50 protein-coding genes and 2 tRNA genes (2 of these 52 cut by a window edge) are annotated in these 57,671 nt (G+C 37.1%); 28 read left to right on the top strand and 24 right to left on the bottom strand.

Translation table 11 applies throughout. The features are described 5' to 3' along the window. From ABDJ41_RS03025 to ABDJ41_RS03010, 4 genes are all read right to left on the bottom strand, one after another. Nucleotides 1-494: the 5' portion of an NAD(P)H-hydrate dehydratase gene (locus tag ABDJ41_RS03025; protein WP_349784265.1), read on the bottom strand. 451 nt of this gene lie to the left of the window's left edge; only the first 494 of its 945 coding nucleotides appear in the window; its start codon is at nucleotides 492-494; the stop codon falls past the left edge of the window. A gap of 11 nt (nucleotides 495-505) precedes the next feature. After that, on the bottom strand, nucleotides 506-3,349 hold the full coding sequence (gene uvrA, locus ABDJ41_RS03020; RefSeq protein ID WP_349784264.1) for an excinuclease ABC subunit UvrA: 2,844 nt from the start codon (nucleotides 3,347-3,349) through the stop codon (nucleotides 506-508). Nucleotides 3,350-3,482: 133 nt separating this feature from the next. Then, a complete protein-coding gene (locus ABDJ41_RS03015; RefSeq protein ID WP_349784263.1) occupies nucleotides 3,483-4,535 on the bottom strand; it encodes a 2Fe-2S iron-sulfur cluster-binding protein in 1,053 nt (350 codons plus the stop codon). Nucleotides 4,536-4,625: 90 nt separating this feature from the next. Then, nucleotides 4,626-5,375: a lytic transglycosylase domain-containing protein gene (locus ABDJ41_RS03010; RefSeq protein WP_502930320.1), complete on the bottom strand. Its 750-nt coding sequence runs from the start codon at nucleotides 5,373-5,375 to the stop codon at nucleotides 4,626-4,628. Between the two features lie 459 nt (nucleotides 5,376-5,834). On the opposite strand from ABDJ41_RS03010, the gene ABDJ41_RS03005 reads away from it, so the two are divergent. Beyond that, the gene (locus tag ABDJ41_RS03005) at nucleotides 5,835-7,241 is read left to right on the top strand and encodes a pseudouridine synthase (RefSeq protein WP_349784261.1); all 1,407 of its coding nucleotides are present in this window, start codon (nucleotides 5,835-5,837) and stop codon (nucleotides 7,239-7,241) included. Between the two features lie 10 nt (nucleotides 7,242-7,251). Further along, nucleotides 7,252-8,367, top strand: coding sequence for a lactonase family protein (locus ABDJ41_RS03000; RefSeq protein ID WP_349784260.1), 1,116 nt, complete (start codon nucleotides 7,252-7,254; stop codon nucleotides 8,365-8,367). A gap of 5 nt (nucleotides 8,368-8,372) precedes the next feature. Here the strand turns inward: ABDJ41_RS03000 and bshA are convergent, their stop codons facing one another. The 3 genes from bshA to tilS all read right to left on the bottom strand — a co-directional run bounded on the left by bshA (nucleotide 8,373) and on the right by tilS (nucleotide 11,555). After that, a complete protein-coding gene (gene bshA / locus ABDJ41_RS02995; RefSeq protein ID WP_349784259.1) occupies nucleotides 8,373-9,518 on the bottom strand; it encodes an N-acetyl-alpha-D-glucosaminyl L-malate synthase BshA in 1,146 nt (381 codons plus the stop codon). Nucleotides 9,519-9,653: 135 nt separating this feature from the next. Then, nucleotides 9,654-10,139, bottom strand: a complete 486-nt coding sequence (locus tag ABDJ41_RS02990) for a hypothetical protein (RefSeq protein ID WP_349784258.1) — start codon at nucleotides 10,137-10,139, stop codon at nucleotides 9,654-9,656. Between the two features lie 60 nt (nucleotides 10,140-10,199). Further along, nucleotides 10,200-11,555 (bottom strand): tRNA lysidine(34) synthetase TilS, encoded by a 1,356-nt coding sequence (tilS, locus tag ABDJ41_RS02985; protein WP_349784257.1) that lies wholly within the window; start codon nucleotides 11,553-11,555, stop codon nucleotides 10,200-10,202. A 78-nt stretch (nucleotides 11,556-11,633) separates the two neighbouring features. Between tilS and ABDJ41_RS02980 the strand changes: the two genes are divergently transcribed. Then, a complete protein-coding gene (locus tag ABDJ41_RS02980) occupies nucleotides 11,634-13,985 on the top strand; it encodes an OstA-like protein (RefSeq protein ID WP_349784256.1) in 2,352 nt (783 codons plus the stop codon). On the opposite strand, the gene rdgB is transcribed toward ABDJ41_RS02980, so the two are convergent. Beyond that, entirely contained in the window at nucleotides 13,960-14,538 is a 579-nt protein-coding gene (rdgB, locus tag ABDJ41_RS02975; RefSeq protein ID WP_349784255.1) for an RdgB/HAM1 family non-canonical purine NTP pyrophosphatase, read from the bottom strand. The genes ABDJ41_RS02980 and rdgB overlap by 26 nt on opposite strands. A 4-nt stretch (nucleotides 14,539-14,542) precedes the next feature. Beyond that, the gene (locus ABDJ41_RS02970; protein ID WP_349784254.1) at nucleotides 14,543-15,154 is read right to left on the bottom strand and encodes a hypothetical protein; all 612 of its coding nucleotides are present in this window, start codon (nucleotides 15,152-15,154) and stop codon (nucleotides 14,543-14,545) included. A 111-nt stretch (nucleotides 15,155-15,265) separates the two neighbouring features. Here ABDJ41_RS02970 and ABDJ41_RS02965 point away from each other — a divergent pair, with 111 nt between their 5' ends. From ABDJ41_RS02965 to ABDJ41_RS02955, 3 genes are all read left to right on the top strand, one after another. Beyond that, complete coding sequence (locus ABDJ41_RS02965; protein ID WP_349784253.1) at nucleotides 15,266-15,766, top strand: hypothetical protein; 501 nt, start codon at nucleotides 15,266-15,268, stop codon at nucleotides 15,764-15,766. 62 nt (nucleotides 15,767-15,828) lie between these two features. Continuing rightward, nucleotides 15,829-17,190 (top strand): peptidylprolyl isomerase, encoded by a 1,362-nt coding sequence (locus ABDJ41_RS02960; protein WP_349784252.1) that lies wholly within the window; start codon nucleotides 15,829-15,831, stop codon nucleotides 17,188-17,190. A gap of 5 nt (nucleotides 17,191-17,195) precedes the next feature. Further along, complete coding sequence (locus tag ABDJ41_RS02955; RefSeq protein ID WP_349784251.1) at nucleotides 17,196-18,158, top strand: AAA family ATPase; 963 nt, start codon at nucleotides 17,196-17,198, stop codon at nucleotides 18,156-18,158. Here ABDJ41_RS02955 and ABDJ41_RS02950 read toward each other — a convergent pair. The 7 genes from ABDJ41_RS02950 to mutL form a co-directional block, all read right to left on the bottom strand. Next, nucleotides 18,155-19,048, bottom strand: a complete 894-nt coding sequence (locus tag ABDJ41_RS02950) for a glycerophosphodiester phosphodiesterase family protein (RefSeq protein WP_349784250.1) — start codon at nucleotides 19,046-19,048, stop codon at nucleotides 18,155-18,157. The genes ABDJ41_RS02955 and ABDJ41_RS02950 overlap by 4 nt on opposite strands. A 101-nt stretch (nucleotides 19,049-19,149) precedes the next feature. After that, on the bottom strand, nucleotides 19,150-20,007 hold the full coding sequence (locus ABDJ41_RS02945; protein WP_349784249.1) for a nuclear transport factor 2 family protein: 858 nt from the start codon (nucleotides 20,005-20,007) through the stop codon (nucleotides 19,150-19,152). Between the two features lie 74 nt (nucleotides 20,008-20,081). Beyond that, on the bottom strand, nucleotides 20,082-21,542 hold the full coding sequence (cysS, locus tag ABDJ41_RS02940) for a cysteine--tRNA ligase (RefSeq protein WP_349784248.1): 1,461 nt from the start codon (nucleotides 21,540-21,542) through the stop codon (nucleotides 20,082-20,084). An 18-nt stretch (nucleotides 21,543-21,560) separates the two neighbouring features. Continuing rightward, nucleotides 21,561-22,670: an endonuclease/exonuclease/phosphatase family protein gene (locus ABDJ41_RS02935; protein ID WP_349784247.1), complete on the bottom strand. Its 1,110-nt coding sequence runs from the start codon at nucleotides 22,668-22,670 to the stop codon at nucleotides 21,561-21,563. Beyond that, nucleotides 22,670-23,533: a rhomboid family intramembrane serine protease gene (locus tag ABDJ41_RS02930; RefSeq protein ID WP_349784246.1), complete on the bottom strand. Its 864-nt coding sequence runs from the start codon at nucleotides 23,531-23,533 to the stop codon at nucleotides 22,670-22,672. The genes ABDJ41_RS02935 and ABDJ41_RS02930 overlap by 1 nt, the downstream gene beginning before the upstream one ends. Next, nucleotides 23,526-24,275 carry a rhomboid family intramembrane serine protease gene (locus ABDJ41_RS02925; protein WP_349784245.1) on the bottom strand — a complete coding sequence of 250 codons (750 nt, stop codon included), beginning with the start codon at nucleotides 24,273-24,275 and terminating at the stop codon, nucleotides 23,526-23,528. The genes ABDJ41_RS02930 and ABDJ41_RS02925 overlap by 8 nt, the downstream gene beginning before the upstream one ends. Before the next feature lie 4 nt (nucleotides 24,276-24,279). Then, nucleotides 24,280-26,151: a DNA mismatch repair endonuclease MutL gene (gene mutL / locus ABDJ41_RS02920; RefSeq protein WP_349784244.1), complete on the bottom strand. Its 1,872-nt coding sequence runs from the start codon at nucleotides 26,149-26,151 to the stop codon at nucleotides 24,280-24,282. Nucleotides 26,152-26,300: 149 nt separating this feature from the next. On the opposite strand from mutL, the gene ABDJ41_RS02915 reads away from it, so the two are divergent. After that, nucleotides 26,301-28,118: a serine hydrolase domain-containing protein gene (locus ABDJ41_RS02915; RefSeq protein WP_349784243.1), complete on the top strand. Its 1,818-nt coding sequence runs from the start codon at nucleotides 26,301-26,303 to the stop codon at nucleotides 28,116-28,118. Between the two features lie 13 nt (nucleotides 28,119-28,131). On the opposite strand, the gene ABDJ41_RS02910 is transcribed toward ABDJ41_RS02915, so the two are convergent. Further along, complete coding sequence (locus tag ABDJ41_RS02910) at nucleotides 28,132-28,875, bottom strand: XRE family transcriptional regulator (RefSeq protein WP_349784242.1); 744 nt, start codon at nucleotides 28,873-28,875, stop codon at nucleotides 28,132-28,134. A 57-nt stretch (nucleotides 28,876-28,932) separates the two neighbouring features. Between ABDJ41_RS02910 and ABDJ41_RS02905 the strand changes: the two genes are divergently transcribed. After that, on the top strand, nucleotides 28,933-29,835 hold the full coding sequence (locus ABDJ41_RS02905; RefSeq protein ID WP_349784241.1) for a HEPN domain-containing protein: 903 nt from the start codon (nucleotides 28,933-28,935) through the stop codon (nucleotides 29,833-29,835). Between the two features lie 149 nt (nucleotides 29,836-29,984). Here ABDJ41_RS02905 and ABDJ41_RS02900 read toward each other — a convergent pair whose 3' ends face one another. After that, nucleotides 29,985-30,947 carry an isopenicillin N synthase family dioxygenase gene (locus ABDJ41_RS02900; protein ID WP_349784240.1) on the bottom strand — a complete coding sequence of 321 codons (963 nt, stop codon included), beginning with the start codon at nucleotides 30,945-30,947 and terminating at the stop codon, nucleotides 29,985-29,987. Between the two features lie 601 nt (nucleotides 30,948-31,548). Here ABDJ41_RS02900 and msrA point away from each other — a divergent pair. Genes msrA through ABDJ41_RS02885 form a run of 3 tightly spaced genes read left to right on the top strand, consistent with a single transcriptional unit; the run spans nucleotide 31,549 to nucleotide 32,916 of the window. Continuing rightward, a complete protein-coding gene (gene msrA, locus ABDJ41_RS02895) occupies nucleotides 31,549-32,145 on the top strand; it encodes a peptide-methionine (S)-S-oxide reductase MsrA (protein WP_349784239.1) in 597 nt (198 codons plus the stop codon). Between the two features lie 32 nt (nucleotides 32,146-32,177). Next, nucleotides 32,178-32,651, top strand: a complete 474-nt coding sequence (locus ABDJ41_RS02890; protein ID WP_349784238.1) for a copper resistance protein NlpE — start codon at nucleotides 32,178-32,180, stop codon at nucleotides 32,649-32,651. Between the two features lie 4 nt (nucleotides 32,652-32,655). Continuing rightward, nucleotides 32,656-32,916, top strand: a complete 261-nt coding sequence (locus ABDJ41_RS02885; RefSeq protein WP_349784237.1) for a 4a-hydroxytetrahydrobiopterin dehydratase — start codon at nucleotides 32,656-32,658, stop codon at nucleotides 32,914-32,916. A 74-nt stretch (nucleotides 32,917-32,990) separates the two neighbouring features. On the opposite strand, the gene ABDJ41_RS02880 is transcribed toward ABDJ41_RS02885, so the two are convergent. Beyond that, nucleotides 32,991-34,274, bottom strand: a complete 1,284-nt coding sequence (locus ABDJ41_RS02880; protein WP_349784236.1) for an SGNH/GDSL hydrolase family protein — start codon at nucleotides 34,272-34,274, stop codon at nucleotides 32,991-32,993. An 18-nt stretch (nucleotides 34,275-34,292) separates the two neighbouring features. Beyond that, the gene (locus ABDJ41_RS02875) at nucleotides 34,293-35,498 is read right to left on the bottom strand and encodes an OmpP1/FadL family transporter (protein ID WP_349784235.1); all 1,206 of its coding nucleotides are present in this window, start codon (nucleotides 35,496-35,498) and stop codon (nucleotides 34,293-34,295) included. A gap of 274 nt (nucleotides 35,499-35,772) precedes the next feature. Between ABDJ41_RS02875 and ABDJ41_RS02870 the strand changes: the two genes are divergently transcribed. After that, on the top strand, nucleotides 35,773-36,405 hold the full coding sequence (locus tag ABDJ41_RS02870) for a nitroreductase family protein (RefSeq protein ID WP_349784234.1): 633 nt from the start codon (nucleotides 35,773-35,775) through the stop codon (nucleotides 36,403-36,405). 200 nt (nucleotides 36,406-36,605) lie between these two features. Next, the gene (locus ABDJ41_RS02865) at nucleotides 36,606-39,332 is read left to right on the top strand and encodes a carboxypeptidase-like regulatory domain-containing protein (protein WP_349784233.1); all 2,727 of its coding nucleotides are present in this window, start codon (nucleotides 36,606-36,608) and stop codon (nucleotides 39,330-39,332) included. A 53-nt stretch (nucleotides 39,333-39,385) separates the two neighbouring features. On the opposite strand, the gene ABDJ41_RS02860 is transcribed toward ABDJ41_RS02865, so the two are convergent. Both ABDJ41_RS02860 and ABDJ41_RS02855 read right to left on the bottom strand, forming a co-directional pair. After that, nucleotides 39,386-40,924 carry a PspC domain-containing protein gene (locus tag ABDJ41_RS02860; protein WP_349784232.1) on the bottom strand — a complete coding sequence of 513 codons (1,539 nt, stop codon included), beginning with the start codon at nucleotides 40,922-40,924 and terminating at the stop codon, nucleotides 39,386-39,388. Continuing rightward, entirely contained in the window at nucleotides 40,921-41,289 is a 369-nt protein-coding gene (locus ABDJ41_RS02855) for a PadR family transcriptional regulator (RefSeq protein WP_349784231.1), read from the bottom strand. The genes ABDJ41_RS02860 and ABDJ41_RS02855 overlap by 4 nt, the downstream gene beginning before the upstream one ends. 235 nt (nucleotides 41,290-41,524) lie before the next feature. On the opposite strand from ABDJ41_RS02855, the gene ABDJ41_RS02850 reads away from it, so the two are divergent. Further along, nucleotides 41,525-41,737: a hypothetical protein gene (locus ABDJ41_RS02850; RefSeq protein ID WP_349784230.1), complete on the top strand. Its 213-nt coding sequence runs from the start codon at nucleotides 41,525-41,527 to the stop codon at nucleotides 41,735-41,737. On the opposite strand, the gene ABDJ41_RS02845 is transcribed toward ABDJ41_RS02850, so the two are convergent. Further along, nucleotides 41,734-42,876 (bottom strand): putative sensor domain DACNV-containing protein, encoded by a 1,143-nt coding sequence (locus ABDJ41_RS02845; protein ID WP_349784229.1) that lies wholly within the window; start codon nucleotides 42,874-42,876, stop codon nucleotides 41,734-41,736. The genes ABDJ41_RS02850 and ABDJ41_RS02845 overlap by 4 nt on opposite strands. Before the next feature lie 42 nt (nucleotides 42,877-42,918). Here ABDJ41_RS02845 and ABDJ41_RS02840 point away from each other — a divergent pair, with 42 nt between their 5' ends. Beyond that, complete coding sequence (locus tag ABDJ41_RS02840; RefSeq protein WP_349784228.1) at nucleotides 42,919-43,581, top strand: metal-dependent transcriptional regulator; 663 nt, start codon at nucleotides 42,919-42,921, stop codon at nucleotides 43,579-43,581. 100 nt (nucleotides 43,582-43,681) lie between these two features. Continuing rightward, nucleotides 43,682-44,911: a DUF2130 domain-containing protein gene (locus ABDJ41_RS02835; RefSeq protein ID WP_349784227.1), complete on the top strand. Its 1,230-nt coding sequence runs from the start codon at nucleotides 43,682-43,684 to the stop codon at nucleotides 44,909-44,911. On the opposite strand, the gene rlmF is transcribed toward ABDJ41_RS02835, so the two are convergent. Further along, complete coding sequence (rlmF, locus tag ABDJ41_RS02830) at nucleotides 44,908-45,813, bottom strand: 23S rRNA (adenine(1618)-N(6))-methyltransferase RlmF (protein ID WP_349784226.1); 906 nt, start codon at nucleotides 45,811-45,813, stop codon at nucleotides 44,908-44,910. The two genes, ABDJ41_RS02835 and rlmF, sit on opposite strands and share 4 nt — an antisense overlap. A 105-nt stretch (nucleotides 45,814-45,918) precedes the next feature. Here rlmF and ABDJ41_RS02825 point away from each other — a divergent pair, with 105 nt between their 5' ends. The 12 genes from ABDJ41_RS02825 to ABDJ41_RS02770 all read left to right on the top strand — a co-directional run. Then, a complete protein-coding gene (locus ABDJ41_RS02825) occupies nucleotides 45,919-46,278 on the top strand; it encodes a diacylglycerol kinase family protein (protein ID WP_349784225.1) in 360 nt (119 codons plus the stop codon). Beyond that, complete coding sequence (recO, locus tag ABDJ41_RS02820; RefSeq protein ID WP_349784224.1) at nucleotides 46,268-46,993, top strand: DNA repair protein RecO; 726 nt, start codon at nucleotides 46,268-46,270, stop codon at nucleotides 46,991-46,993. The genes ABDJ41_RS02825 and recO overlap by 11 nt, the downstream gene beginning before the upstream one ends. Before the next feature lie 127 nt (nucleotides 46,994-47,120). Next, a tRNA-Val gene (locus ABDJ41_RS02815) sits at nucleotides 47,121-47,195 on the top strand. Between the two features lie 49 nt (nucleotides 47,196-47,244). Next, nucleotides 47,245-47,322: transfer RNA gene (locus ABDJ41_RS02810), tRNA-Val, on the top strand. Between the two features lie 289 nt (nucleotides 47,323-47,611). Continuing rightward, on the top strand, nucleotides 47,612-48,175 hold the full coding sequence (locus ABDJ41_RS02805) for an RNA polymerase sigma factor (RefSeq protein ID WP_349784223.1): 564 nt from the start codon (nucleotides 47,612-47,614) through the stop codon (nucleotides 48,173-48,175). A 61-nt stretch (nucleotides 48,176-48,236) separates the two neighbouring features. Then, nucleotides 48,237-49,121 (top strand): endonuclease/exonuclease/phosphatase family protein, encoded by an 885-nt coding sequence (locus ABDJ41_RS02800; RefSeq protein ID WP_349784222.1) that lies wholly within the window; start codon nucleotides 48,237-48,239, stop codon nucleotides 49,119-49,121. Between the two features lie 4 nt (nucleotides 49,122-49,125). Further along, the gene (locus ABDJ41_RS02795) at nucleotides 49,126-50,034 is read left to right on the top strand and encodes a glycerophosphodiester phosphodiesterase family protein (RefSeq protein ID WP_349784221.1); all 909 of its coding nucleotides are present in this window, start codon (nucleotides 49,126-49,128) and stop codon (nucleotides 50,032-50,034) included. A gap of 65 nt (nucleotides 50,035-50,099) precedes the next feature. Beyond that, nucleotides 50,100-51,239, top strand: coding sequence for a FecR family protein (locus tag ABDJ41_RS02790; protein ID WP_349784220.1), 1,140 nt, complete (start codon nucleotides 50,100-50,102; stop codon nucleotides 51,237-51,239). A gap of 158 nt (nucleotides 51,240-51,397) precedes the next feature. Then, on the top strand, nucleotides 51,398-54,850 hold the full coding sequence (locus tag ABDJ41_RS02785) for a SusC/RagA family TonB-linked outer membrane protein (protein WP_349784219.1): 3,453 nt from the start codon (nucleotides 51,398-51,400) through the stop codon (nucleotides 54,848-54,850). Between the two features lie 13 nt (nucleotides 54,851-54,863). Beyond that, a complete protein-coding gene (locus ABDJ41_RS02780; protein WP_349784218.1) occupies nucleotides 54,864-56,297 on the top strand; it encodes a SusD/RagB family nutrient-binding outer membrane lipoprotein in 1,434 nt (477 codons plus the stop codon). Between the two features lie 37 nt (nucleotides 56,298-56,334). Then, a complete protein-coding gene (locus tag ABDJ41_RS02775; protein WP_349784217.1) occupies nucleotides 56,335-57,513 on the top strand; it encodes a DUF5689 domain-containing protein in 1,179 nt (392 codons plus the stop codon). A gap of 7 nt (nucleotides 57,514-57,520) precedes the next feature. After that, nucleotides 57,521-57,671, top strand: the 5' portion of a protein-coding gene (locus ABDJ41_RS02770) for a phospholipase D-like domain-containing protein (protein ID WP_349784216.1). The gene runs 1,592 nt beyond the window's last position; the window shows 151 of its 1,743 coding nt (coding positions 1-151); it begins with the start codon at nucleotides 57,521-57,523; the stop codon falls past the right edge of the window.

The following is a 57,671-nucleotide window of genomic DNA, read 5'->3' as shown; positions in this document are numbered from 1 at the left end:
TTTAAAGCATCTGCATCGGCAACCACAGGAGTTTTTAAAACAACCAGCTCCTCCACAATACATACCGCTTCAAATAACTTTCCAAGTCCAGGGCCTATCGCTATTGCATCATATTTTTTTAACGATTTAATCTTAACCAGATGAGCCCTGTCCAAATACATGGCTTCAGGCAGTAGGGTATTCAAGGCTGTTAAACCATTTTCAGGGATAGAAACGGTAGTTAAGCCTGCCCCACCATATATACAACCACTTGCACTAAGCAAAGCTGCCCCCATTGTCTTTACATCACCCGCTATGATCAATGCATGTCCGTAAGTCCCCTTATGCGAAAATGACTTCCTTCGCTTTAATATAGCACAGATATCTGCTATTTCAATTAATTGATAGGGAGAGCCTTCTGTTTCTGCGTTCGACTGATCCAATCCTTCATTAACAATCTGTAGTTTGCTTAAAGGATCAGAATCGGGCAGAAAATCACTTACAAACACTGCCATAACTGTTGATTTTACAGGCCTATTTCCTTTTTAAGAAATTTGCCGGTTAAGCTAATTGGGTTTTGTATTAAGCCCTCCGGGGTACCTTCGAAGAGGATTCTTCCCCCTCCAACACCACCTTCTTCACCCAAATCAATTACCCAATCGGCCACTTTTACCACATCCAGGTTATGTTCAATAACCAGTACTGTATTTCCACGTTCAACCAGTTCATTAAGCACACCTAATAATACATTTATATCCTCAAAATGCAGGCCAGTTGTAGGCTCATCTAAAATATAAAATGTCTTACCAGTATCTTTTTTTGAAAGCTCAGTAGCCAACTTAACTCGCTGAGCTTCACCACCAGAAAGTGTAGTAGAGGATTGCCCTAAAGTAATATAGCCCAAACCCACATCTTTCAATGTTTTAATCTTTCTGTAGATAGCAGGCATATTTTCGAAAAAGTCACAAGCCTCCTCAATACTCATATCCAGCACATCACTGATTGACTTACTACGGTACCTTACTTCAAGCGTTTCACGGTTATATCTTTTACCATTACACTCTTCGCATGGTACCTGCACATCAGGAAGAAAATTCATTTCTATCACTTTCATTCCGCCACCTTGACAGGTTTCGCAACGCCCTCCCTTTACATTAAAAGAGAAACGGCCAGGCTTATATCCTCTGATTTTTGCTTCCGGCAATTGCACAAATAGATTTCTGATATCAGAAAAAACACCAGTATAAGTAGATGGATTGGAACGTGGTGTACGTCCAATGGGTGCCTGGTCAATTTCTATAACTTTATCAATTTCTTTTAATCCATTGATCTTTTCGTATGGTAAAGGGTGCTTCTTCGCCCTAAAAAAATGATGATTTAATATTGGGTATAAGGTTTCTGTAATTAAGCTGGATTTACCACTACCAGAAACACCTGTTACGGCTATAAACTTGCCTAAGGGAAAATCTACAGACACGTCTTTTAAATTGTGCCCACTAGCTTTAATGATAGAAAGCTTATGTCCTGTGCCTTTTCTTCTCTTCTTCGGCACCTCAATTCCTTTCTTTCCATTCAAATAAGCGGCTGTAAGCGTGTCAGATTTTAAAATATCGGCTGGAGTGCCTTGAGCAACAATTTCTCCGCCACGCAAACCTGCAGCAGGCCCTACATCAATGACATGATCTGCCTCCAGGATCATATCTTTATCATGTTCAACCACCAATACAGTATTTCCCAGATCTCTCAAGTTCTTTAAAGCACCAATTAGTCGTTCATTATCACGTTGGTGAAGTCCAATACTAGGCTCATCCAAAATGTACATCACATTCATCAATTGCGATCCTATCTGTGTAGCAAGCCTGATCCTTTGCGCTTCTCCACCCGAAAGCGTTCTTGCAGTACGATCAAGGGATAGATAATTCAATCCCACATCACTTAAAAAACCAAGTCTTGAACGGATTTCTTTCAAAACTTCTTTAGCAATTGTATTCTGCCTATCGTTTAGACGGTCTTCCAATCCAATAAACCAGGTTTTAACAGAACTGATATCCATTTCAGCCAATTCAAAAATATTCTTGCCATCTATTTTAAAATTCAGGCTTTCTTTCTTCAAACGAGCTCCATTACATACTGGACAAGTCTTTAATTTACGGAAGCTCTCCATATCATCAACCGCTCCTTCCCCTTTACGTTCTTGCTGTTCCTCTAACAGTTTAATGATACCATCAAAAGTGATCTGATAGTTCTGTACGTTCCACTTGTTATATTCTACAGCTACAGAAAGCAATTCATGAGAACCATTCAATATAATATTGATGATATCATCACCCAGTTTTTCAATTGGAGTAGATAAAGAAAAATTATATTTTTTTGCCAGGGCTTTTAAAACCTGGAACATCCATATATCTCTGTATTCACCCAATGGCGCCAAGCCACCGTTCATAATACTGAGTTTAGGATTTGGCATCACTGATTCTTTATCAACTACGAAGATATATCCTAAACCATCACAGTTCTCACATGCTCCATAAGGAGAGTTAAAAGAAAAACTATTAGGCTGAGGCTCATCATAGGAAATGCCTGTTGTTGGGCACATCAAAAAACGACTGAAGTGAGCTACATTATTTTCCTTATCACTAATTTTAATAATGCCTTTACCTAAACGCATGGCAGTTTGCAAAGAATCCTGTAAGCGTTTGAGATCTTCACGATCAACAATCAGGCGATCTACTACAATCTCAATATCATGGATTTTGTAGCGATCTACTTGCATTTTCGCAGTAATATCCTGAATCTCTCCATCAATACGAACCTTTACATATCCCTGTTTACGTATCTGCTCAAACAACTCCCTGTAATGACCTTTACGTCCTTTAACAACCGGAGCCAAGATATTAACTGGCATTTTATCAAATTTCCTAAAGATATTTTCAAGAATCTGATCTTCGCTCATGCGTTCCATCTTCTCACCGGTATTATAAGAATATGCATCTGCTGTACGTGCATATAGCAAACGCATAAAGTCATATATTTCAGTTATGGTACCAACTGTGGAGCGCGGGTTTTTACTGGTAGTTTTTTGCTCAATGGCAATAACCGGACTCAGGCCGGAAACTTTATCTACATCCGGACGCTCCATTCCTCCCATAAACTGGCGGGAATAAGCACTAAAAGTTTCCATGTACCTGCGCTGCCCCTCAGCATAAATGGTATCGAAAGCCAAAGAAGACTTGCCACTACCACTTAAACCAGTAATAACTACCAGTTTATTTCTTGGAAAGGAGATATCAATATTCTTAAGATTATGCACCCTTGCACCATACACTTCTACATCTTTTTGCTCGCCAAGGTCAACAGTATTTTTGCTCATATATATTTATAAAAGATGCTGAGTCTTTATTTTAAGATTGCAATTCTTTACACTGCAAAATTGCTAAAAATTTTATCAAAACAACTGTGCAAAACTAAAAATTACATTCACATTGTCATCGTTTAATTTAAGTCTACCAGACTATTGTAGTCCCTTCTTCTGTTGGATGTCCGGTACAAACCAATACTCTTCCTGCTGCAATTTCATCATCCATTAATACTTCATTATAATCCATTTCTACCCCACCTTTAATACAATTGGCAGTACAGGTACTGCATATCCCAGCATGGCAACTGTAAGGCAATTCTATTTTGTTTTCGAGTGCTACATCTAAAATAGTCTTGTTGTAAGGAACAGCTATATTATAAATATTGTTCTTAAAATTTAGCACAACATTGTAGGTGTTGGTATGCTTGATGACTCTTTCTGTTGAATCATCCTCATCTATCTCATCCTCCGGCAAAACAAAAGTTTCCCTTTTAATCTGCTCTTGATCAAAACCAAGATTCAATAAGGTAATCCGACATACATCCATATAATCGACCGGTCCACAGGTATACAACAAAGCATCTGCTTTATTGAAGTCCAGATTCTCTTTAACCAACCGCTCAATTAGTTCGCCATTTAGACGAGCCATTAACAGGTTTTGCGACTGACTTAGTACATAAACAATTTTAAACCTATCCGAATATTGCTTTTGTAACACATTCAACTCATCATAAAATAAAGTCTGAGCTGCTGATCGGTTGCTATAAACCAAAACAATCTTACTATTTTTTTCTTTGATTAATGCTGTTTTTATAATAGAGAACAATGGCGTGATCCCAACACCAGCACCAAACAGAAAAACCGTGCGTTGCTTTAGTAGTTCTGGCTTATAATTAAAGCGACCATTAGGTTCAACAGCTGTCAGCACTTCCCCTACAGCTGTCCTATGATGTAATAACCTGGATATCTCACCATTTTCTACTCTCTTGATGGCTATAGCTAGAGGCTCGTCAACATCAGGCGAACTGCAAAGCGAGTAAGATCTCCTTAATTCTTTTCCAGCTACATCAAATACCAGGGTTAAAAACTGTCCTGCCAGATATTTAGGTTTTTCACCATTTACCGGTTCAAAACGTATAATCAGCGTTTCTCCGGGACAATAGGTCATTTCAGTTATTCGCAATTTCAACAATACCATAAGGGGGTAAAATAATAATTTTCCTACAAACCAAAAAGCCGCTTAGTCTAAACTAAACGGCTTTCCCAACTTGCGAGTATTTTTAACTGTTTATTCTACAGTTTTATCTTCAGCTTTTCTATCACGTTCGGCATTGTAAGCCAATAATGTACGAGGTGCTGTATAACCATAATGATCAGGATTTTCAACGATCTGCTTCATAGAAATCAATTTGTAAACATAACCTCCAGTTTCCTGATTTAGTTTGAGTTTAAAATAGTTATCCTGATTTTGTCTGGAGATCTGACGTCTCATATGACCATCACCCACATTGTAAGCGGCAGCAACCAGCGTCCAGCTATCAAAAGTCCTATACAGGTCCTTTATATATTTAGCAGCGGCTATAGTTGATTTACGTAAATTGTTTCGCTCATCAACTTTTGAATTAACTTTCAAACCATACGTACGAGCCGTTCCAGGCATGAATTGCCAGAAACCTGCCGCACCTTTAGGCGAAACGCCACTATTTAATCCAGATTCAACCAAAGGCATATATTTAAAATCTTCGGGAATGCCATATGCGGCAAGGATCGGTTCGATGATAGGAAACCATTCTGCTGCTTTTCTGTGCAGCTTATTGGTCTGTAAATTACTGAAGTAATGTGCAGCAAGCGTTTTCTTCATTTTCCGCTCTACTTTGACATCTCCAAGTGGTAATGTCTCGTCTGCAAAGTTTAATTGATCCATCAATGAAGTTTCCTTCGTGATGTTTGATGTTAGTGTATCTGTACTTATTAATTTTTCTTCTTTTGAAATACTTTTCGCTGCTTGGGGCATGTTGTAAGCAAACACTTTTGCCATAACCAGTAATGTTATTATTACCGTACATGTTATTATGTGTTTCTTTATCATTTTCCTCCTTTTTTTGGTGAACAATTTAAAAACGTCGGCAAAGATACAACATATTAATCTAATTATCAATGTATTACAAAACAAACCCTTAAAATCGATGTTTAAACATAGTTAAAGCACGTTTATAAAAGTGATAAAAAGCGATGTTTTCAGGGTTAAGTATGAAATTCCAGAAACATAATACTGACCAATTTCACCACACAAAACAAACAACACACTAAGTACCCTAATTTGCATTATATACCACCATGCTCTATTGAAGCAAAAGCTTGTAAATTTATCTGGTAATTTGTCTATATCTGGTATTATTCAGGCGCTTAATTGCAGTTCTTACATACTAATATTAGGAATCAGCACTTTTTTTCGTAAATTTGTCGCCCGCATAAATTATGTGGATAAAATCGTATCATGATAAAAAACAACAACAGGAACAGTCGGGATGACAAGTCCAAACCGGGAAACCGAAGCACAACAGGCAGAAAACCAGCTGGAGCATCGTCTTCATACAAGGGAAAAAGCAAGTTTGACGATAAAGAAGGAAGAGACAATAAGTTTGGTGGCAACAAGGATTTTAAACCTGAGACACCGAGAGACAGAGACAACAGAGACTTTAAACCCAGAGAGGGCGAGAAAAGGGATTTCAAATCTAGAGGGCCTAGAGACGGCGAAAATAAAAGCTTCGGTTCCAGAAGCACAGGCTCAAGAGATTTCAAATCTGGCAGCAGAGATAACGACAACAGAGATTTTAAACCGCGTTCTTTTAAAAATGGCGGCACAAGAGAAACTCCTGCCGGAGAAAGCAAACGTAGTTATATAAAGAAAGACCATTTTAATACTGAAGGAGATAAGCCTTTCCGTAAATTTGATGATAAAAAAAGTCAGTCTTCAAGAAGCACTGATAACAGACCTTTCAGAAAAAGAGAAGATGATGGTGCTAAAACTGGATTCAAGGGTTCACGCCCTGAACGTTCTTTTGATCGCGGCGAGCGTGGAGAGCGTTCTGAACGCTCAACTCGTCAGGAACGAAACACATGGGCAGGGCCTGAAAAAGCTCCAGTCATGCGTGGTAGAAAAAATGTGCCCGTTCAGAAGGACGATGGATTAATCCGTTTAAACAGATACATTTCAAATGCAGGAATTTGTTCTCGTCGTAAAGCCGATGAGCTTATTGCCGCAGGTGTAGTTTCTGTTAATGGTGAAATAGTATCTGAGTTGGGGCATAAGATTGACCCGGCAAAAGATCAGGTACGTTACAATGGTGAACTACTTAAACGCGAAAAGAAAGTTTACGTACTATTAAACAAACCTAAAGACTATATCACAACCACTGATGACCCTCAGGAGCGTCGCACAGTCATGCAATTGGTTGACAAGGCAAGCAGAGAACGTATTTATCCAGTAGGCAGGTTAGACCGTAATACAACAGGTTTATTGCTAATGACTAATGACGGTGATCTTGCTGATAAACTCTCTCACCCGAAAAATGGTATTACTAAGATATATCATGTTGAATTGAACAAAAGTTTAAGTCAGGGTGACCTTAATAAAATTCAATTCGGTTTGGAACTTGAAGATGGTATTATTAAACCAGATTCAGTATCTTACGTAACCGGAGGATCCAAACGTGAAATAGGCATACAAATCCATAGTGGTAAAAACAGGATTGTACGTCGTATATTCGAGCACTTAGGGTATGATGTAGTGAAACTGGATCGTGTTGTGTATGGCAACCTTACTAAAAAAGATCTACCACGTGGAAGATGGCGTTACCTGGAAGAGCATGAGTTAATCCAGATTAAGCATCTGATAAAATAAAAATTATAACATGAAAAAGATCCCCTCGTTTTTATTGCTGATACTTTTAACGCTGCAAAGCTTCGCTCAACAAAAGAACTACAATTTAATCATAGGGACTTACACCAGTCCAGGTAAAAGTGAGGGGATCTATATATATAACTTTGACGTTAACACAGCTGATTCCAAATTCAAAAGTGTAGCCAAAGAACTAACTAATCCCAGCTACGTAGCTGTCAGCAACAATAACAAATTCCTTTACTCTGTCTCTGAAGGCTCAAGTAGTACATTAGGCGCCTTTGCATTTGATGGATTAAAAGCTGAGTTGAGCTTTTTAAATAAACAGACAACTGGCAGTCGCGGTGCCTGTTTTGTACTTGCTGATGAGAAACATGTTATTTCTGCCAACTATGGAGGTGGGAGTATTTCTGTTTTTGGAATAGAAGCTAATGGTAGTTTAACTCCTTTAAAACAACTACTTCAGCATACTGGAAAAAGTATAGATCCGCAAAAAAGACAGGAAAGCGCTCATGCACACCAGGTTCAATTTACACCAGATCATAAGTATGTAGTTTGTACAGACCTTGGTGAAGACCAGATATATATATATAATTATAATAAAGAAGGAAAAGAACAGGTACTAAGCGTTAACAATATCGTTAAAACTAACCCTGGTTCTGGCCCGCGACATCTTACATTTAGCCCTAATGGCAAGTACGCCTATCTTGCACACGAATTTAACGGCAGCATTACCACCTATGCTTATAATAACGGAAAACTGAACAAAATTCAGGAAATAGCTACTACAGATAAGGATTTCTCAGGCCGGATCGACGGAGCAGATATACACGTCTCTCCCGATGGCAGATTCCTGTATGAAACCAATCGTGGCGATGCCAATACCATTTCTGCATTTGCCATACAGTCTAATGGTAAACTTAAATCTGTGTCTCGCATAAGTACGCTTGGTAAGGGCCCAAGAAACTTTACAATTGATCCGACTGGCAAATTCTTGCTGGTAGGCCATCAATACACTAATAATGTTGTTATTTTTGAGCGCAATAAAAAAACCGGCACCTTGAAGGATACCGGCAAAAGAATTGAGCTAAATGCTCCTGTATGTTTGATCTTTGCTCCTATTAAGTAAGCCGATTATAATTTCACCCTTTTTGTTGATTCAGCAATAACCTTGTTATAATAAGCCACATAATCAGGTAGTATTTTCTTCAGGTCGAAATCCTGAGCTCTGGCAAATGCATTTTCCTTAAACTGTTGTAGGACTTCATCATTTTCTAGAATACGAACCGCCTTTTCAGCCATATCATCTATATCACCAACATTACTCATAAAACCTGAGAAACCATCTACATTTAATTCAGGCAAGCCACCGGAGTTAGAAGTAATTGTAGGCACTTTACAAGCCATAGCTTCTAATGCAGCCAGACCAAAGCTTTCGGAATCAGAAGGCATTAAGAACAAGTCAGAAACAGACAAAATCTCTTCCACAGCATCCTGTTTACCTAAAAAGCGTACATGCTCGCAAATACCCAGGTCTCTGCATAATTTCTCATCAGATGCACGTTCAGGGCCATCACCAACCATTAGCAATTTAGATGGGATTCTCTGCAAAATTTTCTGAAAAATACGAATCACATCGGCAGTACGTTTCACCTTTCTAAAATTGGAAGTATGAATCAGTATACGCTCATTATTAGGGGCAATAGCCTTTTTAAAATGATCCTTTGGTTTTAAACTAAATCGAGAAAAATCTATAAAATTGGGAATCACTTTGATTTCATTTCTGATATCAAAATGCTCTTCAGTATCTTTCTTTAAACTTTCAGAAACGGTGGTTACTCCATCTGATTTGTTAATCGAAAAAGTAACTACAGGCTTGTAGGTTGGATCCTTTCCTACAAGTGTAATATCAGTTCCGTGCAACGTAGTTACAAAAGGAATATAAATACCATAAGTTTCGAGAATCTGCTTTGCCATAAAGGCAGCTGAGGCATGTGGAATTGCATAATGTACATGTAGAATATCCAATTTCTCAAACCTCACCACATCAACCAGTTTACTTGCCAATGCAGATTCATACGGTGCATAATCAAACAAAGGATAATCCCTTACAGATACTTCGTGATAAAAAAGATTGGCAGAGAAGAAATCCAGACGTGCTGGCTGACTGTATGTAATAAAATGTACTTGATGACCTTCATCGGCTAATGCCTTTCCAAGTTCAGTAGCTACAACGCCACTACCACCAAAAGTAGGGTAACAAACAATACCTATTTTCATAAAAACAAATTAGTTTCATGAAGCTATCATGAGCATGTACATACAATCTCTATGCTCACGACGGTTTCAAGAAATTATTTAACGCTGCAAAGTACAGTACTTAAAACGATGATTGTGTTAAACTAATGCAATTATTTAGCTAAATCTCATTTCTTCCTGAATAACCAGATACATCTCATTTGGTCTTTGTGTACCAATATAATATTCCAAGCCATCACGGTCTGTCAGAACAACTGCATCTTTACCAGAAGAATAAAACCTAATGCTTCCTTTGCGGTGCAAATTATATACCGGATTATTTAATAAAAAGCTACTATAAGAGTCTTTTCTAACCTTCACTATTGAATTTAAATCGATCACGACTTTTCTTGCAGACCACAAACCATCAATGATAATCTTTTTATCGGCTATCATGGTTTTATATTGAATCAGAAAAAGCAACAATATAGACACACCTATAATACCAAAACCTACCACCAGAAAAAGATCCTGGGTATTATCGCGATCACGTTCATAAACGTAAGCAGCAAAACAAAATGCCGCCATCACCAACCTGATACATATTCTTATGTAATCTCGGCCAATATATTGTTTCTCAAAAAAAGCGTATCGGTTTCCCATGTGTGCGTGTATTTTCAATAAAGTTACTGGTTTTTTTATTGCATCCTGCTTTCGACTTCCTTAAGATTGTTTAGGAATTGTAATATGTACCTTCTGAAGCTCAAAAACAGCTACCCTCCTCGTACTTTCAGTAAGTTTATACCTATTATCCTGTCTCCAACCTGCAATCCAAATGATCTCCCCATTTCCATTTACCAATATTGGAATTCGCCCCTTTTCACTAACCGGAACTTTCTCATCAATAAAAAAATCACTTAGCTTTTTAAAGTTATCCATTCCTAATGGCATAAACCGATCTCCATCCTGCCACTTCCGTAATACCAATGGAAATACAAGTTTATTGGAATCAACATAAGCAACATCTTTATTTTTCTTAAAATTCAAATCATCTGATAAACTGATAAGCATCTGATTATCTCCAAATCTTATCAAGTTGCTATCAGCATGAATAAGTATATCACTTAACACCTGATCAACTGACTTATATATAATCAGCCAACCCCTATCTACAACAATCCTATGTGAACTACTCAGAAAAGCAGTACCACTTTGCTTATCTAAACTTTCTAAAAGATCGGCAATCACAGGCTCCGTGAAATCGAAAGGTCTGAGTAGTTCAAAAAGCAATAATTGTTTAGGCATTAAAGCTTTCACAGCTTCTATTGATAAATAAAACCTTCCTTGCTTTTCTTTTAATATTTCCTGTCTTAGTTTATCCACTACCTGCTGTAAAACTATTTCAGTTTCAGCAAAACGTCTGATGTTGTGAATAAAAGTTTCCTCAATATTAGGATTGATTTCCTTAAGTTGAGGGATTACGTTCAGCCTGATTTTATTACGTGAATAGTAGGTACTCAGATTGGAGCTATCTTCCACATAATCTATTTTATTTTCTTTGATGATTGACGCAATATCAGCCGCTGAAAGAAACAATAAAGGCCTGATCAGCCTATCCTTTTTAGGCAAAATCCCATGTAAGCCGGCAATGCCAGTCCCACGTGTCAGATTTAACAACACTGTTTCTATAGCATCATCCTGATGTTGTGCTAATGCGATATAGTCATATCCTTCTTGCTGTCTAACTTCCTCAAACCATTCATAACGCAATATCCTTGCAGCCATTTGAGTAGACACCTTATGTTTTTCTGCAAAATCCTTCGTTTTAAAATGAGTCACATAAAATGGAACGCCCAGACTTGCAGCCAGCATTTTCACAAATGCTTCATCTCTTTGAGACTCATCAGCCCTTAAATTAAAATTGCAATGTGCAATACCAAATTCAAATCCAGAGAGTTTAAATAGCTGTGCCATTAGAACAGAGTCCTTGCCCCCGCTTACAGCTAAAAGAATTCTATCTTTCGGCTGAAAAAGTACTTGTTGATTGATATAGGTTTGAAAATTCTGCAGGGGTAACATGGTTTCAAAAATAATGAATAAAAATCCATGATGATATCATAACCTTTAAAAAACAAATTTTAAAACTAACTTTGTATTGTGCAAAAATTACACTATTTCCTATTTCTATTATTGTTATCCAGCTCTGTGCTTGCACAGCAGAAGACAAAAATTATTGTTGAAAGCTGGCAGGCTACTAATGTAGATGCCAAAAAGAACATATCTTATTTGAGAAAACCTGTATTCAGACAGGACAATGCAACCCTGACTTGCGACAGTGCAGTTTTTTATGTGAATGAAAACGTTTTTGATGCCTTCAATAATGTACACATTAATCAGGCTGATACGATTAACATCTATTCTGACCGCCTAAATTATAACGGAAATACAAAAATTGCACATTTAACCAGCAATGTACGAATGGTAGATCGCGAATCCGTACTTACTACCAATATCCTGGATTACAACATGGCCACTAAGTATGGCACATATATTACCGGTGGTAAAATTGTTAGCAAAGATGTAACCTTAACGAGTAAAAATGGATACTATTTTTCCAATACGCGTGATGCTTATTTTAGATACAATGTAGTTGTTGTAACCCCTGAGAGTGTCATCAATTCAGACACCTTACGTTATAACACATTAACCAACTGGACTTATTTTTACGGACCAACCAATATTAAGGGTAAAGACGATAACCTATACACCGAAAACGGTGCCTATAATACAAAAACCCAATATGCTTATTTCGGAAAGAAGAACCTATATACCATGGGTTCAAAATCCCTTAAAGGAGATAGTTTATACTATGATGGTATAGCCGGATATGGAAAAGCAGTAAGAAATATTGTATTTAAAGACACTACGGATAAAACGGTAATGTATGGTCAACTTGGTTTTTACTATAAAAAAGATGAAAGAACACTGGTTACCAAAAATCCTTATGTAGGATTAGGTACTGCGGATTCCATTATGGTAAACAACATAAAGCAACCAGACAGTTTATGGATGGGAGCCGATACATTGGAGACGCAGATGGTTCTTAAAAAATCATTGATATTAATTTCCTCTCCTGTCATTAAAAAAGATAATGAATTGGGTGAAGAAGACGATCCAGAAGATAAAAAAGTTAGTCCATCAGCCCCCAAGGCAATACCAAATGAAAATACATCAGCTCCCAAAAAGCTGGATAAGGATATTAAAAAGAGTTCAAAGGCAATAAAGAACGCACCTAAAAAGCCATTGGAAGGTGCTGAAATTAAGCAAGGCGCAGATAGTCTTTTAAAAGATAGTACAGTAATGGATAGTCTGCAACTCCTTAAAAAGACACTCCCCATACCAAAGGATTCCGTATTAAAATCAAAGGCAGACTCAATTTTAAAAATAGGGAAAGACAGTGTTTCAAAAGCAGTTAAAACTGCTGTCCCAATGGTAAAGGGGAAAATTGACACCACTTTAAAAGGAAAAGTTGATCCTTTACTAGAAGGGAAAGTAGATACGACTTTAAAGGGAGCTCTTGCTAATAAAATGAAGAATGTAGCAGTCAAGGATTCCGTACCATTCAATCCTGAAGATACTATACGAACACGGATCATTAAGGCTTATCATGACGTACGAGTTTATAAGTCTAATATGCAGGCTAAAGCCGACTCCCTATTTTACACTGCTGCTGACTCCACACTACGTTGGTACAAAGATCCTATTCTTTGGGCAGATGGCTCACAACAAACCGGAGATACTATTTACCTGCAATTAAAAAACAAAAAGTTAAGAACATTGCAAGTCTTACAGAATGCTTTTCTGGTAAATGTCAATGCCGATTCCGCGAAGTACAACCAGATCAAGGGAAAACTAATTACTGCTTTTTTTGATGACGGGAAGCTCCAAAACATGTTTGTAGATGGAAATGCAGAGAGTATTTATTTCAATCAAAATGAAAAAAAGGTCTATACTGATATGAACCAAACGGTGAGTAGTCGTATAAAAATCTTATTTAAAGATAAAGAAATTGCAAGGATTGTGACAATCAGAGAACCAGAAGGAATCAGAACTCCCGTTCCTGAATTAAAGGAAGATGTTTTTCTAACAGGTTTTACCTGGAAACCAGAACTCAGGCCACGTTCTAAAAAGGAAGTAATTAGTGGAAGAGCCAAGGCTAAGTCGCCCGCAAAAAAAGCACCTGTCAAAAGTACACCTGTCAAAAGCACTAAAGGTATAACAGCTAAAGATACAGTAGCAACACAACCTAAAAACTCTAAAGTCCCTGCAACAAATTCTTTAAATAAAACAACTGTTGATTTAAAGAACAAAGTGCTGGAAAAACCTGTTAATCCAGAAGTTCAAAAGGACAGTATCGCAAGGAAAACTGTTAAAGAAAGTATTGTAAAACCTGTTGTTGACAGCATTTCAAAAAGTGATACGACTAAGGTTGCTCCTTTAAAAAAGTAATCAGTTTATTCATGGCTAATGCCCTGTGGCTGATTTGATTCTTCTGCTCCATACTCATTTCTGCAAAAGTTATATTATAACCAGCAGGCTCAAAAACAGGATCATAGCCAAAACCCTTTTCACCAGAAGGACTAGTTCTGATCGTTCCATTAATGATACCTTCAAAAAGAAAAACCTCTCCATTTCTAATTAAGGAAATAACGGTTCTGAAACGTGCCTTTCTATTAGACTGTCCTTCCATTTTCTGTAGAACCAGGTTAAGATTTGCACGATCATCCTTTATCCCAGAATATCTTGCAGAGAAAATACCAGGCTCTTGATTCAACGCTTCTATTTCTAAACCACTATCATCAGCAAAACAATCCATTTGATAATGATCTGCGACATATCTGCTCTTCAATGTTGCATTTTCTGCAAAGGTATCACCGGTTTCAGGAATATCTGTATCACAACCAATATCATTTAGGTTTAACACACTATATTCATTCATTAGCAGATTACGCACTTCCTGGGTTTTATGTTGGTTATTCGTAGCAAAAACAAGTTCTTTCATATTATTACAATCCAAGATTTTGAAGACTTCCCCACAATGCCTTTTTCCCAGCAGGGTTCTTATCTAATATTCTGAGCTCTGCAGAAAATATCATTTTAACTGCTCCTTCCATCACAATAGTATGCTCAGGATGTGTTGTGCTTAAGAAGAGCTCTGCGGGAGTTACACCAAAAGAGAAAATCACAGTGCTCGAAAAGTGCGACTGCAGTTGTTTAAACCCCACCCCCTTATACTTTGCATAATTCAGTAAGGCAAAATCATTAGCACTTAGGTTAATTGATTTTACAATTTTCCGCAACAATTCACGCCCGTCTTCATCACTTACATCATTTTGCTCATCGTTAACCAGAATCAGAATATTACGCAGGTTCTTGCCTAAGTATTTAAACTCTATCGTTTGAGGAACTGTGATGTCAACCAGAGTTTCAGCAACCATAGCAGCAGACTTAACGATAGGTTCATCTGCAGAAGCGACATTTCCTGTAGTTGAACCCTTTGGTTTATCGACACTCACACCCACAACAACATCCTGACTACCAACATCATCAACTAAATAAACATCGTCTGTAAAAAATAAATGTAAGGCTGTTCTATCAGCTGTCAATTGGCTATCCATTAATGATAATTTTACTAGGAATATTTTTTCTGTTAAAATTAGTTAAATATCTTATTATAGTGCCTTTATTTATTACTTTTATGCCTTAAAAATATACACTATATATCTTTTGTGAGAAAAGCTTATTGCATTTTAATCTTATGTTTTTTTGTTAAAGGTGCATTTGCACAAAATGTAGCTACCATTAATGGAAAGCCTATTAGCAATAAGGAATTTATATGGTTTTATAAAAAGAACCATAAAGGCAATTCAACTACTTCGATAAAAGATTTAGAAGATTATTTAAACCAGTACATCAACTTTAAGCTTAAAGTTTTAGATGCCAGAGATATGGGTTTAGACGCGGATACTGCGTATCTTGCAGAAATGAAAAACTATGAGTCTGCGTTGGATGCTCAAAAAAGAACTTCCAAAACGAGTCAGACCCATAAAATGATGATGAATGAGTACCGCGATGCAGCTTTAATGTTTAATGTATCGGAAATAAAGGTCTGGAATAAGCCGATCGATGATCAGGAACGAATTGAAAAGGATTGGATTGATACACTAAGAAAAAAATATAGTGTGAAGATTAATCAAAATGAGATAAGAAAACTGGCAAAGTTGGATTAAACTAGCCAATAGCAATTGAGAATATTAAATTTGCAAAAAGAATACAATTGAACAAATATATAATGAAGAGAATTTTTTTGATCGCAAGCGGATTAATCTGTTTGTTTTTTAATACCCAGGCACAAAAAAAGAACATAGATAAGGTCGTAGCGGTATTAGGAAGCAATATTATATTGTTATCTGATTTAAACCAGCAATATGCACAGTTTCTTAATTCTGGAAATCCAGATGATCCGAATGTAAAATGCTACATACTACAGCAAATGCTTGCTCAAAAACTATTGAAACAACAGGCAGAAATTGACTCAGTTACAGTAGACGAGTCTCAAATTGATGAAGAGGTAGAGAAGCGTATGCGCTACCAGATTCAAAGAGCTGGTGGACAGGAACGTTTAGAACAATTCTTAAACCGCTCTGTATTGCAATATAAAGATGAGATCAGGCCTGACATTAAGGAACAGCTGATTTCTAATAAAATGCAGCAAAAAATCACTCAGGATGTCGGCATCACACCCTTAGAGGTAAAAAAATACTTTGACGGTTATAAAAAAGATAGTTTACCTGATATTCCAACAGAGTTTGAAATCGGTGAAATTGTGATGTACCCTAAACTTACTAAAGCTGAGAAACAAAAGTTCCATGATAAGATTGATGCATTGCGCTTGAGAATAAAAAGTGGTGAAGACTTTGGTTTCCTTGCAAAATCATACTCTGAAGATCCAGGTTCAGCACCTGACGGAGGAGACCTGGGCTTCTTTGACCGCACCAGAATGGTAAAAGAATTTACTGCTCAGGCTTTTAAATTAAAAGCAGGTGAAATCTCGCCTGTTTTTGAAACAGAACATGGATTCCACATCCTACAAGTAATAGAACGTCGTGGTGAACAAGTAAACGCACGTCACATTTTAATCCGTCCAGTAACTACACCTGCTAGTTTAGAGCGCATCAAATTTAAAGCAGATACAATTTACCAGAATCTTGTTAGTAAAAAAATACCATTCTCTTTTGCTGCATCACAATATTCTGATAATAAAGAATCTCAATATAATGGAGGTATGATTCTTTATGCTGATAATGTGACAGCAAGGACAACATTTATACCTGCTGATAAGCTTGATCCTAAAGTATTCCTGATTGTTGATACCATGAAAGTGGGTGAAATATCAACACCAACCTTATTTACCGATCAAAGTGGTAAGGATGGTTATAAAATTCTTTATCTGAAATCTAAAATCCCACCTCATAAAGGAAACCTGGAGCAAGATTATGCTAAGTTTAAAGAAAGAGCGCAACAGGAAAAAACAGATAAGATCTTAAGTGAGTGGTTCGAAAAAAGAAGAGAAAATACTTATATCCGTATTGATGAGGACTACGACAACTGTGATGAGTTAAAAATCTGGTCGGCTAAGTCTGCAAAAAAATAACGCTTATGCAGTTTGACAATGACATTAAAGCTGTTGATGCATTGCATCAATCCTATAAAAGCATTAAAGCTGAAATAGGAAAAGTAGTAATCGGACAGGATGAAATTATTAAGTCTGTCCTGATCTCTATTTTTAGCAATGGACATTGTTTATTGGTTGGGGTACCTGGGTTAGCTAAAACCTTACTGGTTCAGACTGTAGCAAGTGTATTAGACTTAAACTTTAACAGGATACAGTTTACTCCTGATTTAATGCCTAGTGATATTATTGGTGCTGAAATTCTTGGTGAAGACCGTAACTTTAAATTCATTAATGGTCCCATTTTCTCTAACATTATTCTTGCTGATGAAATCAATAGGACCCCACCAAAAACACAGGCAGCATTATTAGAGGCGATGCAAGAAAAAGCTGTCACAGCGGCAGGATTAACACATACCTTGCCTAAGCCCTTCTTTGTTCTCGCTACGCAAAATCCAATTGAACAGGAAGGAACCTACCCTCTGCCAGAAGCACAGCTAGACAGGTTTATGTTTAATGTCCACTTGGGATACCCTTCATTTGAAGATGAACTGACTATTGTAAAAAATACAACCAGTAACAATGAGGTTAAATTGAATAAGATTATTAATGCTAGTCAGATTCAATATTTCCAAACACTGGTAAGAAACATTCCTGTAACTGACAATGTTGTTGAGTATGTAGTAAAATTGGTTAATAAAACACGTCCAAACACTTCTTTGGCGACTGAAGAGGTTAACAAATACATCAACTGGGGTGCAGGCCCAAGGGCTTCACAGTTTCTGATTATAGGTGCTAAATGTCATGCTGCAATTACAGGAAAATATGCTCCTGACATTGAAGATGTGCAAGCTGTAGCGGAAGCGATCTTACGCCATCGTATTGTACGCAATTACCGTGCAGAAGCAGAGGGTTTATCTATAGAAAACATCATTAAGAACTTATATTAGTTTCTTTTTTGCTGCATGATACGTGTATACTGATTAGGATAATCGGTAATGATACCATCAACACCAAGATTAATCAGGTAATTCATGTCTTTCGCTGTATTTACTGTCCATGGAATAATCTTTACACCAGCAGCATGACAACGGTCTACCAGGCCCTTTCCTACCAATACATAATAAGGGCTGTAATAGTCCGGTGTAAATCCTAGTGCCTGTATCCCATCTTCGAAATCTTGCTTTTCATCCACCATCAACGATGTTTTAATAGCTGGATAATGCTCTTTTAAATATTGAAGCGTACGCACATCAAGCGACTGAATGATAACTCTTTTTGTTAATTTCTTTTTCTTTATGATCTCCATAATCCGCTCAATAAACACTGATGCATCTGGCTGAAACTCACCATCTCCCTTTCTGATCAAAGCTGTTTCTATATTGTAAAGTGGCTTTGCTAATCTGTTCTTCTTTACGTAGGCTTCAACAGAATCTATCACCTCAGAAAGCAATGGTTTATATGCTTTAAATTTCATTTGTCCGGGAAACCTGGGATGTAGCTTTGAACCAACATCAAATTTCCTGATCTCCTCATAATCCATTTTAAACATATTGTATTTCTTTTCATCTTTAAAAGAAATAGGCTTACCAGATGGCGTTTTACTAATCTCGTTATTAAAATATGGTTCGTGAGAAAGAACTACCCTTTCATCTTTAGAAATCACGACATCCATATTTAATACATTTGCGTCAAGGTCCAGTGCTTTGAGCATTCCCTGAATGGTATTTTCAGGCATAATACCTCTTGCACCCTGGTGGCCTATTAGCATAAACTTTTGAGCCCTGGTAGGAATAAATGATATGAATAGAAGGGCGGTAACTATAAGTATTTTCTTCATGAATATTTTAATAACGGCATAAATTAAGGATTTATTGGCTGTAAACAAAAAAGGTACCATATCTACGATGATATAGTACCTTTTCTTATTTAAGGATCTTATTACCGCTCTGCTGGTGAGAACACCTGCACAATGATATTCCAGTTATGATCAGCCTGACGCTCATAAATAAAAACATAATTGAAGCTTTCTCTTAAGTCTGCTTTATAATCAACCGTAGCTATTCCATATGTATAAGCCAGATCACCACCGTCAGCTTTATCCACTTTAGTAGTTTTCAAATTTATTTTGCTAATCATGCTATTAAAGAAAGGCAGGATATTGTCTTTACCAATCATTGGCTCATATCCTGGAAATAGCAAACGTGCATCTGGATTTAAGAACCCAGCAAAAGCAGGCATTCCATAAGACTTTAACGTAGTATTTAAAGTCTTCTCTGTCGTAGCAATAATGTCCGCCCCAGCAGCTCTTTGCTTATCATTTAAAAACTTAGGTTTATAAAAGTCTTTAGGTTCAATAAATAATGGAGTTACTTTATTTAAAGGTTTATTGCTGCTAGTCCCCAGATCTAGTGCAAGTTCCCATTTAGAACCATTAGCTTTCCAAACACTTAAATATTGGCCATAAGATGTCTTATCTCCTTTTTCTGTGTAAGGACCTGTTGTAAACCCCCAATCTCCACTTCTGGAAACTTTAGCATACACAGGTGTCCAACTGATGTCTTTACTATCAGGGTGTGAAGCGTAAAATGTCTTTGCATTTACCGGATTTGGTCTAAATGCCAGTCCATCTGCAGCAGCAAAAGAAGCATAGGCAGCCTTAGAACCATTTTTAGCTAGTGTAGCAGCAAATTCTTTCTCAGCCTTTACCAGGGATTTAGTACTTCCATCAGATTTTTGGGCATAAGCACCAACTGTAAGTGAAGCTGCAATAATTGTATAAAATATCTTGTTCATCATAATATATAGTTTGCGTTGCGAATATAGGATATGGATATAATTCTCTTTAAAAAAGTAATTAACAATTACACATATTAAGCTTTAGTCCAGGTTGTGCCGTCCTTACTGTCTTTTAATTGTATCCCCATACTTTGCAATCCTAGACGTATTTTATCAGAAGTTGCATAATCCTTATTCTCTTTTGCAGCTTTACGGATATCGATCACCATATCTAAAACAGCATTAAGTTCAATATTAGAGCTATCCTCATCCTTTAATCCAAAGATATCGAATACAAAATCATTCATCAGCTTTTTCAACTTATCAAGCTCAATCTCAGAGATTTTTCCTTTCCCATCGTAAACAATATTGATGATCCGGGTAGCTTCGAATAATTCCGCAATAACCACAGGACTATTAAAATCATCATTCATTGCTTTTACGCAATTCTTTATAATAGGATCGATTTCGAAATCACTTTCTGTCGACGAACTTAATTTGTCAAGCAGACTCAGCGCATTCATTAAACGTCTGAATCCTTTTTCAGAAGCATCTAAAGCTTCATTTGAAAAATCTAGTGTACTACGATAGTGTGCCTGAAGCATAAAAAACTTAACTGTCATAGGACTGAACCCACGTTCCAGCAAAGGATGATCACCAGTAAAAAGTTCACCTGGGAGAAAGCCATTACCAGCAGATTTAGACATACGCGTACCATTTACAGTAAGCATATTGGTATGCATCCAATATTTTGCAGGCTGTTTATGACTACAAGCTTCAGACTGTGCTATTTCATTTGTATGATGCGTAGCAGCCAGGTCCATGCCACCACCATGTATATCAAACTCTTCACCTAGATATTTGGCACTCATGGCCGAGCATTCAATATGCCAGCCCGGAAAACCTTCACCCCATGGCGATGGCCAGCGCATCAATGTTTCAGGCTTTGCCTTTATCCATAGTGCAAAATCAAGTCTTCCTTTTTTATCATCCTGTCCGCCCAGCTCGCGTGTATTAGCCAGCATATCTTCCAGGTTTCTATTTGTTAATATTGTATAGTTATATTTTGCACTGTATTTTTCAACGTCAAAATAGACTGTTCCATTTACCTCATACCCATACCCGTTGGCAATGATCTCTTTGATCATTTCAATCTGTTCAGTAATGTGTCCTGTAGCAGTAGGCTCAATACTAGGTGGAAGGGTATTAAACATGCGCAACACATCATGAAAACCAAGTGTGTACTTCTGGACAATTTCCATAGGCTCAAGCTGCTCCAGCTTTGCACGCTTTGCAAATTTATCATCCCCCTCATCACGGTCACCCTCTAAATGCCCTGCATCAGTAATATTACGAACATAGCGGACTTTATATCCACTATATTTCAGATATCTGAATATTAAATCAAAAGAAATGAATGTACGACAATTACCTAAATGAACATCACTATATACGGTAGGTCCGCAAACATACATGCCCACATGAGGCGCGTTGAGCGGTTCAAAAATTTCCTTCTTTCGTGTCAGGGTATTGTACAGTTGTAAGCCGTTATTCATTCTGTAAAGTTAAAAAATTTATGGGTTTAATATCAAATCACTGCGAACAGGGAAGTGATCTGACAATTTAGCGGGTATGATTCGATAATTTAGCACCTCTATTGATTGAGTTGTAGCAATATAATCGATCTGAAAATTTGGAAATTTACCATTATAGGTCTTCCCAAGGCCTGTTCCTTTTTCTTTGAATGCATTCTTTAATGACTTTGTCATTTGCCTTACCGCATAAGATGCAGGAGTATCATTAAAATCACCAGCCACTATAAAAGGAGTCTTGCAGGTTTCCATATGTGCCTTCATTATATCAACCTGTCCACTACGCTTCAAGAAAGCATTCCTTAACATGATCAGGATTCTTTTTGAGGGATAAAGCTTAGGCTCCATTTTATACTTTACCTGATCCAGATAATTATAATCTTGTTTATCAAATGATATAGATTGAAGATGAACGTTATATACCCTTAATATTTTCTTTCCAATCATTACATCTACAAAAATGCTCGAATTTCCAAAACCATTAACAAAGGTTATCTCACCTTTATTTTTAATCGGATATTTGGAGAAAATGGCCAATCCCGTAGCCTCATAATCATTCTCAGATGAGGGGACGAAATAATAGTAAGGTTTATTTAAAATACGTTTTAGACTATCGGTAATATCATAGCTCCCTTTTCTCCTTGTAAAATACTCCTGAAAACAAATGATATCAGGATTTTCTTCCTCAATCAGATTGAGCATCTGTTGTTTTACCGGATCTATATAATTTTGTCCATATGGTTTAAAGCTATGTACATTATAAGTCATCACTCTGATGTGTTCAGGGTTAATCTTAGCCCCTTCTCCCTTTTCGCCAATAAATCCAAATGTTGCAGTTAAGGGTGTCCAGCCTATTAAAATCAGCACAGATGTTGAAACCGCAAAAGTCCATCTCTTACGTAGGCACCACCAAACAATCATCAATATATTCAGCAACAAGAAATACGGATAAGCTAAACCAAAAAATGCGATAAGCTGAAACCTACGGGGATCTGTTCCACCTGCTAGCATTCCCAGGACAAGACCAATAACCAGGCCCACTGCTGCCAGACGAAAACATTTATCCAGAAATGTAGGCTTAGCTCGTTTCATTAGTCTTTACTCGCCTTAAATAGCGTTTCTTTCTCCTGCTTACTTAGTTTATCATACCCTGTTTTAGAAATTTTATCCAGGATACGATCTATTTCTTCCTGATTTACACCTTCATTTTGCTTCCTGCCTGGTTGCTTTCCTGAATCATTCTTAACAACCCTAAGCTTAGGTTTACGCTTAAATATTTTACTCCAATCAGCTCCACCTTTCAGTAATTTAATGTATGTAAAGCCAAGTATAGCACCACCAATATGTGCAAAGCTGCCTCCAGCATCCTTGGAAGCAATCCCAATCAGATCTAAAACGATATAAGCCAGCGCCAGATATTTAAGTTTGACCTCACCAAATAACAATAACCTCATGCTATAATCAGGTAGTAAAGTCGCCGTGGCAACAATAACAGCCATTACAGCAGCAGATGATCCAATTACTGTAGCAGCTGGTCTTACTTCAGCAAAAACAGGAAAGATATTGTATGCCAACAGATATAATAATGCTCCGGCGATACCACCAGCCAGATAAACAAAATGAAACTGACGAGGCTTTAAAAAATCAAGAAAGATATTCCCCAGCCAGAACAACCAAAGCATATTAAAAAGAATATGCCATAATCCATCATGGAAAAACTGATAAGTTATGATGGTATAAAACCTGGTAGGTAATTTCGATAAAGAAGCTGGGAAGCCAGCATATTCTCTTATAAGTGCATCGTAAACAATCCCGCCTTTCCCAGATAAAAAGAAAGGAATATTAAGCAATGCAAAGACAACAAAAATCAGGACATTGATGCCTATATAAAAGAATACAGGATTACCCGATTGGAATACTTTATATTTTAAATCTTTTAACAGGTTACTATTCATAATAGGTATAAAATCTATCGTTATTTCTATCTCCCCATAATTTGACCATTATAAACCCTAAAAGTGCCCCACCAAGGTGTGCATAATGCGCAATAGAATCACCAGGAATTCTTGCTACACCTAAAGAAAGCTCCATAAGGATATATACTGGAATCAGAAACTTTGCTTTAATTGGAACAGGGATGAACATTACATACATCTGTGTATTCGGATATAGCATACCGAAAGCTACCAGCAAACCAAATACGGCTCCGGATGCTCCAACCATGGGGAAACCATAAATCCCCATTAATGTTTGTTTTTGGGCATCCATTATTCCTCCAATATTAATATAGCCTTGAACCCCCTGATTTTTTAAAAATTCCAGCTGAATCGGATTATTGTAGATTGCTCCTGTAATATTATAAACTTCATAAGCTTGAACTGCCATTTGCAGAGCTACGGCCCCCAAACCGGTAATTACATAGAATTGTAAGAATCTTTTTGCTCCCCATCTTGACTCCAGTACCCCACCAAACATGAACAATGCAAACATATTGAAGAAAATATGCATAAAATCGCCATGCATAAACATATAAGTAACCAACTGCCAGATTCCAAAATACTGGGAGTCGAAATAATAAGCACCCAATAATCGGTCAAGATCAATATTTGCATTTAAAAGCACATATTTTGCTGCAAAGAACAACACATTTATGATCAATAAGTTCTTTACTACAGGCGGTATATGGATATTATTCATGTATCTATTTATCAAATTTTTTATCAAGCTCAGCCAGACCAATCGTTTGGATTACGGGCTTACCGCTAATGCTAAAGTTAGGTGTTTTACAGGCAAAAAGCTGCTCTATCAATGTATTCATCTCTTCCTGCCCTAGTGCCGTACCATTTTTTATAGCACTGTTTCTGGCCATACTTCTGGCAAGTGCATCTCTTTTATCTAATTTTAATTCTTGCTGCGAATTTTTAAAGCCTTCGATCAGATGTTCAAACAATTGAGTTTCATTAATGTTTCCACCTCCAAGATCCACAGGAATACCTTCAATTACTAACGTATTTTTTCCAAAATCTCTTACTTCAAAGCCTAAACTTTTAATATCCTCCAATAAACCTTTGGCCAATTCATAGTCGTTAGTACTTAATGTTACCGTTTGTGGAAAAAGACTTTGCTGGGAAGCCCCCTTTCTGTCTTCCAGATGCAAAATAAAACGTTCATATAAAATTCGCTCATGAGCAGCCTGCTGGTCAATAAGCATAATACCCGATTTAATCTGAGAGATGATATAGCGATTATGCAGTTGCATCAGTTGTTTTTGTACCGGTGTAAACTGATGTTCGGTTTCGGCAACGGGTAATTCCAATGATGACTGTTCTGCCTGGTCATGATTAGCGATTTCATATAATGAACCCCAGTTTTTAGTGCTTGGTGAGATATTTCCGCCACCGCCACCATAGCTTTTCGGAAAGCTGGCATAAGCAGTTTCTCTTGAGGCGACTGGTTTATCTCCAGCAAAAGGATTAAAATCAGGATTAAAGCTAATGCTTGGTGGCACAATTTCTTCAGGTGATTTATGCGTAATCATACCACTGAACCCCGTTTCCTGATCAAAATCAATTGTTGGACTAATATTAAACCTGCCTAATGATCTTTTTACTGCTGAATGCAGGATTGCATAAATAGACTTCTCATCCAGGTATTTGATCTCCGTCTTTGTAGGGTGTACATTTACATCAATATTAGCTGGATCTATATCTATAAAAAGCACATACAAGGGAAAATGATCATCCTGCAACAACTCCTCATAGGCCCGGTTAATCGCATGATTCAGATAAGCATCTTTTATGAAACGGTTGTTCACAAAAAAGAACTGCTCTCCCCTCGTCTTCTTTGCGTACTCAGGTTTTCCGATATATCCTTTTAAATTGATAATGCTCGTTTCTTCTTCAACCGGGATTAAACGCTCATTGTAGTTATTTCCAAACAAGTGGACAATCCTTTGTTTCAGAACAGAAGAAGGCAAGTGAAAAATTTCCACGCCATCATGGTGAAGTGTAAAAGCAATTCCAGGATGTGCCAGCGTTACACGCTGAAACTCATCGATGATATGACGCATTTCAGCAGGATTGCTTTTCAAAAAGTTACGTCTTGCAGGTGTATTATAAAAAAGGTTTTTAATACTGATACTTGTTCCGGCAGATGTGGCTACAGGTTCCTGCTTTATAAATTCAGAGCCTTCAATTTCAATTGAAGTACCAATCTCTTCATCATGTTTACGAGTCTTCAATTCAACCTGCGCAATAGCAGCAATAGAAGCCATTGCTTCACCTCTGAAGCCCATAGTACGAATAGCGAATAAATCCTCAGCTTTACGGACTTTAGAAGTCGCATGACGCTCAAAGCACATTCTGGCATCAGTAACACTCATACCAGATCCATTATCTATCACTTGTATCAGCGCTTTCCCAGCATCCTTAACAATCAACTGTATCTTACTTGCTCCCGCATCAATCGCATTCTCCAAAAGCTCCTTAACTGCAGAAGCAGGCCTTTGCACTACTTCACCTGCGGCAATTTGATTGGCTACACTATCTGGTAAAAGCTGTATAATATCTGACATCTATAATATCTTCGGTAAAGTCGCTAATTTAGGGAAAATACGGCTCATGTTATCCTATCTTTTTAGATATTTGTTCCGTATCTTTCAGATATTACCATAAAATTACCATTATATTTATGTTAGCAAACATAGATTTAAACCTATTATTCATGAGAAGAAATAGCCTCACAGGCATTATAACCATTAGTTTTTTTGCTTTGTTTACATTTACTGCCTGTGCACAGCAGGACCATCAGCAAAATGAACAGATATTAATGGTCTCTAAAACCATTGTGAGTAACACGGTACTACTGAATAATCAAGAAAACACTATCCCTCTTTTAAATCTTGACAAAAGAACCATTGCTTCTGTAAATCTTGGTTTTACCAATCAGCTGATATATGATAGCTTGTTATATAAATACGCAAAGGTATCCAGCTTCTCATCGGCCGACTACTCTAATTCTGCAACACTAAATGATCTGGAGGATGACCTAAAGTATTTCAACACTGTTATCATTACGTTACCATCTACTGCAATTAACGATCCCCGTAACATCAACTTCATTTTAAATACCGCAAAAAATAAACAGGTTATTATATCGCTCTTTGGTGAAGGTAGAGCACTTAATGTGCTTGACGGAATTAAGTCTCCCATTATTTGGACTACAGAAAACACACCTATTTCTGCTGTTATTGTCCCACAAATGATTTTTGGAGGTATAGCCATAACTCAGAAGCTTAATCAAAGCTATTCTCCAAAGTATACTATGGGTACAGGTTACACCACAAATACCATTCGTCTAAAATACACACTACCAGAAGATGCGAATGTAAATGCAAACAACCTAAGAGAAATAGATAACATTGCCAATGAGGCGATTAAGACAAAGGCTGCTCCTGGCATGGTTGTCCTCGTAGCCAAAGATGGGAAAGTTATTTTCAATAAAGCCTACGGCAACCATACCTATGATAATATCAGACCCGACCGCTTATCCGATATCTTTGACCTTGCATCTTTAACTAAAACCACAGCTACAACCCCAACCATCATGCGATTGGTTGAACAACAAAAATTAAACCTTGATACGAATATTGCAACCTATATCCCCAGAGCCAGAAACACTCCAATGGCCAATATAAAGGTACGCGAAGTTATGCTTCACCAGGCAGGTTTTATCCCATTCATTCCCTTTCATAACAACATACAACCAGGTGATTATAGTCGCGATTCCAGTATTGCTTATCCTACAAAAGTGGCCGACAACTATTTCATCCGAAAAAACTATTTTAAAGATGTAATGTGGCCAAAAATGCTGAATTCACCAATAAAAACAAGGGGCACTTATGTTTACAGTGATATCAGCATGTATGTCATGAAAGAAATAGCTGAACACATTACTCAAACTCCATTAGATCAATATGTACAGGAAAATTTTTACAAACCACTTGGTATGCAAACTGCAGGTTTCTTACCCAGGAACAGATTTGCGAGAGAACAGATTGTACCTACTGAACAGGATAATTATTTCAGAAAAACATTATTACAGGGCTATGTTCATGATCAGGGAGCTGCATTAGCAGGTGGCGTTTCCGGACATGCGGGATTATTTGCCAGTGCAAACGATGTAGCAATCATTTATCAGATGTTATTAAATAAGGGCAGTTATGGTGGACAACAATATTTTACACCTCAGACTGTAAATATGTTTACTTCGAAGCAATCTGATGTAAGCAGAAGAGGTTTAGGCTTTGACAGATGGGATCCTGATTTGACAAAAAAATATCCTTCCGAGACAGCTTCGCCACAAACTTATGGACATACAGGATATACCGGAACGTGTGTGTGGGTAGATCCTTCAAGAGGTCTAATATATATTTTTCTTTCTAATCGTGTATATCCTGCTGTAACAGATAAACTGATCACGATGAAAATCAGAGGCAGAATACAAGATGTTATTAATAAAGCTATTGACAAGGCACTTTAGACCAGAAACCAACTTATAGTTGATTTCTGGTTACCTTTCCTTTTACAATAAACATTCTTTTGATCATATCTTTATCAATCACTGTGTCTCCTTTAAAATTTGGATTCGATGAGCGCAGAATGACCTTATTTTGACTTGAATGCTCAAACAGCAATTTAACTGTAGTGATACTGTTTGCTCTTTCATCACCTATCAGGAGATAAGCTTCTCCCCATTGGATGATATTAAAATTTCTGATCTCTCTTACCGCTATGATCTCGCCACTTGCATATTTAGGATACATGCTATCTCCATAAATCGGTAAATAAGCATCACAATCATTAAATGGTCTGAAGTTTACATAATATTCAGGTGGTTCCCTTAATGTGTTAAAGCTCTCGAAAGATATTTCCGAAAGATTTACATTAAAATACGGCACTCCTTTTTTCATTGCCGAAATCTCATCATTGGACAACCCCTCTTCAAACATATCACCCTCGCCTGTCTCCAGCCAATCTGGACTTACATGATAATACTTAGCAATGTCATCCAACAACCGTCTACCGATATTTCTTTTACCGTTTTCTATAGCTGTGAAGTTACTTACATGTTTAGTAACAGGACTATAAAACTCTTCCTTAGTCATTTCCATTACTTTTCGTACCTCACCTAACCGAGATCCAATTTTATTTACCTGTAAATCAATATCTTCCAAAACAATTTCATTAAAACATTCTTTTGATTTCAATTTCTCATCAAAAGAACGCACGTTTACCATACAACAATTGCTAATGTAATAAACTTAAATATTAAAAACACCATTAAAAACTGTAGTATGAAGAAACAAAAAATACCTGTAGCAGCGGCTAGAGCCGTAGCCGAAAGCATTGAAACAATTGAATTAAAAAGCATTACACATGCTATACTTAGAAAAGTAAAAGCAGAAAAGATCATTTGTTTTGGCAGTATTGTAATTGCCAAAAAGAAAATCAGCTGTTTCTCTTCTGATCAGAAAGCTATAAAGCATGAGCCAAACAGCTATTGTCTTTTGGTTATTCCATCAGTAACAGAATCTGTTCCTGATATTTTAATCCAGCAAAGGCTGGAAGAAGAACTGAAAGGCCTTGCAAATGTAACAGTCATTGTTCATCGCATGTTAGAGATTAATGCAGCTTTACAAAATAATAGCTCATTTTTCACTAAAGTATACAGGAAAGGAATCCTATTATACGACAATGAAACTGAGCCTTTTATTGCAGCTGCAACTGGTAAAAACATCAGCGAACGTATTTCAAAAAGAGAGAAGTTCTGGCTCCAATGGTTTACACTCTCGCAAAGTTTTCTGATGGGAGCGCATTTTTATTCTGGCGAACAGCGAAACAATCTTGCTGTATTTATGCTTCACCAGAGTCTTCAGCATTGTTATTCAGCAATGCTGAGAGTACTGACCGGATACCGCAGCAATAGCAACAGTTTAAAAAGATTGATCAAGCTTATTGACAGCGCTCTTCCTGACTATTCATTGTCACCTTCCGAAGCCAGCCCTGAAAGTGCAAGATTATCCGCTTTATTAATGAAAGGGTTTAGCGATGCGCGATACAATGATAAATTTAATATAACCAACAATGAACTGAGTGCTTTAATTAAACGAATAGAGTATCTGTTAAAACAAGCTAACCTAATTTGCCAGGAACATATTGAGAATTTAAAATCAGGTAAAGTGGCCTATACCGGCTAACTATCTGATATGCATACACCAACAACAACAAGCCCTCCTGCTTTCAGCGTGCAGCCTTCGCGGCACTCTTAGAATCGAATCTCACCTAATCAGCACCTGTTTGCAACAAGGCTTAGCAAACTACACAAAGAGTTTGCTAAGCCTCCCTTTTATTTTTTTAACCCAATCTCTCTTAATCTTTCATCAAGATACTCTCCAGCAGTCATATCCTCATAAACTTTAGGATGTTCTGCATCAATACAAGATTGCAGACTTGTCAGATCCATATCACTTCTTGGATGCAAGAAGAAAGGGACAGAAAACCTGGAAGTTTTCATTAGTTCACGAGGTGGGTTTACCACTCTGTGCGTTGTTGATTTCAGTTTATTATTAGTTAGACGTTGTAACATATCACCAACATTTACCACAATATCGGTATGATGCGCTTTAATTGGCAACCACTCATTACTCCTGGTTAAGACTTCTAAGCCATCGGCACTTGCACCAATCAATAATGTGATCAGGTTAATATCCTCATGGGCACCAGCACGAACTGCATCATCTGGCAAAGCATCCGGATTTTCGATAGGAAAATAATGAATACCTCTTAAAATAGAATTCCCATTATGCACATGCTTATCAAAATAATCAATGGGAAGATTTAAATAAGTAGCTATTGCCCTTAATAAATGTTTTCCATTAGCTTCCAATCGTTGATAAATCTCTCTGGTCACCTCATTAAATCCCGTAATCTCTTCCAGAAATTCATTATCAGGATACTGTTCCTTTATGGGATCGCCATCCATTACTTCCTGACCAATTTGCCAGAACTCTTTCAAGTCGGCCGTTTTTGCTCCTTTAGCTGTTTCTTTACCCGGGCTTGTATAGCCACGTTGACCAGCCAGTTCCACTTTCTCGTATTTCTTCTTTTGTTCAGGCGAAAGACTAAATGCCGCTTGAATATTTTTATAGAGCTTATCAATTAGTTCCTGACTAACGCCGTGATTGGTAATGGTCACAAAACCAGAATCATTAAAGGCCTTACCCAATTCATCAGAGAATTTTTTACGCTCTTCTTCAGTTCCGTTGATGTATGAGCCCAGATCTAAACATGGGATATAAGGTGCAGACATAATGCTATATTTTAGTAAGTAACAACAATCTAATTTAAGAAACTATTGTTGATAAACCTTAAAGCCAATTCACCAGTAAGATAAAAAGCTACAAATAAATATTTTAAGTTACCAACATAACCTAATTTTTTAGGTCTTTGTTTCAAATCAATATTTAAACAAAAAAACAGCAAGAAGACAAACAAATCAGATTTTTTCAGGATTTGGAACAACCCGGATAGAAAGCTACAGAACGGTTTTAATTTCAGACTGGAATTAGTCGTATTTTGATTCAGAATTGATCGAACAAACACGAAGGAGATACGAAGGAGGTACGAAGCAATTTCGCCTTTAACTTTAAGGTCCTTCGAGACTCCCTCCAAGTCCGACCTAAGTCCATTTTTTTTGAATTTTAAACGCTTTCTTTCTTCAAAATTGAAGCTGGGACAATCAAAAATAATTCAATATCTTTCAAAAAATACTCATCTAATATACTTAAAATTTTTAGGTCTGCAAATCTATTAAAACCATCCGTACCTAAATCTAGTATATAGATGTAGTGGGCATGATTATTGTTTTACTGAACTTAACTGGGTGACTCCCTCATTTTATTTATGCAATCATGAAGCATTTATCGATTATGATCTTAGTTCTCTTAATAGCAAACAATTCAGATGGACAAACGAAATTACAGAAAGCGACTTTCGGTATGGGGTGCTTCTGGTGCTCCGAAGCTTTATTTCAAAGACTAAATGGTGTAGTAAGTGTTCGTTCAGGATATGAGGGTGGTTCAACAGTAAATCCTACTTATGAAGATGTTTGCAGCGGTGTTACTGGTCATGCAGAAGTGATTGAAGTGACTTATGACCCTGCAAAAATAAAATATGATGAGTTACTGGAAGTTTTCTGGAAAAGTCATGATCCAACTACGCTGAATCGTCAGGGGGCAGATGTAGGTACACAATACCGATCAGTTATTTTTTATCATAGTGAGGAGCAAAAACAAATTGCAGAAAAATATAAAAAGGAATTAAACAGCACCAAAGCATTTGGCAAGCCAATTGTCACAACCATAAATAAAGCCGCTCCATTTTATGTAGCGGAAAATTATCATCAGGATTATTTCAACAAAAATGGTAATGAACCTTACTGCAGATTGGTCATTTTACCTAAAATGGAAAAATTAGAAAAAGTGTTCAAAGCCAGATTAAAACAATAAGCTATTCATCTTTTAAATAAAACAGTTATCACGTGAAAAAACAACTCATTATTCTGGCAGCGGCCTCCATGATTACATGGGGCTGTAATTCAGAAACAAAACAACAATCAACAATAGACAGCAATGCGGTATCAGACGGTATAGACACAGTTGCAGTTGACAAAGTTCCCGGTGCAGATATGCACAATGCACAGATTTCACTCGATTGGAATGGTACTTACAAAGGTATTACTCCTTGTGCAGACTGCGAAGGTATAGAAACAGAAGTCACATTGAACAGAAACATGACTTACCTCATTAAAACAAGATATAAAGGCAAGGGCGATAAGGTTTTTGAAGAAACTGGAGATTTCAAGTGGGATAAAACTGGCTCAATAGTTATTCTTGAGGGATTAAAAGACCGTTCTTCTCAATTTTTTGTTGGTGAGAATACTTTAACTCAATTAGATATGGACGGAAAAAGAGTTACCGGAGATTTAGCAGAAAATTACGTCCTTAAAAAATAATACAATGGAAAAGATCATACAGAAGCAATGGGAAGAAATAGATAAAAAGCTTTATAAAGCTGTAATCTTTAAAGACTTCCAGGAAGCTTTTTCTTTTATGCTAAAAGTAGCCTTTTTAGCTGAGAAAAATAATCATCATCCAAAGTGGATCAATGAATGGAACAAAGTAGAAATATGGCTTTCAACACACGATGCAGGCAACGTAGTTACGGAGAAAGACAGAAACCTTGCAAAGGAAATTGATAAGATATTAGAAGTAAAATAATTTCTTAACGTAATGAAAAATGCCTGCTCATGATTTAAATATGAGCAGGCATTTTAATTCTGTTTCGACTAAAACTAAGGAAATTTTACGCCTCTATATTTAGAAACATCTACAACCGGAATACTAGAACCGTATTTGGCATTAATTGCTGCGATAAAAGCATTAGCTGTGATGGCGTATCCCAATGGGGTTAAATGGGTTCCATCCAATGAAAAAAGATTGCCTCTAATAAAAGCCGCACTTACCGGAATACCATTAACCATTTTACCAGCACCATATTCGTTTAACATACTATGAGCATCCATAATTGCTAATCCTTTAGCATTAGCAACATCCTTAATGGAAGTATTATATGAAGTAATAAAATCATTCACTACTTCTATTTCCGATTTATCTAAAACATACTTACTCTCAACCGGGTTAGCTGGATGTAAACCGTAAGGAATGCCATTATTATTTGGCTTTCCCATTACACCTGCAGAATTAAGAGTCAAAGTAAACAGATCTTCTACAGTTGCAGGTCTTGAGGTTCCTGCCCCTGTTTGAATATAAATATCCTTTACATCCTTACCTGTTGGAGTAGCATTAATAGCAGCAAGCAAAGTCTGTAAAGTAACTGTATTAAAATAGGCAATTTTTGTAACATCAGGTACAGTCGCAACCACACCTTTAGCACCTGTTGAAGTCAACTTAGTAATTACTTCAGCGTACTGACTAGCAAATGCACCTTTTGGAGTTGGAGATGTTCCAGTTGCTCCCGCACTAGCATAACCAAGAATATCATTATTTCCTAGCCAGTTACTAAAAAATGTCCATGGCTTGGCTGTAACAAAATCAAGGTAAGGAGTATTTATAGTTGCGTCGGTTAATAAACGCTCATAATAATTATTTAAAGTCCCGTAACCTGGAATTTTCACATGGGCGAGTTGAATACCCGGTATACCAAAGTTCTCAATATTACCAGTGTATTTTGTATATAAATTAACACCACCAACCTGACCTCTGATTGCCAGATTTGATGTCTCAGGAACAATAGTAGGAACGCCGTTAACAAGCGCAGTTAACTTGAGATATCCTGAACCGTTAAACTGAGATTCAGGAAAAAAAGGTGTACTGAAACTACCGCCACCAACAGCTTTCATTTGAGTAGCGATCATTTCAGGATAAGAATTCTTTTGTCCTTCCAAATATAATCCAGCATCAGAAAAACCAGCCGTAAGCGAGTTCCCTAATGCAATATAACGAGTAAAATCAGCTGTCCCTTTGTTTGGAGCTGGAGTATCTATTGTAGGTTTACAAGATGCCAACCCAAGGATGGCCAGTGCCAGAGCACCTTTATAAAAATATGTTGATTTCATGATGTTACTGTTAGAAAATTAGAATTTATAGGATAATGCTACACCAGGGATGTAAGCAACAGTTTTAAAAGTACCGCTAAGGCCTGTTTCTATATTGGTTTCAGTTCTTGCTTTTATGTTTTCGTACAAAAAAGAGAAATCTATGCCGAAACGTTCGGAGGGCTTCAAACCTATACCTGCACTTAATAATACTCTGTCAGCATCTGGCACTTCAGGCGTAACATAACCTTCGCCTACTGGCGACATTGCATAAGCTGCCCCCGCCCTAAGTGTCAGAAAAGAAGTTGTTTCATTTTGAATACCCATTCTGAAAGTAGCAGCATCATGATAATTACGTTTAGATAAGGTAGGGTCGCCTTTATCATAATAAAAATCAAGATTCTTGTAAGCATGCCACCATACCCAATTTACGTCAAGCGCGATAGTTGTTTTTTCTGATGGATAAAATCCAAAGCCAACAGTACTTGTAGCAGGTAATGGCAGCGTTGCATTAAATTTAGTAGGCAATAAGGCCTGTACAGAGGCCGGAGCATTAAAGAAGTTAGCATCCCCATTTTCTACCTTGGCTGTTACCTGCGAGCGATGAGTCACACCAACAGAGACACCAGAGACAGTTTTAATGAATATACCTGCATTCCAACCGAAATCTTTTGAATCCCCCTTTAACTGCGCAGTAGTCTGTACACCATTATTCGTATATGGAACAGCCTTTTGAAGGTCTACTTTACCTAAAGCATATACCAATCCCCCGCCAATGCCAATGTTATCAGTAATTCTCAAACTCAAAGTCGGCTGAATATAAATGGATTGCAAATCAAGAGAAGTAACCGTGTATTTTCCTGTCCAATCTTCATTCCAGTGCATTGCTCCACCAAATGGAGTATATACTCCCAATCCGAATCTTAAGCGATTCTCAGGAGATCCGAAAACAGCGTATGCAGCTAAAGGTGTAGGGATCTTGTTTTTATTATACTCAGTTGTTGCAGAGCCTGTCTGATTAAAAGCGGTCTTAAGCCAAATGCCATGGGCACCTGCCTGTACTCCATTTCTTTTAAGAAAAGAAACAGCACCAGGGTTAAAAAATACAGCGGCTTCATCAAGAGCAAGTCCAGCACCCGCCCCTCCCATTGCTGTCTGCTTTTGTCCCTGAAGGTTTACCTGGAATGATTGAGAAAATCCCAAAACAGGAACCGACAGTAAAAAACTTAATAAGATCTTTTTCATAAGTACGTAGTTGTTTTAATAGAGGAGTAGATGTTTTTTATGATTTGGTTAGTTAAAAAAATGCCTGTTATACTTAAAACAAGATTGTTTAGCGTATGTTTTAGCTAAGATAAAACTATGCAAGCATAATAAAAAGAATAATTTTCATTTAAAAGTCATAAGCGTCAATATTATTACCACTCATTATAATAACATATTTATCTTTGCTAACACTGTTATTATTTCAATTAAAATAGTGTAAAAAATTTAGAAAGAAAGATATAAACAATAGATTATGAGTTTAATAGAAGCACTTAATTGGCGCTATGCCACTAAAAAAATGAATGGTACACCAGTTCCTCAGGACAAAGTTGAACAGATTATTTCTGCTGCTCACCTTGCACCTACCTCATCTGGTTTACAGCCATTTAGAATATTTGTAATCACAGAACCGGAATTAAAGGAAAAAATCAAAAACGTAGCATACGGACAGCAACAAATTACTGATGCATCTCATGTATTGGTCTTTGCAGCATGGGATGGTTATACAGAAGAACGCGTAAGAGGAGTATTTTCTCACGCTAATGCAGAACGAGGAGTGCCAGACTCTGCTACAGAGGCATATTTAAATGGTCTTTTGGGAAAATTCTCAGAAATGACGGCTGAAGAGCATTTTCATCATGCAGCAAAACAAGCTTACATAGGCTTTGGAGTAGCTATTGCCGAAGCAGCACTTTTAAAAGTGGATGCTACACCAATGGAGGGATTTGAAGCAGCAAAAGTAGATGAGCTACTTGGATTAAAAGAACTTGGATTACGCAGCACGACAATTCTTCCTCTAGGTTACAGAGACGATGCAGGAGATTGGTTAGTAAATCTTAAAAAGGTTCGTACTCCTTTACAAGATTTTGTAACTGAATTGAATTAAGGTCGCCTTTCATACCTTAATTATGATACGAGGCTGTTCAATAAGTATTATGCTTTCTTGAATAGCCTCGTTTTTTAAAAAACCAACAACTCCAAAAATCTAAATATAAACTGTCAAAAAATGTTAAAGATGCGAGCATGATAAGCGATTCATTTCATAAATGAATATATTAGCAATATTAATCGTATATAAACATTTTGATGAGATTCATAAATTTGGCTATCGCACTCCTATTTGTTATCATTGCAGCTGATTTTTCAGCCTTTGCACAACAGGACAGTGTTGTTTTAGATAATATTTTAAAGAAAACAAAAAAGCTATCGGATGAACGTCCCGTAGAAAAAGTATATCTTCATTTTGATAAACCTTATTATTCAGTTGCTGACACGATGTGGTTTAAGGCTTATCTGACCATGGAACAAAATGTACCTTCACAATTGAGTAAAATTGTTTATGTAGACATTATGAGTAGCAAAGACTCATTGGTACAAACCTTCAAACTCCCTGTTGTTGGAGGCATAGCTACAGGAAATGTACCCCTCAATCCCAGTAATTATCAACAAGGAAATTATTACATAAAAGCCTATACCAGGTGGATGCTAAACTTTAGTGACGATTACTTTTTTAGCAAAACCATCGCAATAGGTGAAGCTATTGAAAAGCAACTGAATACACATTTTAGTTTTAAAACTACTGAAACAGATAAAAGCCAGGTGATAGATGTAGTTCTACAATTTAAAAATCGCGACAATGTTGTTCAAGCAGGAAAGGCGGTAACCTGGAAAGCGCTATCTAATTACGATGAGGTCGCTAAAGGAAAAGGTGTTACTGACCAAAATGGTTTCTTAAGGATAAAAATAGATCCAAGAAGAGCTGATAAAATCAAAAATGGTGAACTGATTACAGAGATTACCATGGTAGATAAAAGTATATTAACAAGTTCATTTACCTTCAAACCCAGCACTTCGGCAGAGTACGATGTTCAATTTTTTCCAGAAGGAGGTGAACTCATTAATGGAATTGCGTCAAGAGTTGGTTTTAAAGCATTAAAGCAAAATGGAGCTGGAGTTGATCTAAAAGGTTCTATAGTTGATAATGCAGGAAATAAATTGATTGACTTCAGTTCCAGTCACCTCGGAATGGGATCCTTCTATATGAATGCAGAAGCAGGAAAGACTTATAAAGCCAATGTTACCTTTAAAGATGGCTTCAGCAAAAGTTTCGATTTGCCAAAAGCCATCTCTTCCGGTATAGCTGCCCAGGTAAGCAATACCGATTCTTTAGTCTTTAATCTAAAAATAGTTGCTAATGATGCTTATTTTGAAGCTAATAAGAATAAAACCCTTTTTATAGTGGCCACCAATGGTGCTGTTATTTACTATGCAGCTAAAACAAAGTTGAATTCGCAAGTAACCTCGGCCAAATTACCTAAAGACAAATTCCCGGCAGGCATTGTACAAATTACCTTATTTAATGAAACAGGGGAACCTATAAGTGAAAGACTGGCTTTTAATTATCAACCTAATTCAATTAAACTTTCATTAAAGAGCGATCTAACTACTTACAAACCTCGTCAGAAAGTAAAGCTTGCTGTAACGGCAAAAGACGGTGCCCAGTTTGCTGAGGGGAACTTCTCAATCTCAGTTACCGATGAGCAAAAAGTACCTGTTGATGAGAACTCAGAAATTACCATTTTAAGCTCATTACTACTTACCTCTGACCTGAAAGGTTATATAGAAAAACCCAATTATTACTTCAACAAAACCAATGCAAAGAAATTGGCTGACCTGGATGTATTATTACTGACTCAAGGATTTAGAAGATATAGTTACAAGGAAATTTTATCAGACAAAAAAACTCCACTTACATTTCTACCAGAACAAAGTATGACCCTTACCGGTACATTAAGAGACCGTACAGGTATGCCCATAAGAAAAGGAAACCTACGTTTAACCGTTCCAGGCACACGCATTGGAGTAGAAACTTTAAGTAGTCCATCTGGTATTTTCACCTTTCAGAACCTGAATATACCAGATTCCTCTGAGGTAGTGATCAGTGCAAAACACAATCCAAATGGGAATAACCTGATGATTATATTAGATGGTCAGCCGGCTCCTCAATTAACTAAAAACCCTCATCAAGCTGAAGAAGTAACCAATATAGACAGTACAATGTCAGCTTACTTAAACAATAGTAAAAGACAGTACAGCTATTTACGTCAACTTAAGGAAGTTAAAATTGAGGGTGCTAAAGCTAAAAGACCAAGTCATGCTGACCACCCTGCTTTATCAGGGCTGAGCTCTATTTCAGGCACATTGATAGAAGGTGAACGATTTAAAGGATGCAATATGCTTGCTTTATGTTTGCAAACCATGGCTACAGGTTTAATCTTCTATGAGAATAACTTTTATGTAAACAGGGATTACCAGCAAGGTAGCAGAGTACCTGTACAGATTTTTCTGAACGGCATGCCGATTGACTACTTAGGACTTTCAAGTGTACAATCTAATGAAGTAGAAAACGTAGAGGTATTTACAAAAGATGAATTGGGTACCGTGAACAGAATGTATAATACTAACGGTGTATTGGTTATTAATACGAAGAAAATACCTAAAGGTGAAAAGATGAGCATGGAAGATTTCAAGAAACTTATTCCAGATCCGAGTCTATTGAAATTTAGTCCGAAAGGCTATAGCAAACAACGGGAATTTTATGCTCCAAAATATGTAAATGCAGCTGCGACATACAATTTTAATGATTTAAGATCTACTATCTACTGGAATCCCAAAGTAGTTACAAATGCAACTGGCGGCCTATCATTAGAATATTATAATGCTGATGGGAAAGGTACTTACAAAGCAGTTATTGAAGGTGTAGATAAAGATGGTAATATAGGTCGATTTGTTTATCGTTATACAGTTAAATAAACAAAACTGACATATTTACAAACGAACAAAGGGGCAGCTTGCCCCTTTGTTCGTTAATTATCATTTTCCTGTTTCTCAAATTTGCATTTGACACCTGTCTCAGTCATAATCCATGAGGTATATTGAGACCCCTCATCATGTTCACAGTTCCAATAACTATATCCATTCAGATAATGATTAAACTCTTTACTAATTCTAACTTCCGTGCCCACTGGAATATTTAAAACAAGAACGACTTCCTGTCCGCGCCAGTTGGCCATTTTTGGGATATGTAATATTGGGTTAAAATTAAGATTCGCTCCTTCTTGTAAAAAGTCATAATGAATGCTCTGAGCATTTTTCAAGGCACCTTCAAAAGTCTTTCCTCTTGACTTAAATGCTGTATTTAAAGACACCTTCCCATCTAAGCTCTTTTCCATTCTGAAGCTAATACTCCTGGGCATATTGAAGTCATCGTCCAGACTAGACATTATTTTTCTGCCTTTGTAGCGTGTTGCATCAATACGATAGTTTAAGCTATCTTCTTTTGTAAAGTACCTTGCTTTGTTAATATTCAGCGAATAAACCGGAAAACTGTTCAAAGGTGTAGTTTGTGCAAATTCAGCCCCTTCTTTAAATTCAGTAGACACTCTTGCTACATAAAATATTCCAGTGAATACACCAGCTATCCAGACTAACAATAATCCGTAAGACAACACTTTACTAACAGGCCGACCATTAAAACCCACACGTATTGAAAATAAGATAAGGCCTAGTAATGGAACAAATAGAATAATAAATGCAGCTATGGACATAGGAAAAAGGTATTCCTGGTTAACCATGCTGATTGGAAAATAATTTTGTATATCAGAACTCCATAGTCCTAAAAATATAGCCAATACAACAATTAAAGCTAACAAGAAGAATGAAGCGAAAGCAATAATACCTCCAACAATGAATTTAAAAATCACCTTTCCTGTACCTTGTATAAATTCACCAATACCTTGAATAAAGCCCGCAATAAAGCCGCGCGATTGTTCTGCAAACGGCTGCAAATGTGTATTAGCAAAACCTCTGAGATTAGTTTCCTCGCCAAGCATTTCCATTTTCTCTATCCTGGTTGTGGCTTTAGGAACCATAATCCAAAAAATAATATAAACCAATAAACCAGCTCCGAATATAAAAATGCTCAAAAAGGCAAATAGCCTAATCCATTTAGTTTGAATATCTAAATAATGACCAAGTCCAGAACAAACACCAGCAACCATTGCCCGATCGGTATCTCTATATAATTTCCTGATAGAATTATAATGACTTGAAAATTCAGGTTCTCCTTCAGTCTCTTCTAAATTTTCAAAATCCTTTACTGAACCCATCTGTTTTACCACAGACTGAACATCTTCAATATTGATCACCTGCTTTTGTTGTGCTGCCAAAATCTCGGCAAACATCTCGGCAATTCTATTTTCTATATCCGTTACAATCTCAAAGTCATCCGCACTTTTTGAGAAATGATGTTTTACCTCATTCAAATAATTGGTGAGCATTTCATAAGCATCTTCCTCAATATGAACGATGGAGTTGCCTATATTTATATTGTGTGTCTTCTTCATGATTCTGTTTGATTAGTCGGTTTTTTAGATTCTTTATCTGCTTCTTTCCTGGATGTATTAATAGCATAAGAAAGCTCTTCCCAGGTGGCATCCAATTGCTTTAAAATTCCTCTTCCTGTATCTGTAAGTATGTAATATTTACGAGGTGGACCAGAGGTCGATTCTACCCAGTTATAGCTCAGTAAACCATTATTTTTTAATCTGGTAAGCAATGGATAAAGCGTCCCCTCAACAACCAGAAGCTTAGCCTGCTTCAGTTCGGCGATAATATCTGAAGCATAAATTTCACCTCTTGATATTATAAGCAGCACACAGTATTCAAGTATGCCCTTTCGCATTTGCGTTTGCGTATTTTCTGCTATCATAATACAAAGTTATATGTTTTCTACAGTAATATGCAATACATAGTACTATAAAAATTCAAAAATTATCAATAAATAACTGATATACAGATAAATAATTTAACATCAATTTCATTTAACTTATTAAAAACATTAGAAAAAGAAAGGTAAGATCAATTTATTAACAATTCTTAGTATTGATATATTCTGGCTCACAATTTGCTTTCTTTCAAATACATCTACTAAAAATTTCAATAATATGTTAGTCAAACACTATTCGATCTTTCAGATTTTCGCAAGGCGAAAGGAAGATTATTCTGAACATTTGAAGAGCACGAATAAAGCAACGGAGAAAGAGAAAACAGAAAGATCGGAGTATCAGATAACCCATAAGGAGTGGATTAATGTAGACCGTATTGTCATGCTTACTCTTATTCTAGGCGTTATTATCGCTGCTATTATTTTTTCTTAAAGTAAAAGAGTGTCGATGCGATGAGCTTGTACCCTACTTTGTTGCGGAGACCATGTGTATATAGTAAAATGTCCATCCTGTGAAGCAACCAAAGCTGTAGCATCTCTTTGGTCATGAACAAATTGCGCAGCAGAAAGATGCCTGGTGCCACCCAATTTAGCAGGATGCATAACCTCCCCAGTTCCACCCAGTATAGGTTCAGAGAAAGATAATTCATCGATATTTTCTTTACCTTTTGCCCTACCGATCTTAGCACCAAAAGCAAGCAGTTCATACTCATTGCTAATAATTGTTGCACCATCAACTGCAGTTAATCCAGACAAGTGCTCCACCTCGCGTCTTAAAGCCGTTTGCCAGAAAATCTGACTAGCTTCTTTTCTATCCTGCTTTAACAGTTTAGACAATCCTGTAAATGATGGCATTACAGCATATTGAATAGGCTTAATAATAGATTGCAACCAATTGTTATTTACAGTCGGTACAACAAGCAGTGTACCTCCTCGACCATGTGCACGCATAGAAACAGCTAGCTGAATCATTACATTCACGGAATCATTCCAATATGAGGGAGCAGTAAGATCAAGCAAAGATAAGAGCATTGGCGGACAATCGGGCAAATTCGTATGGTCGCCATCCACCATTTTTACCTGATCGCCTTTAAGCACAGCAATATTTGTGAATTTTCCAAAACCATAAATTCTACGGTGCTTGATAACTAGTAAGGCTGGTTCTGAGACATCTAAGACAAAGCAAAAATTAGGAATACTTACCGTTGTTCCCCATACATATAGCTCTCCCTCTTCCATCCAAATACCCAAATGTATCCCTGCCCGTTCTACGCCTGGAGCTATTTTAGTTAATGTTCCTGGATTTAATTGTAAACGTTGTTTAAAAAGCAAAGGATTACCCGCTTGTTCAGGTGGCAAAAAAGCTAAAGATATTTTAGGAGAGTGTCCCTCTTCTTTTCTAAGACTGGCCCAAAAAGCAGCATCAATTATTGCTTCGACCACATTAGTCATTGGTAATGGTGCCAAATCCTCCTCACCATTTTCAGTAGCAGTCGCCAGATACTGTGAAAATATTGCCTCCACTTTTGGTGCAATAATTTTGGCGGCTTGATACGTTGTACGGTAAATCATGCTATAAAGTTAATTGAATTATTTATTATTTTATATTTGTACATGCTATCTTATACCGAAGAAAACTACTTAAAAGCATTACTGATGCTGAGCTTCAAAAATGAAGATCGCCCTGAAGCAGGCACAAATGAAATGGCAGCCTATCTAGGAGTTAAACCAGCAACAGCTACCGACATGCTTAAAAAACTGAAGGAGAAAGATTTGGTAAATTATCAGAAATATGGCAAAATTCTGTTAACTGAACTGGGTAGAAAAAAGGGGATGTCTATCTTACGGAAACACCGTTTATGGGAAACCTTTTTATATGCAAAACTGGACTTTAGCTGGGATGAAGTGCATGAAGTAGCTGAACAACTAGAACATATCCAATCAGAAAAACTTGTAAATAAACTAGAAGAATTCCTTGACTTTCCTGATTTTGATCCTCATGGTGATCCTATTCCTAAAGCCAATGGTGATTTCCCCATAATTAATAGGGTTTTACTGGCCGAAATCACAGTAGAAGAGAGGTGTCAGGTTGTAGCCGTTAAAGACACTTCTACTACATTTTTGCAATATCTTGAAAAATTAAATATTACTATAGGCACAAAAATTAAAGTTCTGGAAGTAATAGACTTTGATGGCTCTTTAAGCATCCAGATTGAAAACCAAGAGCCCAGAAGTGTATCGATGAAATTTGCTGAAAGTCTCTTTGTAAAGAGATAATATTAGATTTGTACTGTTTCTCCTTTTAATTCCAATAAATAATATGTCGACAGAGATAAAATGTCCTAATTGTTCCCACGTCTTCCCCATAGAGGAAGTGATGGCAGAAGAGTATAAAAAAGATCTTCGTGAAAAGATGGTTTCTTTTACCAAACAAAAGGACGAGGAATACAGTAAAAAACTGAATGAGTTTGCTCAACAGCAAAAGCAGCAGGAGCAGGCATTTGAATTTGAAAAAAAGAAGCAGGCTCAGCTTTTTGAAGAAAAGATGGAAGCTGAAAAGAAACAATTGCAAAAAGTTCTTGAAGAAAACTTACGTAAAAGCATCGCCTCTGACTTTGAGAACAAGCTACAAATGTTAGACAATGCCAATAAAGAAAATGAAGAAAGACTAAAACTTGCTCGTTCAAAGGAGCTGGATTTCTTAAAGAAAGAACAGGCTATGAAAGAGAAAGAAGCTGAGATGGAACTTGAAATTCAACGCAAGATACAAGAGCAGCGAGGAGAAATGGTTGAACAGATTCGTAAACAGGAAGCAGAAAAAACAAGCTTAAAAGATACTGAGCATCAATTACGTGTAAAAGAGCTCGAAAAACAACTTGATGACCAGAAGAAACTTGCTGAAGAAATGAAACGGAAAGCCGAACAAGGTTCTATGCAGTTACAAGGCGAAGTACAGGAACTTATCTTAGAAGAACTTTTACGTAACGCCTTCCCTTTCGATCTGGTAACAGAAGTTGGAAAGGGTGTTCGTGGTGCCGATTGTGTACATCATGTACGTAATCAGTTTGGCCAGGACTGCGGCAAAATCATTTACGAAAGTAAACGTACAAAAGACTTCTCGATGGAATGGATTGAGAAACTTAAAAAAGATATGCGGAGTATGGGTGTTGATGTCGCTGTAATTGTAACCCAGGTTTACCCTAAAGGAATGGACTGTTTCGGAGAAAAAGACGGGGTATGGATTTGCTCCTTTGATGAAGTAAAGGCTGTTTCTTATATCCTTAGGGATGGCATAGTTAAACTTTTCAGTGCAACTAAATCACAGGAAAATCGTGGGGATAAGATGCATATGCTTTATGACTATCTAACGAGCAGGGAGTTTTCTGAGCAATGGAAAGCCATCAGAGAAGGCTTCATGAGTATGAAATTGTCTATCCAAAAAGAACGTGATGCTATGGAAAGATTATGGAAAGCCAGAGAGAAGCAACTGGAAAAAGTAATGCTAAATGCAACCCACATCCGCGGATCTATTGAGGGCATTGCAGGTACAGACAATATACAGTTAAGTTTAACAGATGAGGATGACGAGCCTTTATTGCTTGATTAATCAATAAAAGTCCAGGCTACGAAACGGCTTATTTTCTGTCCTTGTGCCATTTCAATCGTTTTTATCCGGGCTACATCTGCAGTCTTTAAAGCGCTGTAAATGAAAGGCAGGCTTGCGCTTTTTGAAACCAGGCTACTAAACCATAAGCACTGATCTGCAATAGCTGTACTTTCTTCAATCATTCTCCGAACAAAGGCAACTTCCCCACCTTCACACCACAATTCAGCTCCTTGTCCGCCAAAATTAAGTACCTGTTCTTTCCCCCTTTGTTTACCCAGATTATGCAGCTTCCTCCGGGTACCAGATTGCGCTTCTACAGCAGAACTATGAAATGGTGGATTACACATACTAAAATCAAACCGCTCTCCCGGTTTAACAATACTTTTAAAAATATGCTGCTTATTATGTTGCTGCCTGCAGCTTATCTCATCTTTCAATTGTGGATTAACCGATATAATAGCTCTGGCAGACTTAATTGCTATGGGATCTAAATCTGAACCTACAAAACTCCACCCATATTCCTGATGGCCTATAATCGGGTAAATACAATTTGCTCCTACTCCAATATCCAGACCCTTTATGTGTTTCCCTCTGGGAATTATACCTCCATTACTTTCTGCAAGCAGATCTGCTATATAATGAATGTAATCAGCTCTGCCGGGTATAGGCGGGCAAAGATAATTTGCAGGAATATCCCAGGTCGAAACTCCATAAAAATGCTTTAAAAGAGCTTTATTTAACATTTTTACCGCTAAAGGATTAGAAAAATCTATAGACTCATCACCATGAACATTGGTAGCTACAAATGGATATAAATCAGGCAAACTTTTAATCAGTTCAGGAAAATCATATCTGGACCGGTGTTTATTTCTAGGATGAAGGATGTTTTTTTCTACAGACATTCGTTTATGAAATTGAGCAAAGGTAAACGTTTTATGGAAACTTGGATATGTAAGAAAGCATGAGTTACTTTGTATAATATAGTTATCGCAAGCAATTCAGAGGATATGAGGAAGTTTATAAAAGGTTTTAGCTATGCATTTGCCGGATTGGTCTATGCTTTTAAAAGCCAGCTTAATCTCAAAGTCCACGCCCTTAGCGCTTTCGTAGTTAGCTTAGCAGGTTATTGGTTTAAACTATCTTATTCAGAATGGTTGTGGATCATTGCTTCCATAGGAATTGTTTTAATGGCTGAGCTGCTCAACACTGCAATAGAGAAATTGGTAGATCTTGTTTCCCCTGAGATACATCCAAAAGCAAAAATCATTAAAGATGTGGCAGCAGGCGCTGTACTTATTGCGGCCATTACTGCAGCAGGTATAGGTCTGGTTATTTTTATTCCAAAAATACTTCAATATGCTGCATAAAACCAGAGGTATTGTTTTAAAAACAACTTTATACAGCGAGAGTAGTGTTGTTGTACAAATTTTCACAGAGAAGTTTGGCATACAATCGTACATGATTAATGGGGTAAAAAAACCAAAGGCAAAAATCAGAATGAATATGCTGCAACCTTTACATCTGGTTGAAATGATTGTTTATTACAAAAGCAATACAAGCATACAACGCGTTTCTGAACTTAGGCCTGCTCCTATTTTTAGGAGCATTCCTTATGATATCATTAAAAGTACTATCATTCTTTTTTTAAATGAGGTACTATATAAAAGTATCCGTCAACAAACTACAGATGAGTATTTATTCGATTTCATCTTTAATTCAGTATGCTGGTTTGATGAATCTGAAGAATTGAATGTAAATTTCCACCTTGCTTTCCTACTTAAGCTTTCCCGCTTTTTAGGATTTGCACCAAGTACACAAACCAAGAGCGATCAAAGTTATTTCGATTTACAGGAAGGTGAATTTAAATCGTCAATTCCTGTCCACCCTTATTTTCTTAATAAATCCGATGCTCTGCTCTTCATTTCTTTATTTTCCATGCCTTTTGAAAAAATAAATGAAATAAATATGGAAAACCAAACCAGACGAAGCATACTTGATAAAATACTGGTTTACTACACCTTACACACAGCTTCTTTTGGAGACATTCGCTCACATCAGATATTAGAAGATGTTCTTTCATAAAAAAGTTCATCTTTTTTTGCAAAAATGATTTAAGGATGTATATTTGCAATCCCAAATCGAGGGGATCCTTGATAAAGAATTACAGCAAAGTTCAGCTGGTTTTTAAGAAACAAAAGAACATACCAAAGGGAGATTAGCTCAGCTGGTTCAGAGCACCTCGTTTACACCGAGGGGGTCGGGGGTTCGAACCCCTCATCTCCCACTACCAAAACAGCCGCTTAGCTGTTTCAAAATAAAAAAAGCACAACCAAGGGAGATTAGCTCAGCTGGTTCAGAGCACCTCGTTTACACCGAGGGGGTCGGGGGTTCGAACCCCTCATCTCCCACCAAGAAAAACCGTTTCTATAACCTGGAAACGGTTTTTTTTTACGCCCCAACTATGCAATTATTTCCAGTCAAAATGTATAAATTCAAGTCAACAACCATTCATTCACACTGGTTTTAAGTCAATCAAATTGTTTCTTTCATTTCGATTTATATTTCTTATACTTGCTTTATGTTTCGTTTTTCGATTAACCAAATATAAAAACCGAAATAAAGGAGAGCAGGCATTCATGTTTTATTTGTTAACATGATGTTAAACATAGCTTCAAGGACTTTATTTAATTTAGGCGTCCAATGAACAGCGAGAAAGAAGACATTCAATTAGTTAAAGAAATTAACGAGGGTTCTATCAAAGCCTTTGAAATAATCTATTCCCGTTACTCTGAAGCTGTCTATTATACTATCTACAAAAAACTAAAAAACAAGGACGATGTAGATGACGTATTTCAGGATTTCTTTTCTTCTCTCTGGAGAAAAAGAACCTCCTTAAATGTTAAGACATCATTTAAAGCATGGTTGTTTACTGCTTTAAGAAATCATATTCTAAATCACCTCCTCCAGGCCAGCACTCGTGAAAAAAACATGGTGATTTATACAAACACCTATTCAGAAGAAGACCATGAGTTTAAGGGCAAAATGGAAATCCTTGATCTACCTCAACTCGTAAACAATGAAATAAATCGTCTACCTGAAAAAATGCGTACCGTATGGACTTTAAGAAAGGAACAAAACCTGTCTATTTCCGAAATATCTGAGCAATTAAAAACCTCAGAACAAACTATTAAAAATCAACTCAGCACCGTTACTAAAAGACTAAAAAGCTTTTTAACAAAAGTTCAACTATTTTTATTCTTCTAATAGTACCATCCTATAATGGCTTTGTCTCTTTATACAAAGAACCAATAAACTAATTATAAGAATGAGACGATCAACTGCTGTTATTTTTTTTATATGTCTTCTAAGTCAGTTTTCTACAATGGCACAAAGTTCAAAAAAGTCTGAACTGCTTAAAGTTGCCAGTTTTAATATTCAGTACGACAATTCTAAAGACAAAGTAAACACCTGGGTTAAAAGATTACCAGGTGTAGCCAAAGTATTTAATAAATATCAGTTCGATATTGTAGGCGCACAAGAGCCATACCTTAGCCAGATCAATGGGATACTGGAATTAATCCCGGGCTACACTTATATTGGTATCAACATCTTAGGTGGCACGGATATTTTAAACAGGCATTACACCCCTATTTTTTATAAGAAGGATAAATTTGAAGTACTAGACTGGGGCACCTATTGGTATTCTGAGACCCCTGATACTCCGAGTAAAGGCTGGGATGCTTTCTCCATGAGAATTTGTACCTGGGCAAAATTCAAAGAAAAAGAAAGTGGCACAGAATTCTATTTTTTCAACAACCACTTAGATCATAAAGGTGTTAAAGCACGTCAGGAAAGTGTACAGTTGTTGCTTACAAAAATCAAGGAAATCGCTAATGACTACCCTGTAATTGCAACAGGAGATTTTAACCTGAATCAGCATCATGCCAACTACGCCACGCTAAATAACTCAGGTCTTATAAAAGACAGCTATCATCTGGCAAAAAACCGCAGAAATAGTGAGATGACAACCTATAATGGTTACAATCAAGACCTTACCGGCTCCAATCGTATAGATCACCTTTTTGTTTCTCTTAACCCTGCAATAGAAGTCAGGAGCTACCGTATACTTACAGACATGCTGAAAGGTATTTATCCTTCAGACCATTTCCCTGTAATGCTTGAAATAAACATACCAACAAAAACCAAATAAGAATATGAGATTTAGAAACAGTATCTGCAGCTTATTAGCTCTGCTTGTATTGGCATCATGCAGTATTAGTAAAAAAAACAAACCGTCAGCTACTCAATTTGATTCCCAGGGACACCGTGGTGCCAGAGGCCTAATGCCCGAAAACACAATCCAAGGCATGTACCATACCATTGACTTAGGAACAAAGACACTAGAAATGGATCTTCAGATCTCAAAAGATAAAAAAGTAGTGGTTTCTCATGATTCATACATGGGTTTTAAATTCTGCACTACGCCAGAAGGGAAGGAGATGACTTCCAAAGATGGTTATTCAAGATTATTGTACAATATGTCATATGATAGCATCCGCAAATATGATGTAGGCCTTAAACCACATCCTGATTTCCCTAAACAGAAAAAAATGGCGGCTTATAAACCTTTATTATCTGAGCTAATAGACTCGACAGAGGCTTATGCTAAAATTAAGAAACGCACTATTTACTACAACATGGAGATTAAAACTAATCCTGAATACAAAGGGAAAGGTCACCCTCCAGTAAACGAATTTGTAGATCTGGCAATGAAGGTTATACTTGATAAAGGCATAAAAAGCCGGACCATGATTCAATCATTTGATGTAAATGCATTAAAAATAATTCATTCCCGCTATCCCGGCGTTAAAACTTCCTTCCTGGTATTTAAGTCAAATACAAAATCAATAAAAGACCATATAGCAAGTCTGGGTTTTAAACCAGATATATTTAGTCCTCAATATGATATAGTTACACCCGAATTAATAAAAGCTTGTCATGATGAAAAAATCAAGGTTATTCCCTGGACTGTTAACGATCTTGATGGTATTAAAAAGTTAAAAAGTATGGGCGTTGACGGAATCATATCTGATTATCCTGATTTGTTTAATCTTGCAAAATAAATAAAGACTATCAATAGTACTTAGGTCAGCTCGCTTTGTCTCTTTGTATATAAGCCAATAAAGCCGTGAAACATCAATTAGAAAAACTAGTAAAGAAATATCTGAATGGTCAATGTTCCGAAGAAGAACGCAGACAGGTAGAAGATTGGTATGAACAGCTAAATGAAGATGACGGAAGAGCTTTTTCAGCTTGGACTGACAAAAACACAAACCTAAAAGACAGCCTGTTAACTAAAATAACAATTGATAAAAAGCGAAGAACCAGAACTTTGGTCTTCTTAAGAGCCGCTGCCGCAATTATCATTCTAATCAGTATTGGTATTTTATTTAAGTTGAGTATAAAAGAAACTGATAGCAAGAAAGACTTGTTACAATATGCAACTTCAGAAAACATCAATATAAAGGGGCTTAAAGAAACGCACCTCATAATGGATAAAAGCAACAGTTTCACTTTAAAAGAAAATGCGGGAATCGCTTATAAAGGAGATGAATTGCTTATAAATAACAATTCAGAAAAACGGGCTGATCAAAAACTAAAAATGGATGAGCATGGTTACAGTACACTTGTTGTTCCCTATGGCCGTCGGGCTGATGTGTTATTAGCCGACGGTAGTCGGGTTTGGCTCAATTCGGGATCACGTCTGGTTTACCCAAATGCTTTTAAGGGCAGCAAACGAGAAGTATATCTACAAGGCGAAGCTTTTTTTGAGGTATCACATAATAAAAAACAACCTTTTCATGTATATGTTAAAGATGTTGATGTAAAAGTACTAGGCACCTCTTTCAATGTAAGGGCCTATTCAGATGAAAAAAACTTAAAAACCACGTTGGTAACGGGAAGTGTAGAGCTATCTGCCGAACATAACAAAAATGTAGCTCGTCTGATTCCCGGACGAATGGCCTCTTATGAAAATGGAAGTCAGTTTAACATCCATACAGTAAACACTGAAATACAGACCTCATGGAAATCAGGTTACTTGTTTCTCCGTAACGAACCGCTTCAAAATCTCCTTAAAACCTTGGAAAGATATTACAATGTACCTGTAATACTGGAAGACAATGAAGAAAACAGGTATTTTTCAGGGCGTTTAACCTTGCAAAATGATGTAAAAGAAGTTATTGAAATCATCGCATTAACAACTGGTTACCATTCATTAAAGACAGAAAGGGGGTGGTTGCTAAGAAAGATAAATAACCAGGAATAAATAGAATATTTAATAAAAAGGCGAAAGATGCGCTAACATCTTCCACCCATAATTCATTTAATTAACCGTTTCAATTAATTAAAACAATCACCTAAATTATGCAAAAAACAGGCATAAGCCAACATTTTCTGAAAAGAAGATATAAGCTCCTATTGCACATGATCAAGCTTGTCACCATCTTAACGTTTATAAGTATTCTTACTGTATATGGAAAGTCCTATTCACAGAAGCTTACTATAAATATAAAAAACGCGAAAATAACTGAGGTTTTTGAACAGATTCAAAAAAAGAGTGATTATAGGATTTTTTACGAGGAAGCATACATCGCAAAAATCAATAACAAAGCACTTAACTTAAACCTTGTTCAAAAAGCAGTATCAGAAATTCTGGATATTGCACTTAAAGAGTCTGGTTTTACCTATAGGATTATCGGCAAACAAATCACGGTATTCCCAATACCCAAATCTGCGGCTAAGCCCACGGTAAGTATCAGACAGGAAACACCAGGTCTGCTTACAGGTAAAATCTTAGATGAAAAAGAAGAACCAATCCCTGGAGCAACAGTACATGTTATAGAACTTAAACGTACCGTGTTGGCCAATAACAATGGAGTATATAATGTATCTCTCCCTACTGGCACTTATACCGTAGAAATACGATACATGTCCTTTATTACACAAACCCGGAAGGAAGTCAAGATCACTTCCGGCAAAACCACAACTATTGATATACGTCTACAACCCGAAACCAAAAAACTCAACGAAGTAATTGTAACTGCACTCGGCATTGAAAGAGAAGAAAAAGCGCTAGGTTACGCAGCACAAAAAATAGATGGAAAAGAAGTTTCCGATTCACCAACAAGCAACTGGCTAAATGCGTTATCCGGTAAAGTAGCAGGCTTAAACCTGAACAAGATTGGTGGTCCTTTAGGCACAAGTGATGTTGTTTTAAGAGGTGACAATGTACTTGCTTTAGGAGGCAGCGGCGCACTGATTGTGGTAGATGGTATCCCGATCAGCAGTTCACAAACCGGAACAGGAGACGGACCTATTATCGGCTCTGATAGTCCAGTTGATTTTGGCAGCTCATTAACCGACCTCAATCCTGAAGACATTGAAAACATTTCTGTTTTAAAAGGCCCTGGTGCTGCTGCACTTTATGGTTCAAGAGCTTCTAATGGAGCAATTATTATTACTACAAAGTCTGGCAAAAAAACACCTGGGCTAGGTATCTATGTCAGCAGCCATTTCACTTATTATGAAGTCAACAATTATCCAGATTATCAATTCGAATATGGACAAGGTACAGTTGGACAAAACTGGTATTCATACTTAAATAGTGTTGACGGAAATAGCACCAGAGGAACAACTGGAGCATGGGGACCACGTTTCTTAGGGCAACCTTATTTCCAGTTTCATTCGCCTTATGATACAGATATGTATTCAAACCCTATTACAGCACCAAGAACAGAGCGTGTACCATGGGTAGCGAATAAAGAAGCCTATTCAGGATTTTTTAAACCCGCCATAACACAGTATAACTCTGTTGCAATAGCAGGAGAAGGGTTCAGGGCATCTGCAGCATATCATAAAAACGAATGGATTATTCCAAATACTGGTTTCGAACGTATGTTACTTTCACTATCAGGAAACCGTAAAATATCTTCCCGCATTACATTAAACGGAAAAGCAAACTATACCCGCAAATTTACAGATAACCTTCCAAGTCAGGGGTACAATAACCAAACAGTTATGTACTTCATGATTCAGCAGGTTCCCAATGTGAACATAGACTGGTATAAACAAAGATGGATGCCAGGATTGGAAAACATCCAGGAGTTCTCTCCATTCTGGAGTGGCTTAGACAACCCTTATGTTGTTGCCTATGAAATGACGAATGCCAGTGACCGCCATAACATGATAGGAAGCTTACAGGCAAGCATGCAAATAAATAACAATCTTGATTTCAGTTTACGCTCCGGAGCCGACATGAGCTACGAATTCCGTTCTCAACAACGTCCACAGAGTACTTACCGCTGGAAAGAAGGTATGTATAGACAACAGAATGTATTCCGCATTGAATCCAATACGGATTTCTTACTGAAATATAAAAACACCTTACCTGGAAGAATCAAGTACACAGTTAGTGTTGGCGGAAATCAACGTTATAACGACTATAAATACGACAATATGATGGCCGACAGGTTAACATTACCTGGTGTTTATAACATTGCCAATAGTCGCGATCCTGTTGTTCCAAGAAGTGACAGACAGAAATTTATGGTGAACAGTTTATATGGTTTTGCTAATTTCGATTATAGAGGCAAAATCTTCCTGGAATTAACTGGGCGTAACGACTGGTCTTCTACCCTACCTATTCACAATTCATCATTCTTTTATCCAAGTGTAAATACAAGCTTATTGCTAACAGAAATACTAACGCTTCCAAAATGGATTTCTTTTGCTAAAGTACGCGGTTCCTTTGCTTCGACTGGTGTAGATTCAAAAAGTCCTTATGCTTTCTTAAATAACTATGGACAGACAGATTTCCCAGGTTCTTTAACTACTCCCGGAACAATGCCGAATTCAAATTTAAAACCTCAGTTTACTGACGCTTATGAAACCGGTTTTGATTTAAGGTTATTTAAAAACAGATTGAGTTTAGATGTAGCAATTTATAAAGGAAGTACACGCAACCAGATTATCAATTTGCCAGTTGAACCATCAAGTGGGTATACTTCAGCAATGACTAATGTGGGTAAAGTAGAAAACAAAGGGATTGAAATTCAGCTAAAAGGAACACCTGTTCAAAGCAATAGCGGCTTAAAATGGGACGTAAATGTGAACTTTGCAGCCAATCGCAATAAGGTCGTAGATGTTGCATCTGCATTAGGCGCTGAGAACAAATTAAATTTATATCAGATTTCATGGGCAAATTTATACTTAGTTGCAGAAGAAGGTAAAGCATTAGGACAATTGTATGGCCTTGGATTTAAACGTTCTCCTGATGGACAAATGATCTTTAAAAATGGTTTGCCGGTATATACTGATGAGATTCAAAACTGGGGCAATACCAACCCCGATTTTACAGCCAGTTTAAAAAACAGCGTAAGCTGGAGAGGTGTTACCGCCTCTGTTATGCTTGATGCAAGAGTGGGCGGTAAAATGATGTCTTATTCGCACGCTACCCTATCCCTTGGTGGCAAGCTGACCAACTCTCTTCCTGGTCGCGAAAATGGCATTATTGGGAAAGGCGTGGTAGAAAATGCTGACGGTAGCTTCTCTGCAAATACAACCAGAGTTCCTGCTGCTTTGTACTATGCTCAATACTATAATTATACTGTCATGGAATCCAATTTATTCTCTTCTTCATTTTTAAAACTAAGAGAAGTTAGTGTGAGCTATAAAGTGCCAAAGAAGTACATAAAATGGCATGCCATAAAAAATGCAAGCATAGCACTTACTGGTCGAGATCTATTGATTTTCTCAAAATTCCCACTCTTCGATCCAGAAACCGCCACACTGAATAGTGCACAGGTATTGCCAGGTATAGAGATTGGGCAATTCCCATCAACGAGATCTTTTGGTGTTAGTTTAAATATTGAGTTTTAATTATCAGACGATTATGAAAAAGAATAGAATTATCATCTGCATTCTAGCTGCAATTACATCCTTTTATAGCTGTACAACCGGCCTAGATGAACTGCGTGTTAATCCAGAGGGAATAACAAAACCTGGAGCATCATCGTTTCTGAATAACTCCCTATATCAGACCGTAACACACATTAGCAGACAGGCGCATACGATCAATCAACAACTTGCACAGGTTGCCGTATTACGGGAACTTACAGGCAACAACCAGATACACCGTTACCAGATCAACTCATCAACATTTAACAGCATGTGGGCTACACCATACAGACAGTTGTTAAACTTTAGAGAGATGCGTCGACTTGGAACACAACAAGGTGACCGGAATTATACTGCCATTGCCTATACTTTAGAAGCATGGCTCATTTCCGAGATTACTGATATTTATGGTGACGTGCCATTTTCTGATGCATTGAAAGGCGCAGAAGGAAACTCGACTCCAAAGTTTGACACACAAAAACAGATCTATGATTCCATTTTCGTGTTTCTTGATCGTGCCAATGATTTATACGATCTCAACAAGCCATTAACTGGTGATGATATCCTATACAATGCAAACATAACGGCCAACGTAACCAAATGGAAACGCTTCACCAATGCACTTACCTTACGCTTGTTAATGCGAGTAGAGAAAAAAGGGGCCATTTATCAGGATAAGCTAAGAAACATGCTAGCAAATCCTGTAAAATACCCCTTAATGAGGAACAACGAAGATGGTGCTACACTGGTTTACACCAATATCACTCCTTTTGTCAATGCCTTTTATGACGTCCGGGATTTATCTTTCAATGGACAAATCATGTATTCTCATTCCTTTATAGGAAAACTGGCTTCAACAAATGACCCAAGACTTCCTTTATGGGCAACAACAGTTGGAAATGGTTATGTAGGATTGCCTGTAGGATATCCAGCATCAGACCCGTCCTATCGTACAGGAAGCTATTCAACTTTTATTTTAGCCTTAAAACGCTCTAAATATTTCGGTGATATTATGCAGTATTCTGAACAGGAATTTCTGATGGCTGAAGCTGTTTTAAAAGGGTATGTAGTAGGGAATGCTAAAACAAACTACGAAAATGGAATCACTGCTTCCCTTAATTATTGGGGCATTACAGACGCCACTACATTTTTAAATCATAATGATGTAAAATACGATGGCACTTTAGAACGCATCATAGGGCAAAAATATGTGGCCCTGTTCGAAAATGGATTTCAACAATGGCATGATATCAGAAGAACTGGTTTCCCTACATTGGTAACAGGCCCTGATATGCAAAATGACGGTCGCCCGCCTGCCCGTTTACAATACCCACTTAGTGCAGCGCTTTACAATAAAACAAATTATGATGAAGTATCAGCCCGTATCGGCGGAGATAACCTAAATGTAAAAGTATGGTGGATGCAATAGTTTACAAACTATTCTCTAATCAATAAAAGAACATAGCATGAAGATGATTAAAAAATATCTGTACACACTGCTCGCCGGAATAGCCTTATTCTCCAGCTGCGAAAAAAATGTGTACCACGCAGATCCACTCTCTTTAAAAAACATAAAGCTGTTGTATCATGATGTAGATATCACCTTACCAGAAAGTAGAGTAAGCGGGGTAGTAATCTCTGATATAGACAACAAAAATCATTTGCCAGGATATATCATTATACAAAATCAGTTAGACGGTATAGCAATCGAAGTGAGTGACGCTGACAAATATAAATCAGGTGACTCTGTTGTGGTTAACGTAAGCAACAAACTACTTACACGCTTTCAGGGCCTATTGCAGATCAGAAATGTTGATGCTGGTAAAGTAATTAAAATCAGTAGTAACAAAAAGGTAAAACCACAACCTGTAAGCATTACCAATTTATATAATAACCTAAGCAGGTATGAGAATACATTAGTCCAGGTATTGGGAGATATTACACCACAACCTGGCTCAGGTGAAACATTTAGTGGTGAAAAGACCATGCAGGAACTTAGCTTTACGGTTACACTCAATACCTCAGCAAATGCTTCATTTGCCAATCAATTACTACCCAATAATGCTTCATTTACTGGCATTGCTTTGGGTAAACCAAATGGCGTAGAAATACGCATAAGAAGCATTGCCGATGTAGAAAATCCAAGTGGAAGAGTATATCCTGGATTCCCTGAGAGCTTCGAAACAACAGTCGGATATACTGCAGGCGAGTTCACTGTACCTCTCCCTTCCGGCCTTTGGAAGTTTAACAATGCAGGACTTAGAAATGAAACTACGGATCGGATCGTTACCGGTAAAAATGCCATTAGATTTAACCTGAATAATACCACTTCATGTTATGGTCAGATGCAGTTTGATGTCCCAGATGGAGCTTCAAAAGTGACTTTGTATTATGCCATCTGGGGTGGCGATCCGGGGTCTACCTGGAGACTGGAGTACTCCACAGATCAGGGTGTAACCTGGAAGCAAACCGGGGAGCATATTACGGATGCCACTGCTGTACCTAAGCTTAAAACATTTATGCTGGATATAAATGTACCCGTAAGGTTCCGTATCAATAAACTCGGATTGGGGACAAGTACATCCACCATAAGTAATGGAAGGTTAAACATTGATGACTTTGCTGTTTATCAACCTTATAGATAAGATAATAATGAGAAAAATATTTTTCTGGTCCTTATTGCTATCAGTAATAAGTTTGGCCACTATATCCTGCAAAAAAATAGATCATCGTATAGAGGAAACAACATCTGATGATACTCCTGGCAAAGTAGCAGACACTACTTTTATGCCTGTAAACATGA

Source organism: Pedobacter sp. ASV1-7 (genome assembly GCF_040203335.1).
Lineage (GTDB): Bacteria > Bacteroidota > Bacteroidia > Sphingobacteriales > Sphingobacteriaceae > Pedobacter.
This window is presented reverse-complemented; position numbering and strand designations above follow the sequence as displayed.

Bases quoted from the DNA above. Each gene is read 5' to 3' on its own strand.
- uvrA (WP_349784264.1), bottom strand. From the start codon at position 3,349: ATGAGCAAAAATACTGTTGACCTTGGCGAGCAAAAAGATGTAGAAGTG.
- ABDJ41_RS03015 (WP_349784263.1), bottom strand. From the start codon at position 4,535: ATGGTATTGTTGAAATTGCGAATAACTGAAATGACCTATTGTCCCGGA.
- ABDJ41_RS03010 (WP_502930320.1), bottom strand. From the start codon at position 5,375: ATGGCAAAAGTGTTTGCTTACAACATGCCCCAAGCAGCGAAAAGTATT.
- ABDJ41_RS03005 (WP_349784261.1), top strand. From the start codon at position 5,835: ATGATAAAAAACAACAACAGGAACAGTCGGGATGACAAGTCCAAACCG.
- ABDJ41_RS03000 (WP_349784260.1), top strand. From the start codon at position 7,252: ATGAAAAAGATCCCCTCGTTTTTATTGCTGATACTTTTAACGCTGCAA.
- bshA (WP_349784259.1), bottom strand. From the start codon at position 9,518: ATGAAAATAGGTATTGTTTGTTACCCTACTTTTGGTGGTAGTGGCGTT.
- ABDJ41_RS02990 (WP_349784258.1), bottom strand. From the start codon at position 10,139: ATGGGAAACCGATACGCTTTTTTTGAGAAACAATATATTGGCCGAGAT.
- tilS (WP_349784257.1), bottom strand. From the start codon at position 11,555: ATGTTACCCCTGCAGAATTTTCAAACCTATATCAATCAACAAGTACTT.
- rdgB (WP_349784255.1), bottom strand. From the start codon at position 14,538: ATGAAAGAACTTGTTTTTGCTACGAATAACCAACATAAAACCCAGGAA.
- ABDJ41_RS02970 (WP_349784254.1), bottom strand. From the start codon at position 15,154: ATGGATAGCCAATTGACAGCTGATAGAACAGCCTTACATTTATTTTTT.
- ABDJ41_RS02960 (WP_349784252.1), top strand. From the start codon at position 15,829: ATGAAGAGAATTTTTTTGATCGCAAGCGGATTAATCTGTTTGTTTTTT.
- ABDJ41_RS02955 (WP_349784251.1), top strand. From the start codon at position 17,196: ATGCAGTTTGACAATGACATTAAAGCTGTTGATGCATTGCATCAATCC.
- ABDJ41_RS02950 (WP_349784250.1), bottom strand. From the start codon at position 19,048: ATGAAGAAAATACTTATAGTTACCGCCCTTCTATTCATATCATTTATT.
- ABDJ41_RS02945 (WP_349784249.1), bottom strand. From the start codon at position 20,007: ATGATGAACAAGATATTTTATACAATTATTGCAGCTTCACTTACAGTT.
- cysS (WP_349784248.1), bottom strand. From the start codon at position 21,542: ATGAATAACGGCTTACAACTGTACAATACCCTGACACGAAAGAAGGAA.
- ABDJ41_RS02935 (WP_349784247.1), bottom strand. From the start codon at position 22,670: ATGAAACGAGCTAAGCCTACATTTCTGGATAAATGTTTTCGTCTGGCA.
- ABDJ41_RS02930 (WP_349784246.1), bottom strand. From the start codon at position 23,533: ATGAATAGTAACCTGTTAAAAGATTTAAAATATAAAGTATTCCAATCG.
- ABDJ41_RS02925 (WP_349784245.1), bottom strand. From the start codon at position 24,275: ATGAATAATATCCATATACCGCCTGTAGTAAAGAACTTATTGATCATA.
- mutL (WP_349784244.1), bottom strand. From the start codon at position 26,151: ATGTCAGATATTATACAGCTTTTACCAGATAGTGTAGCCAATCAAATT.
- ABDJ41_RS02915 (WP_349784243.1), top strand. From the start codon at position 26,301: ATGAGAAGAAATAGCCTCACAGGCATTATAACCATTAGTTTTTTTGCT.
- ABDJ41_RS02910 (WP_349784242.1), bottom strand. From the start codon at position 28,875: ATGGTAAACGTGCGTTCTTTTGATGAGAAATTGAAATCAAAAGAATGT.
- ABDJ41_RS02905 (WP_349784241.1), top strand. From the start codon at position 28,933: ATGAAGAAACAAAAAATACCTGTAGCAGCGGCTAGAGCCGTAGCCGAA.
- ABDJ41_RS02900 (WP_349784240.1), bottom strand. From the start codon at position 30,947: ATGTCTGCACCTTATATCCCATGTTTAGATCTGGGCTCATACATCAAC.
- msrA (WP_349784239.1), top strand. From the start codon at position 31,549: ATGAAGCATTTATCGATTATGATCTTAGTTCTCTTAATAGCAAACAAT.
- ABDJ41_RS02885 (WP_349784237.1), top strand. From the start codon at position 32,656: ATGGAAAAGATCATACAGAAGCAATGGGAAGAAATAGATAAAAAGCTT.
- ABDJ41_RS02880 (WP_349784236.1), bottom strand. From the start codon at position 34,274: ATGAAATCAACATATTTTTATAAAGGTGCTCTGGCACTGGCCATCCTT.
- ABDJ41_RS02875 (WP_349784235.1), bottom strand. From the start codon at position 35,498: ATGAAAAAGATCTTATTAAGTTTTTTACTGTCGGTTCCTGTTTTGGGA.
- ABDJ41_RS02870 (WP_349784234.1), top strand. From the start codon at position 35,773: ATGAGTTTAATAGAAGCACTTAATTGGCGCTATGCCACTAAAAAAATG.
- ABDJ41_RS02865 (WP_349784233.1), top strand. From the start codon at position 36,606: ATGAGATTCATAAATTTGGCTATCGCACTCCTATTTGTTATCATTGCA.
- ABDJ41_RS02860 (WP_349784232.1), bottom strand. From the start codon at position 40,924: ATGAAGAAGACACACAATATAAATATAGGCAACTCCATCGTTCATATT.
- ABDJ41_RS02855 (WP_349784231.1), bottom strand. From the start codon at position 41,289: ATGATAGCAGAAAATACGCAAACGCAAATGCGAAAGGGCATACTTGAA.
- ABDJ41_RS02850 (WP_349784230.1), top strand. From the start codon at position 41,525: ATGTTAGTCAAACACTATTCGATCTTTCAGATTTTCGCAAGGCGAAAG.
- ABDJ41_RS02845 (WP_349784229.1), bottom strand. From the start codon at position 42,876: ATGATTTACCGTACAACGTATCAAGCCGCCAAAATTATTGCACCAAAA.
- ABDJ41_RS02840 (WP_349784228.1), top strand. From the start codon at position 42,919: ATGCTATCTTATACCGAAGAAAACTACTTAAAAGCATTACTGATGCTG.
- ABDJ41_RS02835 (WP_349784227.1), top strand. From the start codon at position 43,682: ATGGCAGAAGAGTATAAAAAAGATCTTCGTGAAAAGATGGTTTCTTTT.
- rlmF (WP_349784226.1), bottom strand. From the start codon at position 45,813: ATGTCTGTAGAAAAAAACATCCTTCATCCTAGAAATAAACACCGGTCC.
- ABDJ41_RS02825 (WP_349784225.1), top strand. From the start codon at position 45,919: ATGAGGAAGTTTATAAAAGGTTTTAGCTATGCATTTGCCGGATTGGTC.
- recO (WP_349784224.1), top strand. From the start codon at position 46,268: ATGCTGCATAAAACCAGAGGTATTGTTTTAAAAACAACTTTATACAGC.
- ABDJ41_RS02805 (WP_349784223.1), top strand. From the start codon at position 47,612: ATGAACAGCGAGAAAGAAGACATTCAATTAGTTAAAGAAATTAACGAG.
- ABDJ41_RS02800 (WP_349784222.1), top strand. From the start codon at position 48,237: ATGAGACGATCAACTGCTGTTATTTTTTTTATATGTCTTCTAAGTCAG.
- ABDJ41_RS02795 (WP_349784221.1), top strand. From the start codon at position 49,126: ATGAGATTTAGAAACAGTATCTGCAGCTTATTAGCTCTGCTTGTATTG.
- ABDJ41_RS02785 (WP_349784219.1), top strand. From the start codon at position 51,398: ATGATCAAGCTTGTCACCATCTTAACGTTTATAAGTATTCTTACTGTA.
- ABDJ41_RS02780 (WP_349784218.1), top strand. From the start codon at position 54,864: ATGAAAAAGAATAGAATTATCATCTGCATTCTAGCTGCAATTACATCC.
- ABDJ41_RS02775 (WP_349784217.1), top strand. From the start codon at position 56,335: ATGAAGATGATTAAAAAATATCTGTACACACTGCTCGCCGGAATAGCC.